Origin of the sequence: Pyxidicoccus xibeiensis (assembly GCF_024198175.1) — a bacterium.
GTDB lineage: Bacteria > Myxococcota > Myxococcia > Myxococcales > Myxococcaceae > Myxococcus > Myxococcus xibeiensis.
Genome location: NZ_JAJVKV010000019.1, coordinates 110,538 through 162,799, shown reverse-complemented (window position 1 = coordinate 162,799; position 52,262 = coordinate 110,538). Strand labels below are relative to the sequence as shown.

General features: G+C 71.2%; 47 protein-coding genes and 1 pseudogene (1 of these 48 only partly in view). 24 read left to right on the top strand and 24 right to left on the bottom strand.

The window, feature by feature from the left end; all coding sequences use genetic code 11:
- The 5 genes and pseudogenes from LXT23_RS44630 to LXT23_RS44610 form a co-directional block, all read left to right on the top strand.
- Window positions 1-386: pseudogene (locus LXT23_RS44630) on the top strand (CheR family methyltransferase); the annotation flags it as partial.
- Entirely contained in the window at window positions 383-928 is a 546-nt protein-coding gene (locus tag LXT23_RS44625; protein WP_253986620.1) for a chemotaxis protein CheW, read from the top strand. The pseudogene LXT23_RS44630 and the gene LXT23_RS44625, both read left to right, overlap by 4 nt.
- On the top strand, window positions 918-3,095 hold the full coding sequence (locus LXT23_RS44620; protein WP_253986619.1) for a hybrid sensor histidine kinase/response regulator: 2,178 nt from the start codon (window positions 918-920) through the stop codon (window positions 3,093-3,095). The genes LXT23_RS44625 and LXT23_RS44620 overlap by 11 nt, the downstream gene beginning before the upstream one ends.
- Window positions 3,092-4,159 (top strand): chemotaxis protein CheB, encoded by a 1,068-nt coding sequence (locus LXT23_RS44615; protein ID WP_253986618.1) that lies wholly within the window; start codon window positions 3,092-3,094, stop codon window positions 4,157-4,159. The genes LXT23_RS44620 and LXT23_RS44615 overlap by 4 nt, the downstream gene beginning before the upstream one ends.
- Window positions 4,160-4,253: 94 nt before the next feature.
- Window positions 4,254-5,849, top strand: a complete 1,596-nt coding sequence (locus tag LXT23_RS44610) for a methyl-accepting chemotaxis protein (protein ID WP_253986617.1) — start codon at window positions 4,254-4,256, stop codon at window positions 5,847-5,849.
- 87 nt (window positions 5,850-5,936) lie between these two features.
- Here LXT23_RS44610 and clpA read toward each other — a convergent pair whose 3' ends face one another.
- The 5 genes from clpA to LXT23_RS44585 all read right to left on the bottom strand — a co-directional run bounded on the left by clpA (window position 5,937) and on the right by LXT23_RS44585 (window position 10,885).
- A complete protein-coding gene (gene clpA / locus LXT23_RS44605) occupies window positions 5,937-8,240 on the bottom strand; it encodes an ATP-dependent Clp protease ATP-binding subunit ClpA (protein WP_253986616.1) in 2,304 nt (767 codons plus the stop codon).
- 3 nt (window positions 8,241-8,243) lie between these two features.
- A complete protein-coding gene (locus LXT23_RS44600; RefSeq protein ID WP_253986615.1) occupies window positions 8,244-8,567 on the bottom strand; it encodes an ATP-dependent Clp protease adaptor ClpS in 324 nt (107 codons plus the stop codon).
- A gap of 43 nt (window positions 8,568-8,610) precedes the next feature.
- A complete protein-coding gene (locus LXT23_RS44595; RefSeq protein WP_253986614.1) occupies window positions 8,611-9,771 on the bottom strand; it encodes a GNAT family N-acetyltransferase in 1,161 nt (386 codons plus the stop codon).
- Window positions 9,772-9,834: 63 nt separating this feature from the next.
- Window positions 9,835-10,275, bottom strand: coding sequence for a hypothetical protein (locus tag LXT23_RS44590; protein WP_253986613.1), 441 nt, complete (start codon window positions 10,273-10,275; stop codon window positions 9,835-9,837).
- 40 nt (window positions 10,276-10,315) lie between these two features.
- Window positions 10,316-10,885 (bottom strand): DUF2378 family protein, encoded by a 570-nt coding sequence (locus LXT23_RS44585; RefSeq protein WP_253986628.1) that lies wholly within the window; start codon window positions 10,883-10,885, stop codon window positions 10,316-10,318.
- Between the two features lie 184 nt (window positions 10,886-11,069).
- On the opposite strand from LXT23_RS44585, the gene LXT23_RS44580 reads away from it, so the two are divergent.
- The 3 genes from LXT23_RS44580 to LXT23_RS44570 all read left to right on the top strand — a co-directional run bounded on the left by LXT23_RS44580 (window position 11,070) and on the right by LXT23_RS44570 (window position 13,221).
- Window positions 11,070-11,642 carry a NifU family protein gene (locus tag LXT23_RS44580; protein ID WP_253986612.1) on the top strand — a complete coding sequence of 191 codons (573 nt, stop codon included), beginning with the start codon at window positions 11,070-11,072 and terminating at the stop codon, window positions 11,640-11,642.
- Window positions 11,643-11,785: 143 nt separating this feature from the next.
- On the top strand, window positions 11,786-12,553 hold the full coding sequence (locus LXT23_RS44575; RefSeq protein ID WP_253986627.1) for a class I SAM-dependent methyltransferase: 768 nt from the start codon (window positions 11,786-11,788) through the stop codon (window positions 12,551-12,553).
- A gap of 26 nt (window positions 12,554-12,579) precedes the next feature.
- Entirely contained in the window at window positions 12,580-13,221 is a 642-nt protein-coding gene (locus tag LXT23_RS44570; RefSeq protein WP_253986611.1) for a 5' nucleotidase, NT5C type, read from the top strand.
- A gap of 6 nt (window positions 13,222-13,227) precedes the next feature.
- Here LXT23_RS44570 and LXT23_RS44565 read toward each other — a convergent pair whose 3' ends face one another.
- Together LXT23_RS44565 and LXT23_RS44560 are read right to left on the bottom strand one after the other, a co-directional pair.
- A complete protein-coding gene (locus LXT23_RS44565) occupies window positions 13,228-14,052 on the bottom strand; it encodes a carbonic anhydrase (RefSeq protein ID WP_253986610.1) in 825 nt (274 codons plus the stop codon).
- A gap of 203 nt (window positions 14,053-14,255) precedes the next feature.
- Window positions 14,256-15,935: an RluA family pseudouridine synthase gene (locus LXT23_RS44560; RefSeq protein ID WP_253986609.1), complete on the bottom strand. Its 1,680-nt coding sequence runs from the start codon at window positions 15,933-15,935 to the stop codon at window positions 14,256-14,258.
- A gap of 76 nt (window positions 15,936-16,011) precedes the next feature.
- Here LXT23_RS44560 and LXT23_RS44555 point away from each other — a divergent pair, with 76 nt between their 5' ends.
- Window positions 16,012-16,719, top strand: a complete 708-nt coding sequence (locus tag LXT23_RS44555) for a DNA-3-methyladenine glycosylase I (protein ID WP_323379155.1) — start codon at window positions 16,012-16,014, stop codon at window positions 16,717-16,719.
- Between the two features lie 27 nt (window positions 16,720-16,746).
- Here the strand turns inward: LXT23_RS44555 and LXT23_RS44550 are convergent, their stop codons facing one another.
- From LXT23_RS44550 to LXT23_RS44530, 5 genes are all read right to left on the bottom strand, one after another.
- The gene (locus LXT23_RS44550; protein WP_253986608.1) at window positions 16,747-18,915 is read right to left on the bottom strand and encodes a methyl-accepting chemotaxis protein; all 2,169 of its coding nucleotides are present in this window, start codon (window positions 18,913-18,915) and stop codon (window positions 16,747-16,749) included.
- Between the two features lie 236 nt (window positions 18,916-19,151).
- The gene (locus tag LXT23_RS44545; RefSeq protein ID WP_253986607.1) at window positions 19,152-20,297 is read right to left on the bottom strand and encodes a THUMP domain-containing class I SAM-dependent RNA methyltransferase; all 1,146 of its coding nucleotides are present in this window, start codon (window positions 20,295-20,297) and stop codon (window positions 19,152-19,154) included.
- A gap of 44 nt (window positions 20,298-20,341) precedes the next feature.
- Window positions 20,342-20,839 carry a serine/threonine protein kinase gene (locus LXT23_RS44540; RefSeq protein WP_253986606.1) on the bottom strand — a complete coding sequence of 166 codons (498 nt, stop codon included), beginning with the start codon at window positions 20,837-20,839 and terminating at the stop codon, window positions 20,342-20,344.
- 10 nt (window positions 20,840-20,849) lie between these two features.
- Complete coding sequence (locus LXT23_RS44535) at window positions 20,850-21,767, bottom strand: DUF2381 family protein (protein WP_253986605.1); 918 nt, start codon at window positions 21,765-21,767, stop codon at window positions 20,850-20,852.
- Between the two features lie 100 nt (window positions 21,768-21,867).
- Window positions 21,868-22,641, bottom strand: a complete 774-nt coding sequence (locus LXT23_RS44530; protein WP_323379156.1) for a lysophospholipid acyltransferase family protein — start codon at window positions 22,639-22,641, stop codon at window positions 21,868-21,870.
- Window positions 22,642-22,968: 327 nt separating this feature from the next.
- Here LXT23_RS44530 and LXT23_RS44525 point away from each other — a divergent pair, with 327 nt between their 5' ends.
- Window positions 22,969-23,859, top strand: coding sequence for a ferredoxin reductase domain-containing protein (locus LXT23_RS44525; RefSeq protein WP_253986603.1), 891 nt, complete (start codon window positions 22,969-22,971; stop codon window positions 23,857-23,859).
- Here the strand turns inward: LXT23_RS44525 and LXT23_RS44520 are convergent.
- The 3 genes from LXT23_RS44520 to LXT23_RS44510 form a co-directional block, all read right to left on the bottom strand.
- The gene (locus LXT23_RS44520) at window positions 23,837-25,468 is read right to left on the bottom strand and encodes a sensor histidine kinase (RefSeq protein WP_253986602.1); all 1,632 of its coding nucleotides are present in this window, start codon (window positions 25,466-25,468) and stop codon (window positions 23,837-23,839) included. The two genes, LXT23_RS44525 and LXT23_RS44520, sit on opposite strands and share 23 nt — an antisense overlap.
- Window positions 25,469-25,701: 233 nt before the next feature.
- Window positions 25,702-26,829 (bottom strand): TIGR02266 family protein, encoded by a 1,128-nt coding sequence (locus LXT23_RS44515; RefSeq protein WP_253986601.1) that lies wholly within the window; start codon window positions 26,827-26,829, stop codon window positions 25,702-25,704.
- A 64-nt stretch (window positions 26,830-26,893) separates the two neighbouring features.
- Complete coding sequence (locus tag LXT23_RS44510; RefSeq protein WP_253986600.1) at window positions 26,894-27,268, bottom strand: response regulator; 375 nt, start codon at window positions 27,266-27,268, stop codon at window positions 26,894-26,896.
- Window positions 27,269-27,354: 86 nt separating this feature from the next.
- Between LXT23_RS44510 and LXT23_RS44505 the strand changes: the two genes are divergently transcribed.
- The 3 genes from LXT23_RS44505 (at window position 27,355) to LXT23_RS44495 (ending at window position 30,734) form a co-directional block, all read left to right on the top strand.
- Window positions 27,355-28,749: a M20/M25/M40 family metallo-hydrolase gene (locus LXT23_RS44505; RefSeq protein WP_253986599.1), complete on the top strand. Its 1,395-nt coding sequence runs from the start codon at window positions 27,355-27,357 to the stop codon at window positions 28,747-28,749.
- Window positions 28,750-28,855: 106 nt separating this feature from the next.
- Window positions 28,856-29,860 (top strand): SMP-30/gluconolactonase/LRE family protein, encoded by a 1,005-nt coding sequence (locus LXT23_RS44500; protein ID WP_253986598.1) that lies wholly within the window; start codon window positions 28,856-28,858, stop codon window positions 29,858-29,860.
- Between the two features lie 25 nt (window positions 29,861-29,885).
- Complete coding sequence (locus LXT23_RS44495) at window positions 29,886-30,734, top strand: YhfC family intramembrane metalloprotease (RefSeq protein WP_253986597.1); 849 nt, start codon at window positions 29,886-29,888, stop codon at window positions 30,732-30,734.
- On the opposite strand, the gene LXT23_RS44490 is transcribed toward LXT23_RS44495, so the two are convergent.
- Both LXT23_RS44490 and pip read right to left on the bottom strand, forming a co-directional pair.
- Window positions 30,721-31,167 carry a DUF697 domain-containing protein gene (locus LXT23_RS44490; RefSeq protein WP_253986596.1) on the bottom strand — a complete coding sequence of 149 codons (447 nt, stop codon included), beginning with the start codon at window positions 31,165-31,167 and terminating at the stop codon, window positions 30,721-30,723. The genes LXT23_RS44495 and LXT23_RS44490 overlap by 14 nt on opposite strands.
- Window positions 31,168-31,214: 47 nt before the next feature.
- Window positions 31,215-32,183: a prolyl aminopeptidase gene (gene pip, locus LXT23_RS44485; protein ID WP_253986595.1), complete on the bottom strand. Its 969-nt coding sequence runs from the start codon at window positions 32,181-32,183 to the stop codon at window positions 31,215-31,217.
- A 260-nt stretch (window positions 32,184-32,443) separates the two neighbouring features.
- Here pip and LXT23_RS44480 point away from each other — a divergent pair, with 260 nt between their 5' ends.
- Window positions 32,444-32,638: a hypothetical protein gene (locus tag LXT23_RS44480; protein ID WP_253986594.1), complete on the top strand. Its 195-nt coding sequence runs from the start codon at window positions 32,444-32,446 to the stop codon at window positions 32,636-32,638.
- Window positions 32,639-32,708: 70 nt separating this feature from the next.
- Here the strand turns inward: LXT23_RS44480 and LXT23_RS44475 are convergent, their stop codons facing one another.
- Window positions 32,709-33,929 (bottom strand): small ribosomal subunit Rsm22 family protein, encoded by a 1,221-nt coding sequence (locus LXT23_RS44475; RefSeq protein ID WP_253986593.1) that lies wholly within the window; start codon window positions 33,927-33,929, stop codon window positions 32,709-32,711.
- Between the two features lie 126 nt (window positions 33,930-34,055).
- Between LXT23_RS44475 and LXT23_RS44470 the strand changes: the two genes are divergently transcribed.
- From LXT23_RS44470 to LXT23_RS44450, 5 genes are all read left to right on the top strand, one after another.
- Window positions 34,056-35,084, top strand: a complete 1,029-nt coding sequence (locus tag LXT23_RS44470; RefSeq protein WP_253986592.1) for an ABC transporter ATP-binding protein — start codon at window positions 34,056-34,058, stop codon at window positions 35,082-35,084.
- A complete protein-coding gene (locus tag LXT23_RS44465) occupies window positions 35,081-35,884 on the top strand; it encodes an ABC transporter permease (protein WP_253986591.1) in 804 nt (267 codons plus the stop codon). Before LXT23_RS44470 ends, LXT23_RS44465 begins: the two co-directional genes overlap by 4 nt.
- Window positions 35,885-35,888: 4 nt before the next feature.
- On the top strand, window positions 35,889-36,692 hold the full coding sequence (locus tag LXT23_RS44460; RefSeq protein WP_253986590.1) for an ABC transporter permease: 804 nt from the start codon (window positions 35,889-35,891) through the stop codon (window positions 36,690-36,692).
- Window positions 36,693-36,869: 177 nt separating this feature from the next.
- Window positions 36,870-39,083: a kelch repeat-containing protein gene (locus LXT23_RS44455; protein ID WP_253986589.1), complete on the top strand. Its 2,214-nt coding sequence runs from the start codon at window positions 36,870-36,872 to the stop codon at window positions 39,081-39,083.
- Between the two features lie 173 nt (window positions 39,084-39,256).
- Complete coding sequence (locus LXT23_RS44450; protein ID WP_253986588.1) at window positions 39,257-40,369, top strand: esterase/lipase family protein; 1,113 nt, start codon at window positions 39,257-39,259, stop codon at window positions 40,367-40,369.
- A 24-nt stretch (window positions 40,370-40,393) separates the two neighbouring features.
- Here LXT23_RS44450 and LXT23_RS44445 read toward each other — a convergent pair whose 3' ends face one another.
- A complete protein-coding gene (locus LXT23_RS44445) occupies window positions 40,394-41,296 on the bottom strand; it encodes a helix-hairpin-helix domain-containing protein (protein ID WP_253986587.1) in 903 nt (300 codons plus the stop codon).
- Window positions 41,297-41,430: 134 nt separating this feature from the next.
- On the opposite strand from LXT23_RS44445, the gene LXT23_RS44440 reads away from it, so the two are divergent.
- Window positions 41,431-42,285 (top strand): ion channel, encoded by an 855-nt coding sequence (locus tag LXT23_RS44440; protein ID WP_253986586.1) that lies wholly within the window; start codon window positions 41,431-41,433, stop codon window positions 42,283-42,285.
- Here the strand turns inward: LXT23_RS44440 and LXT23_RS44435 are convergent.
- Complete coding sequence (locus LXT23_RS44435) at window positions 42,282-42,683, bottom strand: RidA family protein (RefSeq protein ID WP_253986585.1); 402 nt, start codon at window positions 42,681-42,683, stop codon at window positions 42,282-42,284. The genes LXT23_RS44440 and LXT23_RS44435 overlap by 4 nt on opposite strands.
- A gap of 117 nt (window positions 42,684-42,800) precedes the next feature.
- On the opposite strand from LXT23_RS44435, the gene LXT23_RS44430 reads away from it, so the two are divergent.
- Complete coding sequence (locus LXT23_RS44430; protein ID WP_253986584.1) at window positions 42,801-44,429, top strand: peptide chain release factor 3; 1,629 nt, start codon at window positions 42,801-42,803, stop codon at window positions 44,427-44,429.
- Between the two features lie 29 nt (window positions 44,430-44,458).
- Here LXT23_RS44430 and LXT23_RS44425 read toward each other — a convergent pair whose 3' ends face one another.
- Window positions 44,459-45,001: a hypothetical protein gene (locus tag LXT23_RS44425; protein WP_253986583.1), complete on the bottom strand. Its 543-nt coding sequence runs from the start codon at window positions 44,999-45,001 to the stop codon at window positions 44,459-44,461.
- Between the two features lie 71 nt (window positions 45,002-45,072).
- Here LXT23_RS44425 and LXT23_RS44420 point away from each other — a divergent pair, with 71 nt between their 5' ends.
- Entirely contained in the window at window positions 45,073-46,569 is a 1,497-nt protein-coding gene (locus tag LXT23_RS44420) for a carboxypeptidase M32 (protein ID WP_253986582.1), read from the top strand.
- A 33-nt stretch (window positions 46,570-46,602) separates the two neighbouring features.
- Here LXT23_RS44420 and LXT23_RS44415 read toward each other — a convergent pair whose 3' ends face one another.
- The 3 genes from LXT23_RS44415 to LXT23_RS44405 form a co-directional block, all read right to left on the bottom strand.
- Complete coding sequence (locus LXT23_RS44415; protein WP_253986581.1) at window positions 46,603-46,959, bottom strand: hypothetical protein; 357 nt, start codon at window positions 46,957-46,959, stop codon at window positions 46,603-46,605.
- 239 nt (window positions 46,960-47,198) lie between these two features.
- Window positions 47,199-49,922, bottom strand: a complete 2,724-nt coding sequence (locus LXT23_RS44410) for a M1 family metallopeptidase (protein ID WP_253986580.1) — start codon at window positions 49,920-49,922, stop codon at window positions 47,199-47,201.
- A 155-nt stretch (window positions 49,923-50,077) separates the two neighbouring features.
- Complete coding sequence (locus LXT23_RS44405) at window positions 50,078-51,247, bottom strand: ribonuclease D (RefSeq protein ID WP_253986579.1); 1,170 nt, start codon at window positions 51,245-51,247, stop codon at window positions 50,078-50,080.
- A 65-nt stretch (window positions 51,248-51,312) separates the two neighbouring features.
- Here LXT23_RS44405 and ttcA point away from each other — a divergent pair, with 65 nt between their 5' ends.
- Together ttcA and LXT23_RS44395 are read left to right on the top strand one after the other, a co-directional pair.
- On the top strand, window positions 51,313-52,170 hold the full coding sequence (gene ttcA, locus LXT23_RS44400; RefSeq protein WP_253986578.1) for a tRNA 2-thiocytidine(32) synthetase TtcA: 858 nt from the start codon (window positions 51,313-51,315) through the stop codon (window positions 52,168-52,170).
- Window positions 52,149-52,262, top strand: the 5' end (the start) of a protein-coding gene (locus LXT23_RS44395) for a tellurite resistance TerB family protein (protein ID WP_253986577.1). The gene runs 711 nt beyond the window's last position; only the first 114 of its 825 coding nucleotides appear in the window; the start codon lies at window positions 52,149-52,151; the stop codon falls past the right edge of the window. Before ttcA ends, LXT23_RS44395 begins: the two co-directional genes overlap by 22 nt.

Genomic DNA, 52,262 nt, shown 5'->3' with positions numbered 1-52,262 from the left:
CCCGGGCCGCCGCGCAGGCCCGGCGTGCGGCGCCGGCGCCCAGGCCCGCGCCGGTCCGCGCCGCCGCCGCCGCGCCGCCGCCCACGCCCTCCCGGCTCCACCTCACCGCGCTGGAGCGCATCGAGGAAGGGGACGAGGCGGGCGCCACCGCCGTGCTGGAGGCGCTGGTGCGCCAGTCTCCGGACTACCTGCCGGGCCTGCTGGAGCTGGCCCTGCTGCGGGAGCGCTCCGGGGCGCGTGAGGCGGCCGTGCCGCTGATGCGTGCCCTCCGTTCTCGCGCCGAGCGCCTCCCTCCCGACCAGCTGGTGGACGGGCCCGAGGCGCTGCCGGCGCGCTTCTACCAGGCGTCTGCGGACGCCTACCTCAATCTAGGTGCACTCGAATGAAGGTCACCCCGCGGTCCATGGAAGAAGCCCAGGAGGTGGAGGCGCGCGAGCTTTTGGAGCGGCGCGCGGCCCGCCTGCGGGACCAGGGTGAGGCGGCCGTCGAAGAGGCCGTCCATTGGATTGCCGAGTTCCCCCTGGGCGAGGAGCGCTATGCGCTCTCCCTCGAGACGCTGCGCGCCGCGCTGCCGCTGAAGATGGTGTCGCCGGTGCCGCTGTCGGCCCCGCACGTCGTCGGCGTGCTGCGCTTCCAGGGCCAGGTGCTGGCCGCGCTCAGCCTGGCGTCGCTCTTGGGCGGGCACGGCTGGCGGCAGGACCCGGCGGTGCTGCTGGTGGTGGACCGCGGTGACGGCGAGCTGTGCGCGCTGGACTGCGAGGCCATTCCCCGTCCCACCACGCTGCCCATGAGCGCGGTGGAGGCGGCGCGCGTGCGCGCGGAAGGGGCGGTGATGGAGGTCTTCACCCAGGACCGCCAGCTCATCCACCTCATCGACTTGAAGCGCCTGTTCGCCCTGCGCGGGACGGGAGGTCGTCATGCCCGTTGATCCGCTGCTGCAGGGACTCGTCGCGGGGTTCGCCGTGGAGGCCCAGGAGGTCATCCAGAAGGTCACCATGGACCTGCTGGAGCTGGAGCGCGACGGGCTGGAGACCGACGCGCTGTCCAAGCTCTACGTCCGGCTGGGCCGGCACCTGCACACCCTCAAGGGCAGCGCCTCGTCGCTGGGCATGCAGGACCTGGGCGACATCGCCCACAAGCTGGAGGACGCGCTCGCCCCGCTGAAGGCGAACCCCCAGAAGATGCCGCGGCCGGTGGTGGACATCCTCCTGCACGGGCTGGACCTGTTCATGCTCCGCGCCCAGGCGCACGCGGACGGGCGGGGAGACGCGCTGCCGGACCCGGCCGCCGCCCTGGCGCAGCTGGTGTCGGAGGCGCCGCCGCCCGAGGTGGCCGCGGCCATGGGCGAGCCCGCGCCCTTCCGGGCCGCCACCGTGATGGCCGCTCCCGTCTCCGAGCCCGCCCCGGGCGCGCCGGTGACGGAGCTTGCCCCGGTGCCCTCGCCGGAAATGGCGCCCGAGTCGGCGGACGCCGGCTGGCGCGTGTCGTCGCGGCAGGTGACGGCGCTGATGCGCGAGGTGGAGCGCCTGCGCGAGGTGCGGCTGCGCTTCGAGGAGCGCGGCCGGGAGCTGGACCGCGTGGTGTCGATGCTCGCGAAGCAGGGGCTCCTGGCGGAGACGGCCGAGGCGCGCTCGTCGCTCGCCGGCACGTCGCGCTCGCTGCGCACCGACGGCGAGGAGACGGGCGACATCGTCGAGGCGCTGGAGGAGGGCCTCAAGGCCATCACCACCCGCCCGGTCCGGACCATTCTCGACCCGCTCCAGCGCATGGTGCGCGATTTGTCGCGCCAGCTGGGCAAGGAGGCGCGGCTGTCCGTGGTGGGCTCCGAGGTGTCGCTGGACAGGCGCCTGCTGGAGAAGCTGCAGGGCGCGCTGGTGCACCTGCTGCGCAACGCGGTGGACCACGGCCTGGAGCTGCCGGCCCAGCGCGAGCGCGCCGGCAAGCACCACGAGGGCGCGCTGACGATGCGCGTGGAGCAGCAGGGCAACCTGCTCTTCCTCGAGTGCGCGGACGACGGCGCCGGCATCGACCTGGAGCGCGTGCGCAAGGTGGCGGAGCAGCGCGGCGTCGTCACCTCGGAGGAGACGGCGCGGCTCAACGAGAACCAGGTGCGAGACCTCATCTTCCGGCCCGGCTTCAGCACGCGCTCGGACGTGACGGACACCTCCGGGCGCGGCGTGGGGCTGGACGCGGTGCGCGCCTCGGTGGAGGGGCTGCAGGGCCGCATCGAGGTGGCCAGCACGCCGGGGCAGGGCACCCGCTTCATGCTCACCCTGCCGGTGGACCTGGGCAGCTCGCCCGTGCTGGTGGTGCGCGCGACGGAGCAGCTGGTGGGCCTGCCCATGCTGGCGGTGGAGGCCACGCAGCTGGCCCGCGCGGACTCGCTGCGGCTGGGCAAGCGCCGGGCGCACCTGGAATACCAGGGGCAGCTGTTGCCGGTGGTGGACCTGGGCGCGCGGCTGGGCCTGCGCGCGCTGGCGCCGCCCACCGAGGGGCAGCCGCTGCTCATCGTGCAGAGCGGAGGCAAGCGCGTGGCGCTGGCGGTGGACGCGGTGGTGGGAGACCGGGACCTGGTCATCCGCCCGCTGCCCTCCGAGGTGCGCGACGTGCCGGCCTGGCAGGGCGCGGCCACGCTCAGCCGGGGAGAGCTGCTGCTCATCTGCCGTCCGGACTGGCTGGTGACGGACACTTCGCAGGCGCAGGTGGTGGCGCAGCGGCGGGCGCTGGTGGTGGACGACTCGCTCACCGCGCGCGCGCTGCACCGGGCCATGCTGGAGGCCGGCGGCTTCACGGTGCACCTGGCGGCCAGCGGGGCGCGGGCGCTGGACAGGCTCCAGACGGACACCTACGACGTCGTCATCTGCGACCTGGACATGGAGGAGATGGACGGCGTGCAGCTCATCGCGAGGCTGCGCGAGCGCAAGGAGACGGCGTCGCTGCCCGTCATCCTCGTCTCCGCCCATGACAGCGCCGCCGCGCGCGAGCGCGGGCTGGCGGCGGGGGCGGACGGCTACCTCAGCAAGCGCGAGTGCGCCGCGGGCCGCCTGCTGGCCGAGGTGCTCGACGTCATGAGCCGCAGGGGGAACAGGGCGTGAGTGCAAAGCGGTCCATCCGCGTCCTGGTGGTGGATGACTCCCCCACCATGGCCAACACGCTGACCGCGCTCCTCACGCTGGAGCCGCGCATCGAGGTCGTCGGCCGGGCCGGGGATGGCAACCGCGCGGTGCAGCTCGCCCGGCTGTTGCGCCCGGACGTCATCACCATGGACCTGCTGCTGCCGGGGCTGGACGGCCCGGGGGCCATCGCCGCCATCATGTCCCAGTCGCCCGCGCGCATCCTGGTGGTGAGCGCGGTGGCGGAGCAGCGCGGGGTGGACCTGGGCTTCCAGGCCATGAGCGCCGGCGCGCTGGAGCTCATCGGCAAGCCCAACGTCACCAACGCCGAGGAGCTGCGCAAGTGGGGCCGCGACCTGGCCCACTCGGTGTGCCTGATGGCGGAGGTGCCCGTCATCTCGCGCCGCCCGCGCGCGAGCGTGGTGCCGCCGCCGCCCACCGGGGCGCGGGTGGACGTGTTCGGCATCGTCGCGTCCACTGGCGGCCCGCCCGCGCTGGCGGACCTGCTGGCCAAGCTTCCCAGGGACTTGCCCGTCCCGCTGCTCATCGCCCAGCACATCACCGTGGGCTTCACCCAGGGCATGGTGCGCTGGCTGTCCCAGGTGACGCCCCTGCCGGTGGACATCGCCAAGGATGGCGAGCGGCTGGAGCCGGGCCGGGTGTACTTCCCGCTGGACGGGCACGACCTCACGGTGGACGGCAGCGGCCTGGCGCGGCTGCAGCGCACCAAGGGCGGCCCGTGCCCCAGCGGGGACCTGCTGCTGTCGTCCATTGCCGTGGCCTTCGGCCGGCGCAGCGGCGGCGTGGTGCTCACCGGCATGGGCGAGGACGGCGCGCGGGGCCTGCTGGCCATCCGCAACGCGGGCGGCGTGACGTTCTCGCAGGACGAGGCGTCCTCGGTCGTCTACGGCATGCCGCGCGCCGCGCTGGAGCTGAAGGCCACCGACCAGGGCGTGCCCCTGGCCGCCGTGCCGGACCTCATCCTGCAGAGCTGCGCGCTGCCCGGCTTCCGGGGCGCGCGCGGCGAGGGAGGGCCCGTCCGATGAGCCTCCCGTCCCGGGCCCCGGGCCCGTGTTCCTCCACTTCCTGCCCGCGTCCGCGCGGGCCCCGTCCTGACGTCGTCTCCCCGGTGGTGATTCCGTGAACCTTCCGCAACCTTCGCTCACCACGCAGCTCACCCAGCAGTTCCGTCAGTCGCTGGGGCTGGCGCCGAAGTTCATCCTCGTCACCGGCGTCATCAGCGCCACGCTGGCCGCCATCCTCACCGGCATCGCCACCCACCGGCTGGAGAGCGACCTGGTGGACAGCCACCTGCGCGAGGGCCAGCTGCTGGCGCGCAGCCTCGCGGTGGCCGCCGAGCAGGGCATCACCGCCCGCGACGGCACGCTGCAGCCCATCCTCAACGTCGGACGGGAGAGCGAGGACCTGTCCTACGTCTACGTCCAGGAGGCGAACGGCAACATCCTGGCCCACACCTTCGATGGCGCGTTCCCCGAGTCGCTGAAGGCCGCCGCCCCGACGGCGGAGGCCGGGGCCGTGCTGGAGGTGGTGTCCGGCGACAAGACGCTGCACGCCCTGAACGTGGCCGCCCCGGTGAACGACGGCAAGCTGGGCATGGTGCACGTGGGCGTGTCCGTGGACCACATCGAGGACCTGGTCTCCGAGCTGCGCTGGCGGATGATGGGGTTCGCCGCGCTGCTGGTGGCCCTGGGCGTGGCCGTGTCCGCGCTGTTCGGCCGCAGCATCGTCCGCCCGCTGCGGGAGTTGACGGAGGTGGCGGGCCACATCGTCGAGTCTGGCGACCTCACCCGTCCCATCCAGGCGAAGAGCGGCGACGAGGTGGGCCGGCTGGCCAACTCCTTCGCGCAGATGGTGGGCCGGCTGAAGGAAGTGACTGTCAACCTCCAGCAGGCGGCCACGGCGCTCACCCAGTCCACCGAGCACCTCAACACGTCCTCCACCGACCAGGCGCAGACCATCTCCCGGCAGGCCGCCGCGCTCCAGGAGACGCAGGTGACGGCGCAGGAAATCAAGCAGACGTCCATGCTGGCCGCGCAGAAGGCGGAGAGCGTGCTCTCCGTGGCCGAGCGCGCGGACGCGCTGGCCAAGTCGGGTGAGGCCTCCATCGAGCTGACCATGGCGGGCCTCAACGACATCCGCGTCCAGGTGGGCGAGATTGCCCAGAAGATTCTCGAGCTGGGCGAGCGCACGCAGCAGATTGGCGGCATCACCCAGACGGTGAAGGACCTGGCGGACCAGTCCAACATGCTGGCGCTCAACGCGGCCATCGAGTCCGTCCGCTCCGGCGAGCACGGCAAGGGCTTTGGCGTGGTGGCCCGCGAAATCCGCGCGCTGGCGGACCAGTCCATCCAGGCCACCACGCGGGTGCGCGAGCTGCTGGACGACATCGCCAACTCGGTGACGTCCGCCGTGCGAATCACGGAGCGCGGCGCCGAGCGCATGGAGGCGGGCCTGGCCCAGGTGCGCACCAGCGGGCAGAACCTCCGCGAGCTGTCCTCCATCGTCCAGGACAACGCCGCCGCCGTGCGGCAGATTGCCGCCGCCGTCAGCCAGCAGAACGTGGGCATCAATCAAATCACCCTGGCCGTGAACGACCTGTCCAAGATGATGGACGAGACGGTGGCCCGCATCGGCTCCACCGGCGAGGCCGCCACCACGCTGCAAATCATCTCCGAGCAGCTCTCCAGCGCCGTGAAGAGCTACCGCGTCGGCTGAGCCGCGAAGCCCTCGGAAAGGCGAAGGCCCCGACTCCCACCGTGGGAGCCGGGGCCTCGTCATTTCCAGCGACGGGACGCGCCAGCGCTACGCGACTTCCGCGGGGGTGGGGACGGCCTGCAGCTTCAGGCTGTCGCCCTCCACGTCGTAGCGGGCGACGCCGCCATTCTTCAGGTCGCCGAAGAGGAGCGCCTCGGCGAGCGGCTTCTTCAGCGAGTTGTCCACCAGGCGGGCCATGGGCCGGGCGCCGAAGGCCGGGTCGTAGCCGTGCTCGGCCAGCCACGCGCGGGCGGCGGGCGTGAGCTCCAGCTTCACCTTCTTCTCGTCCAGCATCTTCTGGAGGAGGCGGACCTCCTTGTCGACCACCTTGAGGATGATTTCCGGCGGCAGCCCCGAGAAGAGAATCCACCCGTCCAGCCGGTTGCGGAACTCCGGCGTGAAGGTGCGCTCAATCGCCTTCTTCGCGCGGGAGCCGTCGGCCGCCTTCTGCAGGTCCCCGAAGCCGATGGCCTTGGTGCTCATCTCCTGGGCGCCCGCGTTGGTGGTGAGGATGACGACGATGTTGCGGAAGTCGGCCTTGCGGCCGTTGTTGTCCGTCAGCGTCGCGTGGTCCATCACCTGGAGCAGGATGTTGAAGAGGTCCGGGTGGGCCTTCTCGATTTCATCCAGCACCAGCACGGCGTACGGGTGCTTGCGCACCGCGTCCGTCAACAGGCCGCCCTGGTCGAAGCCCACGTAGCCCGGAGGCGCGCCGATGAGCCGGCTCACCGTGTGCTTCTCCGAGTACTCGCTCATGTCGAAGCGCAGGAACTCCACGCCCAGCGTCTGTGCGAGCTGCTTGGCCAGCTCCGTCTTGCCCACGCCCGTGGGGCCCGAGAAGAGGAACGAGCCGATGGGCTTCTCCGGCGCACGCAGGCCGGAGCGGGCCAGCTTGATGGCGCTGACCAGGTCCTTGATGGCGCTGTCCTGCCCGAAGATGACCGCCTGGAGCTCCTTCTCCAGATTCTGGAGCTGGACGCCCTCGCTGGCGGACACGCTCTTGGCGGGAATCTTCGCCATCTTCGCGACGACGGCCTCCACGTCCGCGCCGGTGACGGTGTTGGTGCGCTTGCCCTCCGGCTTGAGCCGCTCGGCGGCGCCCGTCTCGTCGATGACGTCGATGGCCTTGTCCGGCAGGAACCGGTCGTTGATGTGCTTGGCGGACAGCTCCGCCGCCGCGCGGATGGCCTCGGGCTGGTACTTCACCCCGTGGTGCTCCTCGTAGCGGCTCTTCAGCCCCTCCAGGATGAGGACGGTGTCCTCCACGGACGGCTCGCCGACCTCAATCTTCTGGAAGCGCCGCGACAGCGCGCGGTCCCTCTCGAAGGCGGCCTTGTACTCCTGGAACGTCGTGGAGCCGATGCAGCGCAGCCGCCCGCTGGCCAGCGCGGGCTTGAGCAGGTTGGACGCATCCATGGAGCCGCCACTGGTGGCGCCCGCGCCGACGATGGTGTGGATTTCGTCGATGAAGAGGATGGCGTCCTTCTGCTCCTGGAGGGCCTTGAGCACGCCCTTGAGGCGCTCCTCGAACTGGCCGCGGAACTTGGTGCCCGCGAGCAGCGCGCCCATGTCCAGCGAGTAGACGACGGAGTTCTTCAGCGCCTCCGGCACCCGGCCCTCGTGGATGTGCAGGGCCAGCCCTTCCGCGATGGCCGTCTTGCCCACGCCCGCCTCACCCACGTAGAGCGGGTTGTTCTTCCGGCGGCGGCAGAGCACCTGGATGGTGCGCTCCAGCTCCTTCTCGCGGCCGATGAGCGGGTCGATGCGCCCCTCCTTGGCCTCGATGTTGAGCTGGGTGGTGTAGGCCTCCAGCGGGCTCTTCTTCGGGGCCTCGCCGTCCTCGTCGTCACCCGCGGGCGCGGAGCGGCCCGGAGCGCCCTCGGAGGACGCGCCACCCTCGCCCTCGGCGTCCTTGGAGATGCCGTGGGAGATGTAGTTGAGCAGGTCGAGCCGGGTGACGCCCTCCTGCTGGAGGAGGTAGAGCGCCTGGCTCTCCTCCTCACGGAACATGGCCACCAGCACGTCGCCGCCGTCGATGAGCTTCTGCTCGGCGGACAGCGCATGCATGGCCGCACGGTGGAGCACGCGCTCCACGCCGATGGTCTGCTGCGGCTCGGCCTCCACGCCCTCAGGCAGGCGTTCGACCGTCTCCTCCAGGAAGGACACCAGGCGCTCCTGGAGTCGCTTCACGTTGGCACCACACGACTTGAGGACCTCGCGCGTGCGCGAGTCCCGGGTCAGCGCGAGGAGCAGATGCTCCAGCGTCAGGTACTCGTGGCGCATCTTCCGCGCCTCTTCCAAGGCGGTACGGAAGCTGGCCTGCAATTCCTTGGCAATCAGCGGTCCTGCCACGTTTCAACCTTCCTCGGGTTCCATGGAGAGCCGCAGCGGGAACCCATTCTCCTGGGCCGCGGCCTCCACCGTCTGAATCTTCGTCTCGGCGACCTCGAACGTATAGACGCCGGCCACCCCGACTCCGTTGTAATGAACGTGCAGCATGATCTGCACGGCATCCGTCTCCGACTTGTGGAAGATCTCCTTGAGCACGGCCACGACGAACTCCCGCGTCGTGTAGTTGTCGTTGTGCAGAAGCACCTTGTAGAGGGGCGGCTTCTTCAGCTTCTGCTTGGGGGCGGACTCCGTGACGACGGAGGTATCGTGCTCGTGCTTCTGCGCCATGGGTGTATCGGACTCCCTTTAATGACGTCGGGGGCTGGGATTTTCAGGCCCCCTCCTTGAAACCTGTCTCTGCCCGCCACTGGGGCAGGCCGCCTCTCACGGCTGCCCGCTCGTGGGACAGGAAGTCGCGGACCGCCCGGTCCAACCCCGGGTGGAGGAGCAGGTGCGCACTGTATGTGAGCCGGGGCTCGAAGCCCCGGGTGAGCTTGTGCTCGCCGCCCGCGCCCGGCTCGAAGCGCGCCAGGCCCCTGGAGATGCCCTCCTCCACCGGGTGGTACAGGCAGACGTTGAAGTGGAGGAAGGGGTGCTCCTCGAAGCAGCCCCAGTAACGGCCATACAGGGCGCCGGGCCCGGCGAAGTTGAACGCCCCGGCCACCAGCCGTCCTCCCCGGCGGGCCTCCACCAGCTCACAGCGGTGCCGGAAGCAGGCGAGCATCCGGGCGAAGAAGTCCGGGGTGAGGAAGCGCTGCCCCCACGGGTACTTGTCCACCGTGGAGACGTACAGGCGGTGGACGGCCTGTGCGTCCACCTCCGCCAGCGCGTCGCCGCGCAGGGTGCGCACGGTGATGCCCTGCTCGGCGGGCGCGCGCAGCTCGCGGCGCAGCTGGTTGCGCCGCTTGGAGTGGAAGCGGGCGAGGAAGTCGTCCAGGGTGCGGTAGCCCTCGTTGCGCCACTGGTACTGGACGCCCAGGCGCAGCGCGAAGCCCTGGGCCTCCAGCACGGGCAGCTCCTCCTCGGTGGGGAAGAGGACGTGGACGCCGGACAGGCGCTCGGCGCGGGCGTACTCCTGGGCGGCGGCGTACAGCTCCGCCTCGCGGGCGGGCCGGTCCTCGCCCGGGGCCACCAGCACGCGCCGGCCGGTGGCGGGGGTGAAGGGCACGGTGAGCACGAGCTTCGGGTAGTAGCGCAGGCCGGCGCGCTCGGAGGCGGTGGCCCAGGGCCCGTCGAAGACGAACTCGCCGTTGCTGTCGTCCTTGAGGTACGCGGGCGCCGCGGCCACCAGGCGGGAGCCGCGCCACAGCGTGAGGTGGCGGGGGTGCCAGCCCCGCTCCGGCACCGCGCTGCCGCTCTCCTCGAGGCAGGCCAGGAAGGTCCACTCCAGGAAGGGCACGGCCGCCTCGTCCACCAGGGCATCCCACGCGGCGCGGGGGACCTCGGTGATGGAGGGCAGGATGCGCAGGGTGGTGGGGAGCGGGGTGGACATCGCGGAGGTCGGGGCGAGCCTATAACGGTGGGATGCGGGTGCCGCCAGGGACGGCCCCTGAGGCTACTTCCCCCGTGTCAGCTCCGCGGCGAGGTAGCGGCCGACTTCCGCCATTCCGGCCTCGCCCCGCCGGCGCCCCTCGTCCGTCTCCATGACCCGGCGGGCGGCGTCGCTCGCGGTGCCCACCTCCAGGTCCAGCAGGATGAGGAAGGCGCTCCACGCGGGGGTGACGGTGGCGGGGCGGCCGGGGCGCAGGGGGCGGTCGCCCAGCGTGGTGGCCACCTTCTCGAGCAGCCCCTCCTCCTTGAGCCGCTTCGTCCCGCCCAGCATGGCGGTCCAGGTGGCCTCCAGCAGCGAGGTCAGCATGCGCCCGGCCAGCGCGGCGGACAGCCGCTGCGAGGCCTCCTCTTCGTCGATGTTGTGGGCCCTGGCGTAGGTGGGCATCAGCTTCGCCACCACCACGGCACGGGTGGCGAGGTGGGCGAGGCGGGGAGGGTAGGACATGGCGCGCTCCTGGAGTGGGGCGCGGGCGGCCGGTGACAGGCTACCAACGCACGAGCAGACGGTAGCCCTCGGCGCTGCGTTCCTCCACGGTGATTCGCGGTTGGACGGAAGTCAGCTCCAGCATCCGCTCCAGGCCGCCCGCCATCAGGTCCGGCCGGTTGTAGCGGTCCGTGAGGTAGACACGGCGGCCCCGGTCTCCCACCGGGGACAGCGTCACCTCCACGTCCGTGCGGCCCATCATCGCCAGGTAGCGCGGCACCCGCTCCATGGCGCGCGCGGGGCCAATCATCGGCAGCGCCACCGCGGCCACCCGGCCGATGAAGGTCTCCGCGAAGCCGACGACGAGCTGCCGGCCCAGCTGCCGCCAGGCCTCCTCGTCCCCCAGCTCCGGATAGACGTCCTGCCGCGCCAGGGCCGTCACCCGCTGCCAGAGCTGGATGGGGTAGTCCAGCTCCGGGCGCTTCATGTCGTACCCGAGCGCCACCAGCTCCCGCGCCAGCCGCCCTTCCGCCTCCGCCTTCAGCCCCCGCACGAACAACCCCTCGAAGACGCTCGCCGGCACCCGTGGCGACGACGGCGGCACTTCGGCGGGACGGCGGGAATGGGTCATCAGCATCGGCGGGCGCCCGGGGGAGCGGTTATTTCACGAGTATACAGGTTTTCCACTACGCATCCGGGTTGCCCCTGGATTTCTGCCTGGAAGTAGAAGCAGCAGCGGGAGCGGCTGCTTCCCGGAGAGTCGGGTTGCCATGACGCTTCGGGGGGCTTAGAGGAGAGGCCCTGAGGAGATACGAATGTCGGTGAACATCCAGCTCGAGTGGACCCCGAACCCCAGCACGCTGAAGTACGTGGTGGACCGGAAGCTGTTGGCGGGTGGGGCTCTGAACTTCACGAGCCGGGACGATGCCCAGGTGAAGTCCCCGTTGGCGCACAAGCTGATGGACGTGCGCGGCGTCACGGCGGTGATGATTGGCAGCAACTTCGTGACGGTGACGAAGGGCGACGAGGGCGAGTGGGACGAGCTCAATGACGCGGTGATGTCCGCGCTGGACACGCACCTGACGGCCAACGAGCCGGTGGTGGACGAGGCCGCGGTGGCGGCGGCGCGCCAGGCGGCGGCCGGGTCCGCGGCGGCTGGCGGCTCGGTGGAGGCGCGCATCCAGGACATCCTGGACAGCGAAATCCGCCCGGCGGTGGCCATGGACGGTGGCGACATCACCCTGGACCGCTTCGAGGAGGGCATCGTCTACCTGCACATGAAGGGCTCGTGCGCGGGCTGCCCGTCCTCCACGGCGACGCTGAAGATGGGAATCGAAGGACGACTGCGCGAGGCCATTCCCGAGGTCCTCGAGGTGGTGTCCGTCTGAGGCGCAACGTCAAGGCTTCGCAGGTCCGGCGGGAGCTGTTGCCGGACCAGTCACCAGCCCTCCTGCGTGAGCTGCACCTGCTCACGCGCGAGGGGAACCTCAACGCGGACGCGCTGCGCAAGCTCAAGCAGGTCAACCACCTGATGGGGCTGTTGCGGCCCGCCATCGAAGACGTGCAGGCGCGCCACCCGGACGCCGTGCTCGTGGACGCGGGCAGCGGCAATGCGTACCTGGGCTTCGTCCTGTACGAGCTGTTCCTGAAGGACGCGGCGTCCGGGACGCTGCTGTCGATTGAAGGCCGGCCGGACCTGACGGAGCGCGCGAAGGGGCGCGCCGAGCGGCTGGGCTTCTCGCGGATGAAGTTCGAGACGGCGCACATCGACACGGCGACGTACCCGGAGCGCATCCACCTCTTGATGGCGCTGCACGCGTGCGACACGGCGACGGACGACGCGCTGGTGGCGGCCATCCGCCACGGGGCGGACCACGTGGCGGTGGTGCCGTGCTGCCAGGCGGAGGTGGCCGCGCAGCTCAAGGAGAAGCGGCCGGTGGTGGCGGGCAGCGGCGCCATGTCGCAGCTGTACGCGCATCCGTGGCACCGGCGCGAGTTCGGCTCGCACCTGACGAACGTCATCCGCGCGCTCACGCTGGAGGCCTACGGCTACCAGGTGACGGTGACGGAGCTGACGGGCTGGGAGCACTCGCTGAAGAACGAGCTGATTCTCGGCCGCCGCGTGCACCGGGAGAACCGCCGCGCCCGCGTGCAGCTGGAGCGACTGCTGGCGGAGACGGGCGTGACGCCCAAGCTGATGCGCGAGCTGGGCGTGAAGCCCGCCGCGGGCGCGACACAGGTGCCGGACGCGCCCCAGGCCGAGGACTCCGAGCCGACGCCGCCCCACGAGCCGTCGTAGCCCACCCGTCGGCGGAGCGCACACGCGTGCCGCTGACCGCCAGCACCGACAGGCATATAACCGAGTGCATGGCGGACACGGTGAAGCGGTCGGAGCTGGTGGCGCTCGTGGACATGGACGGGACGCTCTGTGACTACCAGGGGGCCATGCTCCGGGACCTGGAGCGGCTGCGCAGTCCGGGGGAGCCCCCGCTGACGCCGGACTTCGAGGACTCGCCCTGGATGCGGGCCCGGCAGGAGCTGGTCCGCGGGCAGCCGGGGTGGTGGGCGCGGCTGGAGCCTCGCAAGCAGGGCTTCGAGGTGCTGGCGGAGCTGCGGGCGCTCGGCTTCGAGCTGCACGTGCTCACCAAGGGCCCCGCGCAGTCGACGAATGCGTGGGCGGAGAAGCTCCAGTGGTGCCAGGCGCACGTGCCCGACGCGCGCGTCACCGTCACCATGGACAAGGGGCTCGTCTACGGGAAGGTGCTGGTGGACGACTGGCCCGAGTACATCCACCGCTGGCTGACGTGGCGGCCGCGCGGGCTCGTCATCGTCCCCGCGCAGCCGTGGAACGCCGGCTTCTCCCACCCGAACGCGCTCCGCTACGACGGCACCAACCTGGAAGCGGTGCGCGCCCGGCTCCAGGCGGTGAGGGAGGCCGCGGCTTCCGAGCCTCCCTCACGCACCTGAAGTTCGTCAGTGCGAGGTGTGCAGCGTGACGGTGCGGCCGTGCAGCGGCTGCACGGGGCGGTTGCCCGGGTTGAGGTGCGCCAGCCGCTGGTACGCGGCAATCTGCGCGTCGGACATCTCGATGGGGTGCTTCATCACGTACCACTTCAGCCCTTCGCTGCAGGGGGGCGTGGTGAGTGAGCCCGCGTAGTGGAAGAACGACTTGTTGTGGGGCAGCAGCGCGCTCGCGTTGATGAGCGCTCCCACCGGCGCGCTCGCCTCGCCCTGGTGCTTGGGCAGGTGCTGGAAGGCGTTGAAGAGCGCCGCGTTCGTCGCACCCGTCTGGATGAGGACACCCACGACGAGGGCCGCGTTGCCATTGACGTCGGTGTGCACCAGGTGCAGCTCGAGCGGGTACTGCACGCCGTTCTTCGTGTGCTCGCTGGGCGTGTGGAAGTGGAACTGCTTGAGCTTGTACTCGTTGGCGCCCAGCGTGACGGTGCTGCCGACGTCGTAGGCGAACTCCACCGTGTGGCCGGTGTTGGCCATGTGCACGTGGCTGGTGTGGTAGTGGAAGGCGGGGACGGCCGTGGGCTGCTGCACGGCGTTCGCCGTCACCAGCGCGATGGGCGACTGCTGCTGGCCCGTCGCGCACATCGCGTCGCCCGGGAGCTCACCCCAGTGCTCGGGGCTGACGGTGTCCGCGTAGCCATAGTGGGGCTCCACGCTGAGCGTGGTGGCGGTGTTCGGCGTCGCCAGCGTGCCGTCAGCGAAGGCACTGGAGGCGAGGAAGAGGGATGACAGCAGCGCGCCCCGAAGAGCGCGGACCGAGACGTTTCGATGCGGGGACATGGGTGCTTCCTCTGGCCCGAGTCAGGATACGAGCGGGGTGTCCCTCTCATCACAGGCCGGGGACGTCTCGCTCTTCATGGACCCGCCGCAACTCGAGCCGCGCTGGCGGGCGCCCCCCCATTACGCCAGTCGCGGGAAATCTTCCTGCCCCATCCGCGCGAAATGCATGAGCCTCCTTGGGCGCAGGTGTCGGAGGGTGTTGTTCAGAACGGTGCGGGTTGCTCGAACGTGACGCGCTGGCCTGTTCCTGGGTGCTCAAAAGAGATGAGCTCCGCGTGCAGGAGCATTCGCTCAGCGGGGTGTCCGTAGAGGCGGTCTCCGACGATGGGCGCGCCGAGCCCCAGGGGATGGGCGGCGTGGACGCGCAGCTGGTGCGTGCGTCCCGTGAGGGGGAAGAAGGCCACCCGCGTGCGGCCTTCGCCGCGCTCCAGGACGCGCCACTCCGTCACCGCGGGCTTGCCGTGCACGGGGTCGTGAATCTGGCGGGGCCGGTCGTCGAGGTCCACGCGCATGGGGAAGTCGATGGTGCCGTGCTCGCCCCGGACGTGCCCCTGGACCCAGGCCACGTAGCGCTTGTGGACCTGACGCTCGGCGAACTGTCGCTGCAGGGCCGCGTAGGTGCTCGAGTCCAGCGCCGCGACGACCAGCCCGGACGTGTCCAGGTCCAGCCGGTGCGCGAGCAGCGGACCCGTGGCCCGCGGAAAGCGCGCGCGCAGCCGGGCCAGCAGGGAGTCCGTCACCGAGGTGTCCTTCCCGGGCACGGAGAGCAGGCCACACGGCTTCTCCACCACGACGAGCCACGCATCCTCGTGGACGATGGACAGCCCGGTGGACACCTGCACCGGGGGCGCGAAGGCCCGGTGCGCGGAGACCTGGAGCCCCTCCAGCATGAAGGGCAGCAGGGGACCGCACTTGTCCTTGCAGGCGGCGTAGAACGCCCCGGACGCGCGTCCTCCCGCGAGCGGCGGAGCGCCCCACCAGAACTCGGCGAGCGCCACCGGCCTCAGCCCGTACGCGAAGGCCCGGGCGAGGAGCTTGGGGCCCGCGCAGTCGGCGGCGCCGGAGGGCGGGGCGCCAGCGGGATAGAGGGCCCGCAGGGGGCGGCGCTCGCCCCGCGCGTTCGGCACCGTGTACGTGTCGTGCAGGCGCTTCATGAGCGCACGGGAGACGATGCGCCTCAGCCGCTCCAGGGCCCGGAGTCGCCGCTCCATGCGCGCCCGCTTCGGAGCGATGGCCTGGCGCTCCTGCTCCTGGGCAGCCTCCAGCCGCCGCCACTCCGCCTTGTCGCCCCGGCTCTCCTGGTCCAGCGCGTGGAGGGCCTCGCGCCTCGTGGTTTCCGGAAGTGCCGCCGACGCCGTGAGCTCCTCCCTCCGGACATGGCGCTGCCGGCGCTTCGCCTCGTGACGGGCGCGCAGCTCCGCGCGCTGCGCCGAGTGCCGCGCCTCCCGTGCTTCATCGTCGGCGCGAAGCGCGGCGAGCTCGGGCGAGGTCCGCAGGGCCTCAGCGCGCGCGTGCAGCGCCTTCACCACGGCCTCGCCCTCGGGCTCCAGCCTGGCTCGCGTCTCGCGGTCGAAAATCGGTGGAACGAAGCCCGGCACGTCCCAGCGCCCCGCCAGCATGCCGGAGAAGGAGCGCAGGTAACCGAAGCGCCCGTCGGAGGCCTGGACGACGAGCACGCCGAACATCTTCCCGCCCTCGGCGCCTTCGAGCAGCGAGGTGGGGAGTCCGGGAGCGATGAGTCCTGCCCGGAGCTCCTCCTGCATCCGCTCCGCGGCCCGGCGCGCCAGGGCGTGGGGGCCCGACTCCTCGAAGGGGCTCGGAAACGCCCCGTCGACCTCATGGGGGGCCGGCTGCGGCTCGAAGGGGATGACCCAGGTCTCCACGCCCGCCTCGGTAGCACGAAATCCACCGCGCTTCGAAGGCGCCCTGACTCCGCGGGACGTGCGAGCATGGGCCTGCATGTCACCCAAGCAGAAGGGCCCGTCCGTGGCGAAGGCAGCCCGTGACGAGGCGCAGCAGCCGGCGGTGGTGGCCGGACTGGTCACCGGAGTGGATGGAGTGTGCCGGTGCGCGTGGGCCGGGAGTGCCCCGGACTACGTGGCGTACCACGACACCGAGTGGGGCCGGCCCGTCTCGGACGACCATCGCCTGTTCGAGAAGCTCTGCCTCGAGGGCTTCCAGTCGGGCCTGAGCTGGCTGACCATCCTGCGCAAGCGGGCGGCCTTCCGCGAGGCCTTCCTCGGCTTCGACTTCACCCGGCTGACGCGCTTCACCGCGCGCGACGTGGAGCGGCTGCTGGGCAACGCGGGCATCGTCCGGCACCGGGGTAAAATCGAGTCCGTGGTGAACAACGCCCGCCGCGCGTGCGAGCTGGTGGAGGAGCAGGGCTCGCTCGCGGCCTTCCTCTGGCGCTTCGAGCCCGCGGCCTCCAGCCGCCCCCGTCACCTCTCCTGGGAGGTGCTGCGCGCCATGCCCACGACGCCCGAGTCGACCGCGCTCTCACGCGAGCTGCGCCGGCGCGGGTGGTCGTTCGTGGGCCCCACCACCGCGTATGCCTTCATGCAGTCAATGGGGATGGTGAACGACCACGTGGAGGGCTGCGGCCTCCGGCGCGAGTCGGAGCGGCTGCGCAAGGCCTTCGTCCGGCCCGGCCACCGCGCCGGGTGACCTCTTTGTTGGAGTTGAAGGCGGGGGCTACGCGGTCGCGCGCCTCAGGTCGTCCAGCATGCCGGACTGGAGCGCCTTGCTGGCGACGCCCGACATGCTCTCCGCCAGCGTCTGGACGGAGCGGGTGACGGTCTGCGTCTCCTCGACGACCTTCAGCGTGCGCTGCATCTGCCTGGACAGCTCCTGGATGGCCTGGGCAATCTGGTAGGTGCCCACGTCCTGCTGGGCCACCGCGGCGGAGATCTGCCGGACGTTGCCGCCGGTGTCGCTGACGAGGCTGGACAGCTTCTGCAGCTGGGCACCGGAGTCGCGCACCGCGTTCAGGCTCACCTGGACCCGCTGCTCGCCCTGCTCGCTCAGCTTCGCCGTGTCACGCATGCTGGCGCTCACGCCGTCCAGCACGTCGCGGATGCGCTGGGTGGCCCGGATGGACTGGTCCGCCAGGCTGCGCATCTCGCGCGCCACCACGCCGAAGCCCTTGCCGCTGTCGCCGTTGCGCACCGCCTCGATGGCGGCGTTGATGGCCAGCATGTTGGACTGGTCCGCCAGCGTCTTCACGTCGTCGACGATGCCGGACACCTCGCGGGTGCGCCCGTCGAGCGTGAGGATGCGCGCGGCCATCTCCGATACCTCGGTGCGGATGGCCGCGAGGTCCACCAGCGTGCGTTCCAGGGCCGCGCCGCCCTCGCGGCCCACCTGCTCGGCCGTCTCCGCGGACTCCGCGAGCAGCCGGGCCTTTTCGGCCGTCACCTGGGAGCCCTGACGGATTTCCTGCACGGTCTGCTCCAGCTGCTGGAGCGCCGTCGCCTGGCGGCTGATGCCGGCGGTCTGCTCCTCGCTGGTGGTGCGCAGCTGCTGCACCACGGCGGCGAGCTCATCGGCGCCGCTGCCCATGCGCTGGGCCAGCTGGTGCACCTCCTTGCGCCGCGCGTCGAGCTGCTGGCCGTGCACCGCCAGCGAGCGCATCACCACCGAGGAGCGGCGCGCGACGATGCCCACCAGCGACCCCGTGAGGGCCAGGAAGCCCCAGTGGACCTGGCTGTCGATGGTCTCCGCCAGGCCGAGCAGGGGGAGCGTGCTGAGCATGATGAGGAAGAAGAGGATGGCGAGCCCGGTGACGAAGATGCGGGCGTCCGGGTCCCCCCGCCACGCCAGGACGGTCGCGACGCCGAAGCAGAGCAGCAGCGAGGGGAGCGTGTAGCCGAGCAGGGACATCATCACCTGATAGGCGGCGCTCAGGTCCATGAGCACGAGGACGCACTGGAGGACGGCCGGAACGCAGACCACGGCCGCGAACCGGCGGAACCAGCGCAGCTCCCCCTCTCGGGTGGTATCCGAGATGAACCACGCCAGGCTGGGCAGGAGGCAATGCGAGCCCAGCAGCGTGAAGACGCCGCTGAGGGAGGGCTTGTCCCAGAGCGCCAGGAACAGCCCGCTGGCGCCAAACTGCATCACGCCCGAGCCCAGGGCGAAGACGGCCAGCGGCACGAGCAGCCGCCGCTGGCGGCGCAGGAGGGCCGCGCCCAGGGTCAACACGCCGATGGCCACCAGCAGCGCCCCCATGACGAAGGGCGCCAGGCCCTTGCGCGTCGCCTCCGCGCGCAGCTCATGGCGAGCGCCCACCCGCGCCCCGCGCGTGACGCCGATGGCGGGCCCGCTCCCCTGGATGCGCAGCAGCACCTGCCGGTCCACGGACGAGAGCGGCAGCGGCACCAGGTGCCAGCTCATGCCTTCCATCGACTCCTTGCCAGCGGGATTCAGCTTCCCGCTCGCGTAGATGCGCTGGCCGTCGGCGTACACCTCGAAGGCGGTGGCGACGTTGCCCAGGAAGAGAGCGGGCTCCAGCCATGTGCCCGCGGGCACGGGGATGCTCACCCAGAGCAGCGTGTTCTTCCCGCGGCCCGGCGGCTCCTTGAGCGCCTCCATGGCCTGCCAGCCCTCCGTCGCCTTCGCGCCCTTCGCCCACGTGGGCATGCCGTCGGGACCGAGGGGGGAGTCACCCCAGCGGTAGCGCCACCCCTCGAGCGCGGGCACCGTGGCCCGGCTCGGCTCCGCATGCGCGGCGGGCGCCAGTGCGAGGACGAAGAGCAGCGCGGAGCCCAGCGCCGCGAGCCGTGAGACGCGGCCCGACGGGGTGTTCCTGGAGGGAGTGGGCCTGCGGATGAGGTTGGAAACGAGGACGCGGGAGAGACCCATGTGACGCAGATGCTCCAGCGCCTCGGGGCCGTCTGTAAAATGGGTCCCTGATGCCTCGCCCGCTGTGCCGCCGGGCGCGATACAGGGCTTACCGAGTTATCACGAGGTCAATCCTGACGCTGAGGTTGCCTGCCCGGGTTCCCAGGTCCGCCGTATTGATACACAGTTGTAACAGGCTCGGTAAAAGCTGGAAGAGCTGAAACAAAGACACACGCCTGGCAGGCGTTCATCGGCTGCTACGAAGTGCTGGCGGCGTCCGTGAGCAGCAGCCGGCACCGGAGCCCTCCGTTGCGCACGGGGAGGCTCCTGGCGCCGGGCAGGTCCAACGCCTTCACCAGCGCCGTGTCGTCCGGGAGGATGACGGCCGCGCGCCAGCCCGCGAAACCGCGGCGCAGCGTGGCGCCCAGCGCGCGGTAGAGGCCAGGCAGGTCCTCGGCCTCTCCCACGCGCTTGCCATAGGGCGGATTGGCCACCACCAGCCCGGGGCCGGGGGAGGGCGCCGTCAGCGTGCGCACGTCCTTGCGCTCCAGCGCGAGCGTCACCCCGGCACGCCGGGCATTGCGCCGCGCCGTGCCCAGCGAGCCCGCGTTGATGTCATGGCCATGAATCACCGCCCGGGGCGCGGGGAGGGCGTCGGCCTCGGCCTGTGCCTTGCGCCGGGCCCAGGCCTCCGCGTCGAAGCCGGGGAAAGACTCGAAAGCGAAGGCGCGCGTCAGCCCCGGCGCCCGGTTCATGGACATCCACGCCCCCTCGATGAGGAATGTGCCCGAGCCGCACATCGGGTCCACCAGGGGCTCCGCGCCGTCGTACCCCGCCAGCCGGAGGATGCCGGCCGCCAGCGTCTCGCGCAGGGGCGCGCGGCTCACCTCCTGTCGGTAGCCGCGCCGGTGCAGGGGCTCGCCGCTGGTGTCGGCACTCACGGTGAAGACGTCCCCCTCCACGCGCACCAGCAACGTGAGGCCCGGGCCGCTGCCCTCTTCCTCGAGCGCCCCGGCCTGCTCCACCGAGGGAAGGCCCCACGCATAGGCCGCCGCGGAGAACACCACGTCCGCGCCCGGCACCCGCGAGCGGTGCAGGCTCACCGACAGCTTCGGCGGCGTGCGCCCATCCCAGAGGCGCGACAAGTCCATCGCGCCCAGGTGCTCGGCCAGCGTGTCCGAGTCTCCCGCGCGGAAGGTGCCCACGCGCAGCAGCACGCGGCTGGCGGTACGCAGGCGTAGGTTGGCCTCCTGGTGCAGCCCCGCCGGGCCTTCCAGCTCCACGCCGCCCTCTGCGCGGCGCGGCTTCCAGCCCAGCGCGGACGCTTCTGCCTCCAGCGCGAGCTCCAGCCCGGGCAGGGTGGACACGTAGAGCTGTTCGACCTTCGGAGGGGGGCTCGTCACAGGGAGATCATTGCCCGCTTACCAAGACCGGACGCAACGTCGCTTCACCGGAACTCGTCCACGATGAATACCCCTGCGGTGGAGAACTCGAGGAGGGCCATGCCGGGCTTCGACTCATGCAGCTTCCTGAGCTGCCCCTTGGACAATCTCGCCACCGCGCAGATGGGGACCTTGTCTCCGTCAAGCGGATGGGCCTCGTAGTAACGGATGACGACCTGCGGACCTCCCGTCCAGACCCGCCCATAGAGCCGGGTGCCGGTCCCGAGCGTCCCGAGCTCGCCAAACAGAACGCTCTCGACGAGGCCGTCATAGAGAGTGATGGGACGGGCGTCGTCCTGGTTCGCGTCGAGCTCGACAGATGCACCGTCGCCGACCCGCGCGCGCAGGTAGCGCATCGCCTTGAGGGCTTCTTCCGGACACTTCTCGGAGCCAGGTGTCCCATCGGGTCGGAGGGCCACTCCACCCGGGCCAGTCGCAGTGCAGCCGGCGGACGTCGCAAGCAGGACCGCGAAGCACAGGTGGGTGAATCTCGAATCCGTCATGCCCTGGCTCCTACTCTCGCGCGAGCCGGGGATCCAGCACGACGAGGGCCTGCCGCAGACCGTCGTGACGGACGAGCTCCAGCGCCAGTTGCGTGGGCTTCCCCGCGTCCACGAACGCTTCCTTGTCTACGATGAAGGCGAGCCGACCTTCCTCACGGGGTGGAATCGAGGAGTGGGTCGCCCGGATGGCGACGGTGCGCGTCTCGCCTCCTGGCGTGGTCATGAGGCGGGCTTCCTTCAAGCGCCAGGGGCGCTTGGGGTCGTGATTCCGGAGGGTGACGAGGACCGCAGCCTTCAACCTGCCAGAGTAGGCAACGATGTGGATGTCAGCGTCGTCCTCCTTGAACAGCCAGGTTCGAATTGGACGGAACGGGGTCTGCGTCACGGCGCCCGAGGCCAGCAGTGCGGCCAGGGCGTGGTCGGGTGATGTCTCCTCCTTCCGAAAGCGCTCGTTCTCTTTCACCAGGATTCGCTCTCGACCGAGCGCGTCGTACAGCGACGAGAGCACCGCATTGTAGCTCTTGCGGTCCTTGAACACGTTCACCTGCTGGTCCACGCGTTGGCCTTCACGTGGCGGCCCCAACAGGAACGGGAACTCCGTCCCGTCCGCGAGTGTGACGAGCAATGGGACTCGCTCGTCTTCCGCGAGGTCGCGCAGCGGCACGACCACCACGAGCTTTCCCATGACGGCGGGAGGCTCGAACCGGCCTTCCCAGCCCAGGAGTCGGGTCCGTGCGGCGTCGCAGGCCTGATCGAACCTGAGGACCGTGGCGACCTGCCCGCTCACGGAGACCCGATGTGCCTCCTGTGCCGGATGGTCGGAGATGAGGAGGGTCCTGACGGCGGCGGACTCGCGTTCCCGTGCTGACGCCGTGAAGGCGACCAGGAGGAACAGCACGACGAGCCAATGAGGGAGGGGACGCCACATGGTGGCGGAGAACCTACCAGCATGGGCGCCTCAGTCCATACCCATCAAGGCGGCAGGTGGCGGTCCTGCCACCCTCTGAGCGAAGGAGGACGCCCTTCGCTCACGGCGCGGGCGCGGAGGGCTGCTCGGGCTCCAGTCCCCGCCGCTGGCTACGCGGGCCCGGGGCCGCCTGGAGCGGGGCGTCCGCGTAGACGCCGCGGTACTCGGGCGGCAGCAGCTCCGCCACCCGGCGCATCATCGCGTCCACCAGCCCCTGGCGCGCGTCCTGCGCCCCGGCCGCCTCCGCCTCCAGGTCCTCCACGCGGAACGGCTTGCCGAAGCGCACCAGGACGCGGGCGCGGTACAGCCGCTCCCCACCCATGTCCTGGTCGTTGATGGGCATCAGCTTCTCCGTGCCCCGCAGCGCCACCGGCACCACGGGCACGCCCGCGCGCTTGGCAATCAGCGACACGCCCTTCTTCGCCTGCAGCAGCTCGCCCGTGCGGCTGCGCGCGCCCTCCGGGAAGATGAGCACCGAGTCGCCACCCTTGAGCGTCTCCACCGCCCGCCGCATGGCCTCGATGTCCGCCGAGTTGGGCTTGATGGCGATGGTGTCCATCACCTCCGACGCCAGCCGTGTCATCGTCGTGCCCTGCAGCTTCACGCCCGCCAGGAAGATGACCTTCCTGGGACGGAAGGCCCGGTCCAGCGTGAAGCCGTCCGCGTTGGACAGGTGGTTGGCGATGAAGAGGCAGGGCTCGTCCGGAATGTTGTCCCGGCCCTCCACCTCCTCCTCCGCCAGCACGTCCCACACCGTGTCCATCAGCGCGCGCACCACGTGGCGGCGGGCGCCCTCCGGAAGCTTGGCCATCAGATAGAAGAGGATGCGCAGCACGCGGGTGTCGCCTCCTGCCAGGGAACGGGTGGGGAGCATGGCCCGCCCGGAGCCCCCGCGTCCGAGCGTTGGTGCCGGGGCCCCAGCACCGCTACCCACCGCCAGAAGATGTAGTCCCGCCCCGTGCCGCCCGTCAGCCCTGACGCGGCACGCCACCCCGCCTGCCGGGCAGGCCGTCGTACAGCCAACGCTCCGGACCGACTGCCGGACGGGAGCACTCCTGCGCCTGCCAGGGTACCCGACCCGCCCGGGTCGGCGCCGGCCACGAACAGGTGACGGCGCAAAGCCATCGGCGAGAGGGCGCGGGTTGCGCTAAGGGAACAGAGCATGAGCGCCGTCGAAGCCAGCCCCTCGCGCAGCAGGAAGCCCGTCGAGTACGAAGTCACGGTCGCCAGCGTGCGGATGGACACGCACGACACGGCCACGCTCTTCCTCGACTTCGGCGGCGTCCCGCTCGACTACAAGGCCGGGCAGTTCCTCAACCTCGACCCGCACCAGTTCCCCGCACTCGGGCGCCTGTCCGCCTACCTCCAGGAGCAGAAGGGCCGCAAGGAGCCGCAGCGCTCCTACTCGCTGGCCTCCGCGCCCCACGAGCCGCTGGTGGCCATCACCGTCAAGGACGAGGAGTTCATCCCCGGCCTCACCCGGTACCCGCCGCTCCTGTCCCCCTACCTCGTGCACGGCCGGCTCACCGGCGCGCGCCTCAAGGTGCTGGGCTTCATGGGGCCGTACGTCCTGCCGGAGGACGTGGAGCAGCGCACCGGGCACATCGTCCACCTGGTGGCCGGCTCCGGCGCGGTGCCCAACTTCGCCATCCTCAAGGACGCGCTCCACCGCGGCCTGAAGCTGCGCCACACCTTCCTCTTCTCCAGCAAGACGTGGGGCGACGTGCTCTACGGCGACGAGCTGGCCGCCCTGGAGCGCGCCCACCCGGACCTCGTGCGCGTGGTGCACACCCTCACCCGCGAGACGGACGAGGCCCGCTTCGGCCCCGCGGTGCGCAAGGGCCGCGTGGGCCAGGCCCTGCTGGAGGAGCTGATTCCGGACCGGGACACCTGCCTCGTCTACGCGTGCGGCCCGGCGATTACGCCGTGGGACCGGCGCAAGGCGCTGGAGACGCGCACGCCCGCCACGCCGCGCTTCATGGAGACGGTGCTCGGCCACCTCCATGCGCTGGGCCTCGCGGACAAGCGCATCAAGCGGGAGACCTACGGGTAGGCTCCGCTGGCAGCACCACCTCGAAGCGGGCCCCGCCGCCGTGCCTGCCGCTGGCCCGCACGGTGCCACCGTGCGCCAGCACCACGCGCCGGACGATGGCCAGCCCCAGCCCGCGGCCGTTGGCGCGCGTGAGGAAGAAGGGCTCGAAGATGCGCTGGGGGGCCACGTTGGGGATGCCGGGCCCCTCGTCCTCCACCACCAGGCACACGCCTCCGGCCTTCGAGCGCTCCACCGACATCCGCACGCTGCCGCCGGTGGGAGACGCCTGCACCGCGTTGCGCACCAGGTGCGTCACCGCCAGCTGGAGCAGCAGCTCGTCGCCCTCGATGGAGGGCGTGTCCGGCGCCTCGTTCACCGTGAAGCGCAGGGTGGGTGCGTCCGGAGCCCCGTGCAGCTGCCCCAGCGCACGGCGCACCAGCTCGCCCAGCTGCACCGGCCGGGGACGCGGCTCCAGCGGGCGCACCACGTCCAGCAGGTCCTTGACGATGTCCTCCAGCCGGATGACCTCCTCCTCCAGCATGCCCACCGCGGCCTGGCCGGTGGGGCCCAGGTGCGCCTCGCGCCGCAGCACCGCCACCGCGTTGAGGATGGCGCCCAGCGGGTTGCGCACCTCGTGGGCCACCACGCCGGCCGCCTCGCCCAGCACCGTCAGCCGCTCGTTCGCCACCAGCTCGTCCTGCAGCCGCGACAGCTGGTCCAACCGCACCGCCGACATCTGGTGGTTGCGCACGTTCTCCAGCGCGCTGCCCACCAGCCGCGCGAACAGCTCCAGCGTGCCCGCGCTCGCCGGGGTGAGCGCCGTGCCCTGCACGGAGAGCAGGCCGTAGGGCCGGCCCTCCACGAGCAGGGGCGCGTCCAGGCCTCGTGAGTCCGGCGGGTACAGCTGCTGGATTTTCGCGAACACCTCCGGCGGGTGGATGCGCTTCACCACGCTGAACATGTCCTGGTGGAAGGCCGCCTTGCGCCGCTCGAGCACCTCCTGGAAGTGCGGCACGGTGGAGATGGGGATGCGCACGTCGCCCATGGGCATCCCGTAGAGCTGCTCCGCCGCGGCCACGCCAGCGGGCTCCTGCCGCATGGGCCCGTGCCGGAACACGTCCCCTTCCAGCCGCAGCACCGACACATAGAAGCCCTGCTGGTGCACCGCCTCCACGGCCGTCTCCAGCACCGCCTGCTCGTCGCGGCACCGCATCATCTCCCCGGCGGCCGTCACCAGCGCCTCGGTGAGCCGCCGGACGGAGTCCTCTCCCTCCGCGTCCATCATGAGCACCACGCTATCTTCCGGGCTGAAGCCGGGCGCATAGTGCAGCGAGAGGGTGCACTCCTGCCCGTCTGCCCGGCGGAGGCGCATCCAGACCGGCCGCTCCGGACGTGGCCCTCCCCGCGTCATCGCCTCGTACATCGGCTCCACCCAGGCCTGCTCCCTGGGGACGAAGCGTGAGATGAGCCCCGAGGTCGGGGTGGACAGCAGCTCCGCGAGCGGAATGCCCAGCAGGGCCGCGAGCGCCGGGTTGGCGCTGAGCACCTGCTCTCCACGGGTGACAGCGGCGGGAATGGGCAGCCCTTCGAGCAGCCGGTAGTCGGCGAAGGCGTTGGACACGGCCGCCATCCTGTGGGGCGTCCCGAGCGTCCGCAAGCGGGCATCTGGGACCCACCGGAGGGGGTGTGCAATGGCTCATCCCGCACGCCCGTATGGATCAGGGAGTGGGCTGACCGGAGGTAACGACAATGAACTTCTTGAGCGTGATGGACCGCGATGACCTGGAGCTGAAGGCGGTGATGGCGGTGATGGCCGCCTTCGTGATGACGGGAGCGGTGTTCCTCGGTCAGCTGCTCTAGTCGCTACTTCTTCGCGGGCTTGGCGCGCGTGAGGTACTTCTGGATGAACTCCTTCTCCTCCGCGCGCAGGTGGCTCAGCCGCAGGCCGTAGCCCCGCGGGTTCTTTCCGTCCTCCAGGGAGTTCTCCCAGATGACGGAGCTGCGCAGCGTCATCACCCGCTGCGGCTCGTCGAAGCGGAGCGTCAGCTCCACCAGGGTCCCCAGCCGCAGCGGCTTGTCCGTGGCAATGAACAGTCCGCCCGAGGACAGGTTGATGATGCGGTGGTCGGTGAAGATGCCGGCATTCTGCAGCGTGACCTTCACGTCCGCATGGATGCGGTCATCCGAGCGGCGCTCCAGGCCCACGAACTCCGCGCTGGAGTAGGTGGGCGCGGTGGTCGCCTTGCGCACGGACGGCGCGGGCGGAGGCGGCGCCGGAGCGGGCCGCGACACGGGCGGTGGAGGCGCGACGGGGGCGCGCGCGGCCATGGGCGCCGCGTGCATCACCGGCGGCGGCCGGGGCGGCATGGCCGGAGCGGCGGGCGCGGTGTGCACCACCGGCGGCGGCCGGGGCGGCATGGCCGGAGCGGCCGGAGGAGCCACGGGGGGCGGGCGCACCTGTGCGACGGGAGGGGCCACGGGCGCCACCGGAGGCGCGGTGGGGGCGATGGGCGGCGCCGGGGGCAGGGCGCCATTCATGTCCAGCCGGGGCGGGGCCGCGCGGGGCTGCTGCGCCGCGCTCTGCGTGTAGAGGGCCTCCGCCTCGCGCATGCGGCGCGAGAGGAAGTCGAAGATCTCCGCCGACACCTTGCGCAGCTCCGGGTGCGTGTCCGGGGCCAGGTGGTCTGGCGTGAAGCGCTTCGCCATGCGGAAGTACGCCAGCCGCAGCTCGTCCAGGCTGGCGTGCGGCTTGATGCCGAACAGCTCGTGGGCCGGCAGGTTCTGCAGGCCGCGCAGCTGCGTGCGCAGGCGCTCGGCCTGCTGCTGCTCCACGGACTGCGTCGGACGCGCGGCGGCGAACAGGTCGCTCAGCTCGGGCAGCTCCTGGAGGGCCACCCAGTTCGTCCCGTCACGCGAGGCCCGCACGGCGGCCTTCAGCCGGCCGGAGGCAATCAGCTCTCTCAGGGCCTGGAGCGCCAGGGGACCCAGCACACGTCCAAGGTTGTCCGCTACCCAGTAGCCAACAGCAGGAGACGACACGCAGACACCCCGTGAATCAGTGAGCCAGCGCCTGGCGCACGGCCGAGGCGATTTCCAGCGGGTGGAAGGGCTTGCCCACGAAGCCCACGGCGCCAGCGGCCATGGCCTGCTCCACCACGGGCTCGGCGTCCATGCTGCTGATGACCAGCACGCGCGTCGCCGGCGACACGGCCTTGATGGCCCCCAGCACCTCCAGCCCGCTCTTCTTCGGCATGAACAGGTCCAGGAACATCACCGCGGGCTTCTCGCGCGCGGCCACCGCCAGGCCTTCTTCTCCGTCCGCGGCCTCGAGCAGGCGCAGCTCGATGCCTGTCTCGGCGATGACGTCCTTGAGGATGCGGCGCACGAAGCTGTCGTCGTCCACGAGCAGCAGGGTCGGGGTTTCAGGCATGGCGCCGCATGATACGCGGACCTCGGAACATCCGCGCGGGTGACGTGCGGCGCCTGCCTGCCTTTTGGGCTATGCGGGGCCCATCTATGTCCACCGACAAGGCACTCTTCCACTTCGAGTCCCAGAAGCACGCCTACCTCGAGGACCTCAAGGCCCTCGTGAGGATTCCCAGTGTCTCATTCCCTGGATTCGACCCGACCGAGGTCCGACGCAGCGCGGACGCCACCGCGAAGCTCTTGAAGGACCGTGGGTTTGAAAACGTTCAGCTCCTCGAAATCGAGGGGGCGCACCCATACGTCTATGGAGAGGTGCTCAGGGCACCAGGCAAGCCCACGCTGCTGCTCTATGCGCACCATGACGTGCAGCCGGCGGGGGACGCGGCGGCGTGGAAGAGCCCGCCCTTCGAGCCGGTGGAGCGGGACGGCCGGCTGTATGGCCGCGGCTCGGCGGACGACAAGGCGGGCATCGTCGTGCACACGTCGGCGGTGGAGGCGTGGCTGAAGGGGGCGGGCCGCCTGCCGCTCAACGTGAAGGTCATCATCGAGGGCGAGGAGGAGGTAGGCAGCAACCACCTCTCCGCCTTCCTGCAGAAGCACGCGGCGCTGCTGAAGGCGGACGCCATCGTCCTCACGGACACGTCCAACTTCGACACCGGCCTGCCGTCCATCACCACCGCGCTGCGGGGGCTCGTCACGGTGGACGTGGAGGTGCGGGCGCTGAAGCAGGCGGTGCACTCGGGCATGTGGGGCGGGCCGGTGCCGGACCCCGTCATGGCGCTATGCCGGATGCTGGCCACGCTGACGCACGCGGATGGCTCCATCGCCATTGAAGGCATCCAGGAGAAGGTGCGGCCGCTGACGGCGGCGGAGCGCGCCAGCATCCAGTCGCTGCCGGGTGACGAGGCCTACTTCCGCGAGCAGGTGGGCCTGCTCCCGGGCGCGCAGGTGCTGGGCGGCGGGCAGCACCCGTGGGAGATGAACTGGCGCCAGCCGAGCATCGCCATCAACGCCATCCAGGCCAGCAGCCGCAAGGACGCGCGCAACATCATCTGCGACGTGGCGTGGGCGCGCGTGGGCATCCGCATCGTCCCGGACCTGGAGCCGCGCGACGTGGAGCAGCGGCTGATGGCGCACCTGCGCAAGGTGTGCCCGTGGGGGCTGGAGCTGGGCTTCCACACGGAGGGCGCGTCCGGCTGGTGGTACACGGACCCTTCGCACCCCGCGTTCCAGGCGGCCTTCCGCGCGCTGGAGAAGGGCTACGGTGGCAAGGCGGTGGCCATCGGCTGCGGCGCGTCCATTCCCTTCGTGGAGCCCTTCGCGCGCGAGCTGGGCGGTGTGCCCGCGCTGCTCATCGGCGTGGAGGACCCGTACACGTACGCCCACTCGGAGAACGAGAGCCTGCACCTGGGCGACTGGGAGAAGTCCATCCGCAGTGCCATCCACCTCTACGAGGAGCTGGCCACCGCGCTCGCGGGCCGCTGAAGTCCGGCTCAGCGGTGCGGCCGATATTTCGGTCTTCCTTTCTCGTTGAAGTGCGCGTGGCCCGGCCGGGAGGCACGGGCTGCTCACACTCAAAAGGGGATGCGACATGTTCGGGACTGCTCGGCGCAGGGCCGCGATGCTGGTGGTGTGCTCGCTGTGGGGCTGTACGGGAGATGTCGCGAAGGGCAGCGTGCCCGAGGCACGGGCCGCGAATCCCACGGGCACGGTGGAGGCCTCACTGGGCGGGGCGAACCTCCGCTACCCGGACAAGCTGCGCATCCCCCTCAAGAACTTCTTCCCCGAGGGCGTGGCGCACGCGGCGGACGGCACGTTCTACGTGGGCAGCTACTCCGACGGCCGCGTCGTGCGGCAGCGCCCGGGCTGGCCCTTCGTGGAGCCGTTCCTCCCCGCCAGCGGGCGCGCCATCGCCGGCATGAAGGTGGAGGACGCGACGCGGACGCTGTGGCTGTGCGAGCTGGACCTGACACAGGCCACGCCCGACAACCTCAAGGCGTATGACTCGCGCACCGGCGCGGCGCGGGGCGCGTGGCCGCTGCCCCTGGGCGGTGGCTGCAACGACGTGGCGTTGGACGCGCAGGGCAACGTCTATGTCACCGACACGTACCTGGGCGTGGTGCGCCGGCTGAAGCGCGGTGGCTCGGCGCTGGAGGCGTGGGCGACGGACCCGGCCTTCATGGCGCCCCCCGGCTGGCCCGGCCTCAATGGCGTGGCCTGGGACGGCGGCGCGCTCTACGTCGCGAAGTACGACAGCGGCGAGCTGTTCCGCATCGCCATCCAGGCGGGCGGGGCGGCCGGCGCCATCACGAAGCTTGTCCCCAACGCGCCCATCGGCATGCCGGACGGCATCCTCTTCCAGTCCCCGGGCGTGCTGCTGGTGGTGGACAACGACAACGGCAAGTTCCTGAAGCTGGAGCTGTCCGGCGACACGGCGGCGGTGACGCTGCTGGCCACGGGCCTGGACAACCCCACCACGGTGGCGCTGCATGACGGGGACGCCTTCGTCGTCGAGTCCCAGTTCGACCACTTCTTCGGCATCGACCGCACCCCGGCGGATGTGCCTTTTGTCGTGACGCGCATCTGGCTTAGGTAGTTCCTCCGGAGAGGAGGAACGACCCATGACGGGGGGCGTGGATGCAGGCGTGGTGGCTGGCTTCGTGGCGGCCATTGCCTTCGATGTGCTGATGCCGGTGGTGGTGGCGCTGTGGGCCCGCCGCCGGCTGGGCGTGGCGTGGAAGGTGGTGACCTGGGGCGCGCTGGGCTTCGCCCTGTCCCAGCTCTTCACGCGGGTGCCGCTGGTGCAGGGGCTCCAGTTTGTCCTGCGCGACGAGCTGAAGGCCTCCCCGGCGCTCATGGCGGCGTGGGTGGTCGTGCTCTCGCTCACCGCCGGCCTCTTCGAGGAGACGGCGCGGCTGTGGATATTCCGGGGGCCGCTGAAGGACTTCCGGCGCTGGCGGGACGCGGTGGGCTACGGCGTGGGCCACGGCGGGCTGGAGTCCGCGCTGCTGATTGGCGGCCTGGCGGCGCTGGGGCTCATCAACATGTTCGCGCTGTCCGCGCTGGACCCGTCCACGCTGCGGGTGCCACCAGAGGTGGTGGAGGAGGTGCGGAAGGCGAAGGAGACCTTCGCGCAAGTGCGCTGGTGGGAGCCGCTGATGGGCGCGTACGAGCGCGCGGGCTCCATGGTGCTGCACGTCGCGTTGTCGGTGCTGGTGATGCAGTGCTTCGTCCGAGGCAGCCTGCGCTGGTACTGGCTCGCGGTGGGCTGCCATACGGTCAGCAACGCCCTGGGCGTGGGAGGCGGGCTGCTGGCGCAGAAGACCCTGGGGAAGACGGCGGGAATCGTGGTGGCGGAGGGCGCGCTGACGGTGTTCGCGCTCCTCGGCCTGTGGGTCATCCGTCGCTTCCGCCCCCGCGAGCCGGAGGCGGAGGGCCTGCCCTCGGCACCCGCGCCTACTTCGACTTGAAGCCCAGGTGGGCCAGCGCGGCCTTCACCCAGTCCTTGATGGACACGGTGTCGAAGGGCACGGCCTCGCGGGCGGGGTACTTCTTCTCGAAGTAGCTCACCGCGGCCACGCCCATGGCGAAGGCGGTGCCACCGCTGGCGGCGCCCTTGAGGAGCCAGCCGGCAAAGGGGATGTGGCCCACCGTCTCCCCGACGATGGTGGACGCCGCCTTGCGCGCGACGATGCCGGCGCCCAGCGTGGGGATGAGGCCCAGTGCCTCCCCCAGGGTGAGCTTCTCCCCGTAGATGCCCGCCACGTGGAAGATCATGTACGCCTCGATGGCGGACGTGAGCGCGGTGTGCGCGCCCGGGACGGGCATGGGAATGGCCGCCGCGCCCGCCGCGCGCAGAGCGCTCTCCTCGACCCAGCTACGTGCTGCCTTCTCCGCCGTCATGCTCTGTGCCTCCAGGCTGTGGACCCGGAGCAGTGTAGTCCACCGGCTCAGTGGCCGCGGAACCTGTCGGTGGCCTCCACCAGCGCGGACGTGTTGCCCGGCTCGTTCGCCGAGTGGCCCGCGTCCGGGACGATGACGAACTCCGCCTCCGGCCAGGCCTTGTGCAGCGCCCACGCGCTCTCCGGAGGGCACACCACGTCGTAGCGCCCCTGGACGATGACCGCCGGGAGGTGGCGAATCCTGGCCACGTCGTCGAGCAGCTGCGTGTCGCTGCGCAGGAAGCCCCGGTTGACGAAGTAGTGGCACTCGATGCGGGCGAACGCGAGCGCGAAGGCGTCCCCGCTGTTGCGCGCCACCAGCTCCGGGTTGGGGTACAGGCAGCTCGTGCGGCCCTCCCACACGCTCCACGCGCGCGCGGCCTCGTGCTGGAGCTTCACGTCGGAGCCCATCAGCCGGCGCGCGTACGCCGCCAGCAGGTCTGCGCGCTCCTCCTCGGGAATGGGCGCCAGGTAGTGCTCCCACGCGTCCGGGAAGATGACGCTCGCGCCGCGCTGGTAGAACCAGTCGATCTCCTGCTTGCGCAAGAGGAAGATGCCGCGCAGCACCAGCTCCGTGACGCGCTCCGGGTGCGTCTGGGCGTACGCCAGCGCCAGCGTGCTGCCCCACGAGCCGCCGAAGAGCTGCCACTTCGGGATGCCCAGGTGCTCGCGCAGCCGCTCCATGTCCGCCACCAGGTCCCAGGTGGTGTTCTCCTCCAGGCTCGCGTAGGGCGTGCTCCTGCCGCAGCCGCGCTGGTCGAAGAGGACGATGCGGTACGCGTTCGGGTCGAAGAAGCGCCGCTGCCGCGGGTCCGTCCCCCCGCCCGGGCCGCCGTGGATGAACACCACCGGCTTGCCCTTCGGGTTGCCGCACTCCTCGAAGTACACCTCGTGGCGCGAGGACACCCGCAGGTGCCCCGTGCGGTAGGGCTCGAGGGGCGGATACAGCGTACGCAGGGGCCTGGACGGGACGGACACGGGACTCGCTTTCCGTGACGGAGAGGTCACCTTCAACGTAACAGAGCACTCCGCCACGTCCCCGGCCTCGTGGGCCCGCTGCCTTGCTTCCGGGGGTGGGGCGGCGTCCGTTACCGGACGCCCGGCCGTCGGGACTCCAGCCTGGCGGACAGCAGCGACCTCACGGGCCCGCCGATGTGACGTCGAGTTTGCCGGGGCTCGACGCCGACTTTGCGGGGGCTGTGGACACTGCTCCTGCCTCACACCCCCCGGAGCGTCCCATGAACATCGCCTCCCTCATGAACCCCCCGAAGGACCGCGGCACCCCGCCTCCCGCCCCCAGCCGCCTGCGGCTGGTGCGCGTGGAGGTCACCGTCCTGGCCCAGGCCGTGGTGGGCGCGATGCAGGACAGCGTGAAGGCGTTCCGCCACATGCGGGACGTCCTCACCGGCGGCTACGCCCAGAGCCGGCCGTAGGGAAGCGGGCCCGGCCCCGTGCGCCGGGGACGGCGCCCGGCCCGCCTGTCGCCAGCGGGCCGGTGAAGTCTCAGGAGGGCGTGCCCGGGCTCGGGCTGGTTCCCGGGCCTGCCGGCGCGTCCTCCTTCGAGGGCGGCGGAGGCGGGGGCACGCCCTTCCCGGCGGGCGCCACCATCCGCACCTCGGTGCGGTCGTCCAGCGCGAGCCCGTCACCCTTGGGCTCCGTCTCCGTCACGGAGATGACGTCCCCCCGGTTGAGCTGCAGGAAGCGCTCGTTGCGCTCGTTCTGGTGCCGCTCCTGCATCGCCAGGCCCAGGCGGCCCTCCGGGCCGCAGCCGATGTAGCGCTTGCGCCCCTTGCCCTCCAGCGGCTCGGAGACGATGCGGAACAGCCGCCCCGGCGGGAGCTCCGGCCACGCCTCGCCCTTGGGCGCCAGCACCAGGTAGCTCATCTTCAGCGCTTCCTTGTGGAGGCTCGCCGCGCGCGCCAGCTCCTCCACCACCTTGGGCATGGGCCAGGGCCGCTCGGCGTGGCACCAGTCCGTCTCCTTCACCAGCGCGGGGCAGGCGCCCCGGTACATGCACGGCGCGCGCACCGCGTAGCCGCGCTCCACCATGGCGTCGCGCACGTGCAGCAGGCCCCGGCTCGTCTCGCGCAGCGCGGGCTCCATCACCAGCAGGCTGCCGCCCTTCTTCACCTTCGCCAGCGCCGCCTCCAGCAGCGCCGCGCGCGGGGCCGTGGCGGACTCGCCCGTGCCGTACAGCTCGTTGATGACGTGGCCCATCGTGATGAGGTCGAAGTTTCCGTCCGGCAGCGCCGCGCCCTTCTTCGTCGGGTCCCAGTCCCGGGTGGCCAGCGCCTCGCCGGCCTCCGTGGCCAGGCTGCGCGCCAGGTTGAGGGCGGCCTTGCTGCGGTCCGCCGCCGTCACCTCGCCCGCGCCCGCGTCCATGGCGGCGAAGGCCACCGGGCCCGGGCCGCTGCCCAGGTCCAGCACCTGCCGGGGGCGGCTCGGCAGCTCACCCAGCACCTGCCGGGCCTGGGCATAGGACACCGGCCAGTAGAAGAGCAGGTAGGCGCCGAGCAGGCGCGGGTCGTCCATGTAGCGCGCGCCGGCCAGCTGCCGCTCCCGGGTGAGGCCCAGGGACAGCTGCCGGACGCCTGCGGCCACCTCCTTCACCTCCTGGGGGGTGAGGCGCGTCTCCGGCCCTTCGCCCCTGCCGCGCGAGGCGCGCCACACGGCGATGAGCCTCGGCATCCACCGCTCCAGGTCCTTGCTGTACGCGTTGCTCATCCGACCAGGCTTTCCACTCTGTGGGGCCGCCTTCCGGGGGCGGCCTCGTCAACCCGTTGTCATTCCGCCAAGGCTTCAACTCCGCCGTCGCCACCCGGGGGCGACCGCGTTAAACCCTTGTCGCACATGATTTCCGTCCACGGACTGCGCAAGCACTACAAAGTCCACAAGCGCCCGCCGGGCCTCAAGGCGGCCCTTCGCTCGCTCGTCCACCGCAGCTACACCACGGTCAAGGCCGTGGATGGCATCTCTTTCGACATCCGCCCCGGCGAGCGCGTGGGCTTCCTGGGCCCCAACGGCGCCGGCAAGACGACGACGCTCAAGGTCCTCGCCGGGCTCCTGCACCCCTCGGAAGGGGAGGTGTCGGTGGATGGCCACACGCCGCGCCTGCGGGAGGAGGCCTTCCTCAAGAAGATCATGCTGGTCATGGGGCAGAAGCAGCAGCTCCTGTGGGATTTGCCGCCGGCGGAGACGTTCGAGCTCAACCGGGCCATCTACGACGTGCCCGCCGCCCAGTACAAGCAGACGATGGACGAGCTGGTGGGGCTGCTGGAGATTGGCGACCTCATCTCCAAGCCCACCCGGCAGCTGTCGCTGGGCGAGCGGATGAAGTGCGAGCTGGCCGCGGCCCTCATCCACCGGCCCCGCGTGCTGTTCCTGGACGAGCCCACCATCGGCCTGGACGTGTCCATGCAGGCCACCATGCGGACGTTCATCAAGGACTACAACGAGAAGTACGGCGCCACGCTCATCCTCACCAGCCACTACATGGACGACGTGGCGGCGCTGTGCCCCCGGGTCATCGTCATCGACAAGGGGCTGCTGTCCTATGACGGCAGCCTGGACGCGCTGGTGCAGCGGGTGCGGCCGGAGAAGCGCGTGGTGCTGCGACTGGCGGGCGTGGTGGACGCCGCGCGCCTGGCGCCCCTGGGCAAGGTGGTGAAGCACGAGGCGGGCACCGCGGTGCTGCAGCTGCGGCAGGAGGACGTCAACGCCACCATCTCCCGCGCGCTGGCGGAGCTGCCGGTGACGGACCTCACGGTGGAGAACGCGCCGCTGGAGGAGGTCATGAGCGAGCTGTTCGCGGAGACCAAGGCCCGGCGCGCGTCGGTGGCCGCCGTGGACGCGCTGCAGAAGGAGTCGGTGCCGGCATGAGCGTCCGCAACACGCTGCGCGCCATGCCCACCCTGCTGCGCGTGGGCTTCGCCGAGGCGGTGGCCTACCGGGCGGAGATGCTCATCTGGGTGCTGTCCACCACCATGCCGCTGGTCAACATGGTGCTGTGGATGGCGGTGGCGCGGGGCGCGCCGGTGGGCCGCTTCGGCCAGGCGGACTTCGTGGGCTACTTCCTGGCCACCTTCGCGGTGCGCCAGCTCACCAGCTCCTGGGCCGCGTGGCTCATCAACTGGGAGGTGCGGCAGGGCACGCTGGCCATGCGCCTCTTGCGCCCCATCTCCCCGCTGTGGGCCTACGCGGCGGAGAACGTGGCGGGCTTCCCCATGCGCCTGATTGTCGCGGTGCCCGTCATGGTGCTCAGCGTGGTGCTGGTGGGGGACAAGGCCCTGCCGCAGCAGGCGTGGCAGTGGGCCTTCTTCGTCCTGGCGGTGCTGGGCGGGTGGGCCATCTCCTTCCTGGCCAACGTCACCATCGGCGCGCTCAGCTTCTTCCTGGGCAGCAGCCAGAAGGTGATGGAGGTGTGGCTGGTCCTCTACTTCGTCTGCTCCGGGTACATGTACCCGGTGGAGCTCTTGCCCCCCACGCTGCGCACCGTCATCGACTGGCTGCCCTTCCGCTACCAGATTGGCCTGCCGGTGGAGCTGATGACGGGCGCGCACGGCTGGCGCGAGGCGCTGTGGCTCCTGGGCGCGCAGTGGGCCTGGGTGGCCCTCCTGGGCGTGCTCATGGTTGTCGTGTGGAAGCAGGGCGTGAAGCGCTTCGCGGCGTTCGGAGGGTAGGGGCATGGTGCGGCGCTACCTCAGACTGCTGGGCATCCAGCTCAAGGCGTCCGGCCTGCTGGCGCTCCAGTACCGGGCGGACTTCTTCACCGAGGGGCTGACGTCCCTCTTCTGGACCTTCACCGCGCTGGCGCCGCTGTTCGTCGTGTACGGCGAGCGGCCGGTGGTGGAGGGGTGGGGCTTCGGCGAGGCGCTGCTGGTGGTGGGCTGGTTCACGCTGCTGCAGGGCATCCTCGAGGGCGCCATCAACCCCAGCCTCACCGGCGTGGTGGAGCACATCCGCAAGGGCACGCTGGACTTCGTGCTGCTCAAGCCCGCGGACGCGCAGTTCCTGGTGTCGACCCAGCGCTTCCTGCCCTGGCGCGCCTTCAACGTGCTCACCGGCCTGGGGCTGTTCGTCTACGCCTTCGCGCAGCTGGGGCGCGGGCCGTCCCTGCCGGGGCTGCTGTCGTCGGTGCTGCTGCTGTGCACCAGCACGCTGCTGCTCTACTCGCTGTGGATATTGACGGTGAGCGCGGCCTTCTTCGTCGTGCGCGTGGACAACCTCACCCACCTCTTCACGTCCATCTTCGACTTCGCCCGCTGGCCGTCGTCCGTGTTCCAGGGCGTGGCGAAGGGCGCGCTGACGCTCGTCTTCACGTACGTCATCCCCCTGGCGCTGATGACCACCTTCCCCGCCGAAGCCATGCTGGGGCGTCTTGCCCCCGCGTCCCTCGTCGGCGCGGTGGTGGGCTCGGTGGCCTTCGCCTGGGTGGCGCGGCGCGTGTGGCTGCGCTCCATCGGCCACTACACCTCCGCCAGCAGCTAGCGGGTGTGACACTCGCCTGCTCTCCATGGGGTGGGTAGAGGCAACCCCACCTGCCGAAAAGTGTTCACTTTCGGCTGGTGGCATGGCCTCGGGTCCACCGCCTGGGGTAAAGGCCGGGAGAGCGCGGGCCCCCGCCCGTGCTCCAACCCCCCAAGCCGCAAAGAGGACTCCCAATCCATGAATGCACCTGTTGGGTTCGGCCGCCTGGCCGCGCTCGTGCTGACGCTCGCCATGGCGGGATGCTCACACGAGGATTTTGCAGATGAGTTGAATGTCGAGTCCCACGCAGTGGCGCTGGGCTCGGGCTCCAGTTGGTCGAGCGCGGGGAGCATGGCGGCCCAGCGCGCGGACCATGCGGCGGTGCTGCTGCGCTCGGGCGCGGTGCTGGTGACGGGCGGTCAGTCCTCCCAGGGCGCGGAGCTGTACGACGTGAAGCTGGGGCGCTGGTCCAGCGCGGGCGCCATGGTCGTCGCGCGCCAGCGCCACACCGCGACGCTGCTGCCCTCCGGCAAGGTGCTCGTCGTCGGCGGCGACTTCGGCGCGGCCACCACCGGCACGGCGGAGCTGTATGACCCGGCCACCGGAGTGTGGGCCTCCACCGGCAGCCTGGACCGGCTGCGCTCCGGCCACACCGCGACGCTGCTGCCTTCCGGGAAGGTGCTGGTGGTGGGCGGCGACAGTGGAGCGGGCGTGGGGCTGGCGACGGCCCGGCTCTACGACGCGGCCACCGGGGCGTGGACGGAGACGGGCGCCATGGCCACGGCGCGCGTCGGCCACACCGCGACGCTGCTGCCTTCCGGGAAGGTGCTGGTGACGGGCGGCCGCAATGGCCCGCAGGGCAGCTTCCTGCGGACCGCGGAGCTGTATGACCCGGCCACGGGGCTGTGGGCTCCCGCGCGTGTCATGGGCAGCGTGCGCTCCGGCCACTCGGCCACGCTGCTGCTGTCCGGCAAGGTGCTGGTGGCCGGCGGCATGAATGGCATCAACGCGACGCGCGGCTCGGAGCTGTATGACCCGGCCACGGACGCGTGGACCCCCACCTCCAACCTGCTTCCCAGCGAGCGGGCGCTGCACACCGCCACGCTGCTGCACTCGGGCGAGGTGCTCGTCGCCGGTGGCACCGACGGCAGCGACCCGTACCTCGAGACGGCGGTGCTGTATGACCCGCCGAGCGACAGGTGGTTCGCCAAGCCGTCCATGAGCATGAGCCGGCTGGGCCACACCGCCACGCTGCTGAACACGGGCGAGGTGCTCGTCGCGGGTGGCAGCCCGGATGGCGGCGTGCAGCGCTCCAGCTCGACCGAGCGCTACATGCCCACCGCGCCGCCGTGGGCGCCCGCGGACTCCCTGGATGCACCGCGCTACCACCACACCACGACGGTGCTCGAGTCCGGCGTGGTGCTGGCGGCCGGTGGCACCGCCACCGGCACCGCCGCGCTCACGTCCGTCGAGCGCTACGACGCGCACGTGGGCAACTGGGTGGCGGCGGGCTCGCTCGCCACGGCCCGCTTCCTCCACACGGCCACCGAGCTGCCGTCCCTCAATGGGGCCCCGCGCAAGGTGCTGGTGGTGGGGGGCCAGGGCAGCTCCTCCCTCTTCCACGCCACGTCGGAGGTGTATGACCCGGCCACCAGCCAGTCGACCCTGACGACGAGCGGGCTGGCCACGCCGCGCTCGCGCCACACCGCCACGCTGCTGCCCACGGGACAGGTGCTGGTGGTGGGCGGACGGAGCGGCAGCAGCTTCAGCAGCATCCTCGCCACCGCCGAGCTGTATGACCCGAGCTCGAGCGTCACCCCGTGGCGCGCCGCTCCGTCCATGAGCCGGCGCCGCCTGTACCACACGGCCACGCTGCTGCCGTCCGGGCAGGTACTGGTGGTGGGCGGCACCACCCCGGAGGGGGACACCAACACGGTGGAGCTGTTCGACCCTGTCCGGAACGAGTGGGTCGGAAAGCGGGCCATGTCCGTCACCCGCTACGGGCACACGGCGGTGCTGCTGTCCTCGGGCCGCGTGCTGGTGGCGGGCGGCTGGGGCGCGCGCGGCGCGCTCTCCAGCGCCGAGGTCTATGACCCGGCCACCGACACGTGGACCTCCGTGGCCCCCATGTCCATCACCCGCTACGTGCCCATGGCCGTGCCGCTGGCCAACAACCGCGTGCTGGTGCTGGGCGGGGATGGTGGCAGTGGCGTCGGCCTGCTGGACACCGCCGAGGTGTTCGACCTGAACACCGGCATGTGGACCTCCGCGGGAGCGCTGCCCGCCGCCGTGTCGAACGCGGGCGTGGCGCAGCTGCCCGGCACGGGCGCCGGCGCGCACGTGCTCGTCACCGGCGGCCTGGGTGCCAGCGGCTCCCTGGCCACCACGGAGCTGTACACCCCCGCGCCCTGAGCGCGCGGCCGTACCTCATGCGCTCCGCTCCGGTGTCACCAGGCACCGGAGCGGGGTGCGGAAATACCCGGCTGACTCAAATGTCAACAAAGTGAGGGCCGTCTGCCTTTTCCGGGTTGTGGCTGCAGTACCGTTCGCGCCTTCCCCCCAGCGGTAGAGCGAAGGAGCGAGCGATGAAGAGGCTTCATGCAGTCCTCGTGGCGGTGGTGTTCGCCGGAGTGTTTGGAGTCGGTCCCGAGGCCCGAGCGGGCGCGGCGAGGACGACGTATCCCGTGGTGTTCGCGCATGGCATGGCCGGGTTCGACGACATCCTCGGCTACGACTACTGGGGCGACGACTACGGCATGTTCGTGGGAGACGCGTGTGACGCGCTCTTCGAGACGGACTGCAACGAGGACATCGACGCGGGGCAGCGGTCCTTCGTGGCGCAGGTCGCCCCGTTCCAGTCCTCGGAGGTGCGCGGGCTGGACCTGGCCAACGACATCGAGGGCTTCATGGCCACCGCGGGCGTGTCGAAGGTGAACCTCATCGGCCACTCGCAGGGTGGCATCGACGCGCGCAAGGCCGCGCGGGTGCTGCGCGAGCGGCGGGGTGTCACGTCGGTGGCGGTGCTGGTGAGCGTGTCCTCGCCGCACCGGGGCTCGCCGGTGGCCAAGTACATCCTGGACCTGAAGCCGGGCGTCTCCAGCGTCATCGCCGCGCTGGCGGAGTATTACGGCGACGTCGTCTACCGGCCGGGCAATGACGCGTTCGCGGGCGCCAAGCAGCTCGTCTACAACGACTACTCCGCCACGGACGGCGTCACCACGGGGATGAAGGCGTTCAACGACAAGTACCCGGTGAGCAGCACCTACGCCGGCCGCTACGTGTCGCTCATCACCGCGCAGAACGGCGTCAATGTGAATCCCGCGCTGTACCTGCTGAGCGAGTTCTTCTTCGACATCGACGGGGACGGCGCCTGTGCGGGTGACGGAGACAACGACGGCGCGGGCGGCTGCGGCGACGGCGTGCGCAACGAGGCGGACGACGACGGGCTGGTGGGCATCAACTCGCAGCAGATGGGCTACCGGCTGCGCTACAGCGAGTCCACCTTCGGCTTCGACTCGGTGACGAACGACGCCATCGCCCCGGTGACGAGCCTCAACGCGCCGACCAGCGCGCAGCTGACGTCCACCTCCAGCGTCATCTCCCAGGACCACCTGGACGTGGTGGGCGTGGGCCCGGACACCTTCGACGAGCCGGAGTTCTACGCCGCCATCTTCCAGTACATCGCGACGTACGACTGAGCCACAGCCACGGCCGCTCCAGCCTCAGGCATGGGGCTGGGGCGCCTGGGCCTCCTCGGCCTCCACGCCGTAGTACGCGAGGCACTCCACCTCGCGGCCGCGCACCACGCGCCTGCCGTCGAGCGGGCCGCCGTGCGCGGTGACGACGGTGCACTGGCCCTCGTCGTCGTCCTTGTCGAAGTAGAGGACCACCCAGTCGTGCGTGGCCTCCTGCTGGTGCGCCAGCGCCGTGTTGGAGAAGAGCGCCCGGATGCTCCACCCGTCCAGCTTGCGGCGCAGCACCGGCAGCCACGCCTCGCCTGACGGGTTGAAGCGGCGCGGTGCAATCTTCCGCAGCTCTCCGGCCGCCGCGCGCCGGCGGTACTCCTCGTCCATCTGGAGCAGCAGGGCCAGCTCGGGCTGCGGCTCCTCGGACCGGGCCTCCTGCTTGCGCGCCAGGCCCCGCCGGTTGCGTCCGAGCCGCGCCGCGAGCAGCTCGCGCACCTGCTGCCCGCGCCGGGGCCCGAAGCCCTCCACGTCCTCCAGGCTCCCGTCGTGCGCCGCCTGCTCCAGCTCCTCCAGCGTCCCCACGCCCAGCTCCTGGTGGATGCGCCGCGCCAGCTCCGGACCGATGCCGGGCACGCTGGCGAGCAGCTGCTCGGGCGAGGCCTCGGTCTCCAGCCGGTGCAGCAGGCCGAGCTGCCCCGTGCGCACCCACTCCGCCACCGCCGCCGCGATGCTCTTGCCCACGCCGGGCAGCTTGCGCAGCCCCGCCTCACCGTCCGCCGCGAGCAGCTCCACCACGGGCTGGGGCCAGCTGGCGATGGCGTTTGCCGCCTTCCGGTACGCACTCACCCGGAACGGCATGGCGTCCTGCCCTTCCAGCAGGTCCGCCACCCGCTCCAGCATGTCGGCGACGTCGATGTTGTCCTTCCACTCCGTGCCCATGGCTACTCAAAAGGTAGGGCGGCGGGAGGGTGACGTCTACCCGCGCTCCCCGGGCGAGGGACATGACGCTTCCTCCCTTGCTGTCCGGGGGTGGGATTCCCAACGCGGCTTTGCAGCGCGTAGCGTGAAGCCCGATGCGAAGCGAGGAAGCCATCTCGGAAGTCGTACGCGCGGAGCCGGGGGCCGCGCAGGAGGGCTCGGACACGGCGCCCCGGGGGCTCGTGCTCCGGGACTTCGTCATGTCGGTGCTGGCCCTGGCCAGCCTGGGCCCCATCCTCTACGTGGAGATGGAGGGCCTGCAGTGGCCGGACGCGCGCTTCCGGCTGCTCGCGGCCATCGACCTGGGCTTCGTGCTCGTCTTCCTCGGCGACTTCCTCTGGGGGCTGGGCCGGGCGAAGGAGCGCGCAGCGTACCTGCGCCGCCACTGGTACGAGCTGCCGGGCCTGGTGCCCCTGTACGCGGAGGCGTTCAGCCTGCTGCGGGCCGCGCAGCTGCTGCGCCTCGCCCGCGTGCTGCGCCTGCTGCGGCTGGTGGGGGCGTACCGCCGGTTCCGCTCGCTCGCCGTGCTGGACGCGCTCTTCAACCGCTACAAGCTGGGCCACATGCTCCTCATCGCCTCCACGGTGGTGCTGGGCATGGCGAGCGTGGTGTGGATGCTGGAGCGCGACACCAACCCCAGCCTGTCCCAGTTTCCGGACGCGCTCTGGTGGGCCGTCGTCACCGCCACCACCGTGGGCTACGGCGACATCACCCCGCACACGGGCCTGGCGCGCATCTGTGCCACGGTGCTGATGCTGATGGGCATCGGCCTCATCGGCATGGTGGCCTCCAGCCTGAGCAACGCGCTGCTGTCGGCGGACCAGGAGACGGGCACGGCCACGCCCGCTCCCAGCCTCGCCTCCGAGCTGGAGCGGCTGGCCGCCCTGCGCGAGCGCGGCCACCTCACCGAGGCGGAGTTCACCGCCGCCAAGGGCAAGCTGCTCGGCTAGCGGCCGGTCTCCGAGGCGACGATGGCGTCCGCCTCGATTTCCACCAGCATCTCCGGGGAGATGAGGCGGCTGACCTCCACCATGGACGTGGCGGGGCGGATGTCCGCGAAGAACTCGCCGTGGGCGCGGCCAATCTCCTCCCAGCGCTGGATGTCGGTGACGTACATCCGGGTGCGCACCACGTCCTTCAGGCTGGCGCCCAGGGCCTCCAGGGCGGACTGGATGTTCTTCAGCGTCTGCACCGTCTGCCGGTAGGCGTCACCGGCGCCCACGACGTTGCCCGAGGCGTCCGTCGCCGTGGTGCCGGAGACGGTGACGAAGGGGCCCACGCGCACGGCGCGCGAGTAGCCCACGACAGGCTCCCAGGGGGTTCCAGTGGAGTGGTGGGTGCGCTGCATGGTGACCTCCGAGGGCGGGTTTGGAGCGCCAGAGGGCTTAACCGGGAGGCGGCCTGACCGCCAGTCGCTGCTTGCGGGCTGCAAGGAAAGACCACCCGTGATAGTTGGCCCGGGGTCATGACGAATGAGCTCCAGAGGGAGGTCGCCCGGCGGCGCACCTTCGCCATCATCTCCCACCCCGACGCGGGCAAGACCACGCTCACGGAGAAGCTGCTCCTCTACGGAGGCGCCATCCACCTGGCCGGCAGCGTGAAGGCCAAGAAGGCGCGGCGGCACGCGACGAGCGACTGGATGGAGCTGGAGAAGGAGCGCGGCATCTCCGTCACCTCGTCCGTGCTCCAGTTCGTCTACCGCGACCATGCGGTGAACCTGCTGGACACCCCGGGCCACCAGGACTTCTCCGAGGACACCTACCGCACGCTGGCCGCGGCCGACGCGGCGGTGATGCTCATCGACGCGGCCAAGGGCGTGGAGCCGCAGACCAAGAAGCTCTTCAAGGTCTGCCGCCTGCGTGGCATCCCCATCTTCACCTTCGTCAACAAGCTGGACCGGTACGGCCGCGAGCCGCTGGAGCTGATGAACGAGCTGGAGCAGGTGCTCGGCATCCGCTCCTACCCGATGAACTGGCCCATCGGCATGGGCCCCGAGTTCCGCGGCGTCTATGACCGGCAGGCCCGCGTCGTCCACCTCTTCGCCGCCGAGGGCACCCACGGCGAGTCCGAGGTCGCGGAGCGCTCCGTCTCCATCGACTCGGACGAAATCAAGTCCGTCCTCTCCGAGTCGGAGCTGGCCAAGCTGAACGAGGACATCGAGCTGCTGGACATCGGCGGCGACGAGTTCACCCGCGAGAAGTGCGACACCGGGCAGCTGACGCCCATGTTCTTCGGCAGCGCCATGACGAACTTCGGCGTGCGCCCGTTCCTGGACGCCTTCCTGGACCTGGCGCCCGCGCCCACGCCGCGCCAGACGACGCTGGGCGTCCGCGAGCCGACGAACCCGAAGTTCGCGGGCTTCGTCTTCAAGATTCAAGCGAACATGGACCCGGCGCACCGCGACCGCATCGCCTTCATGCGCGTGGTGAGCGGCCGCTACGTGAAGGGCATGAGCGCCTTCCACTCGCGGCTGGGCAAGGAAGTGCGCCTGGCCAAGCCGAGCCAGTTCATGGCCGCCGAGCGCACGGCGATTGAGGACGCGTGGCCCGGGGACGTCATCGGCCTGTTCGACCCGGGGCAGTACCGCATCGGCGACACGCTGGCCGAGGGTGGCACCGACATCGTGTTCGAGGGCGTGCCGCGCTTCAGCCCGGAGTTCTTCGCCGTGGTGCGCTCCAAGGACCCGCTGCGCCGCAAGCAGATGGAGAAGGGCCTGGAGCAGCTCTCCGAGGAGGGCACGGTGCAGATCTTCCAGCAGCTGCAGATGGGCATGAAGGACCCCATCGTCGGCGTGGTGGGCGCGCTCCAGTTCGAGGTGCTGCAGTACCGCCTGGAGCACGAGTACGGGGCGAAGATTGCCCTGGACCGGCTGCCCTTCAGCCACGCGCGCTGGGTGGTGGGGGCCAACTTCGACCCCAAGTCCTTCGACTGGGAGGGCAACCGCCAGACGGTGCAGGACCGCGACGGCCTGCCGCTGGTCCTCTTCCGCGACGACTGGGCGCTCCAGCACGCCGAGGACAAGCACCCGGAGCTGAAGTTCGTCTCCGAGGCGCCCATGCTCCGCACCGGCGCCGAGGCGGCCACCGGCTCGTAGGCCGCCGTCGCACGCGCGACTGTGGCGCCTTACTTGTAGGGCGCCACGGTGCCGCCGCGGAACGCGGAGTCGCGCAGCACCAGGCCTTCCTTGTAGAGGCGCGCGGCCTTGGGGCCGACGAAGAAGCCCTTGGGGTCACCCTTGCGGTAGGTCTTCTTCACGAACTCCTCAATCTCCAGGAACAGGAGCCGGAACCTGTCCGGCGCCGCATTCTTGCGGCCCGTCTGCGCGGTGATGTCCAGCTCGGCCCAGAACTGGCCGCTGAGCAGCTCGCCCTCTTCGTTGGTGCGCGAGCGCTCCATGAAGATGACGGGGGAGCGCACCTCGTCGATGCGCCAGTACCCCTTGTCGGGCCCGCGCTTCACCTTGTCGACGATGGCGGGCCCCAGCTCCGAGGCCACCATGTAGAGGTCCTCGGGGGGCAGCCTGGGGATGTTCTCCATGCTGGCGCGGAAGGTCTTCCAGTCCTCGGGGACGCGCCGCGGGTAGACCTCCAGCGTGAAGCGCTCCAGGAAGCGGAAGAAGGCGACTTCGTCGTCGGGGGACATGAAGAACTGAAGGACGTTGGCCATCGCGCAGCCCTCATACCCCCGAGTGCGTCTTTCGCGAAAGCCCGGCGCGAAGCGCGCTAAGAATCCCCGGTATGGATACCTGGCTGCTCTCCCGGATGCAGGAGCTTCGCGACCTCCAAGGACTCATCGGCCTGGCCACGTGGGACCAGGAGACATACCTGCCGTCCAAGGCGGGCCCCGCTCGCGCCCACCAGCTGTCCACGCTCCAGGGGCTGCACCACGAGCGCCTGGTGGACCCCCGGCTGGGCGAGGCCCTGGCGAAGGCGGCCTCGCAGGACTCCCTCTCCGAGGACGAGCGCGCCATGGTGCGCGTGCTCTCCCGCGAGCGGGAGCGCGAGGTGCGCGTGCCTTCCGCGCTGGTGAAGGCCCTGGCCGAGGCCCAGAGCCGGGCCCTCCATGCGTGGCGCGAGGCCCGCAAGGAGCGCCGCTTCGCCGTCTTCCAGCCCGCGCTGCAGCGGCTGCTGGCGCTGCGCCGCGAGCAGGCGGACGCCTACGGCCACGGCGGCGAGCGCTACGACGCGCTGCTGGAGGGCCACGAGCCCGGCATGCGCGTGGAGCGCCTCACCCCGGTGCTGGCCGCGCTGCGCGAGCACCTCATCCCCATGGTGGCGAAGCTCGCCGCCGCGCCCGCCCGCCCGGTGCCGCGCCTCTTCGAGGGGCGCCACTACGACAAGGACGCGCAGTGGGCCTTCACCCTGCGGCTGCTCAAGGACATCGGCTTCGACCTGGAGGCCGGCCGGCAGGACCTCAGCATCCACCCCTTCACGGGGGGCACGCACCCGCAGGACGTGCGCCTCACCACGCACCTGGACGAGTCCAGCCCGCTGCCCGCCATCTTCAGCACCATCCACGAGGCGGGGCACGGCCTGTACGAGCAGGGCTTCTCACCCGAGCACTACCGCACGCCCCTGGCCAACGCGCCCTCCATGGGCCTGCACGAGTCCCAGTCGCGGCTCTGGGAGAACATCATCGGCAGGAGCCGGCCCTTCTGGGAGCACTACTTCCCCGCGCTGCGCTCCGCCTTCCCGCAGGCGCTGTCCGGCGTGGAGCTGGACGGCTTCCACGCGGCCGTCAACGAGGTGCGCCCCTCGCTCATCCGCATCGAGTCGGACGAGGTGACGTACAACCTGCACATCGCCCTGCGCTACGAGCTGGAGCTGCTGCTGGTGCGCGACGAGCTGCCCCTGGCGGACCTGCCCGCCGCGTGGAACGCGCGCATGGAGAAGTACCTGGGAGTGACGCCGCCGGATGACGCGCGCGGCGTGCTCCAGGACATCCACTGGGCCTGGGGCGAGCTGGGCTACTTCCCCACGTACTCGCTGGGCAACCTCTACGCGGCGTCGCTCCACCGCGCCGCGGAGCGCGCCATCCCGGACCTGTCCGGCCACCTGCGCCGGGGCGAGCTGCTGCCGCTGCGCGACTGGCTGCGCACGCACGTCCACAGCCAGGGCTTCCGCCTGCCCGCGGAGGAGCTGGTGCGCGCGGTGACGGGCCATGGCCTCACCGACACGGACTTCCTGGCCTACCTGAAGGAGAAGTACGGCGCGCTCTACGGCGTGTCGCTGTAGGGGCTGGCGGCCCGGGTAGACAGGGCCCGGGTGTCAGAAGGAGAACAGCAGGGGGCGGCACGCGCGGGCCAGCTGCAGCGCGTCCCGCGCCAGCGCGTACGAGTCCGGGTCCTCCGCGTCCAGCCACGCGGTGCGGGCCACGCGGTTGCCCAGCTCGAAGCACAGGCTGGCGGTGCGGCGGGCCAGCCGGCTCTCCTTGCGCAGCGCGCGCACGTTCAGCTCGCACAGCTCGGCACATTGCCGGAGCAGGCGCACCGCCTCACCGCCCACGGACTGTCCGCGAGCCACCATTCGGGCCATGCCCTCTTCGCACGAGGCCTGACACTGGAGGCTCGCGGCGATGCACCGGGACACGTCCGCGCGCCCGCCGTCCATTCTGGCTCCCAGCATTACGAGCACCTCCCGAAGCGGCGACAAAGCTATGCACGCGACGCCGGGCGGCAACCCGAAGTGGGGGGCCCGGGAGGGCATGTTCACCTGTGGGCCCTGCCAACGCCCACCCGGGCACCGTCCGGAGTCGAGACGTACGTGCATGCGCACATCACGGTACCCTCACCGGTGCGCGAGGCGAGGCGAGACGTGTGGAAGGCGCCTTCCCGGGCTCCCTCGTGGCGATCAGCGGCGGTGCGTCAGTAGCGGCCCAGGAAGCGCTCCAGCCCGGGGCGCAGCGCGGCGCGCTGGGCGATGCACAGGTCCACGCGCTCCAGCGACTGCGCCAGCACGCGCTCGCCTCCCTCAATCTGCCGCGTGTAGGGGCTGAAGAAGTCCAGCGCCTGCTGGCGGTGCGCTGCGTCGCAGAAGGAGCCACCGGTGGCGAGCAGCCACGTGGCGGTGTCGCGCGGCAGTCGCTTGCGCAAGGGCTCGAAGTGCTCGCGGACGAAGTCGAAGGCCACCGAGCGCGTGGGCACCGTGGAGAGCTGGCCGAAGAGGACGGGCAGCGCCTCGCGTGCGTCCACCTCCGGGGCCAGCAGCAGCTCCAGGCTGGAGCGCGCGAGCGCGGTGTCCTGGAACGCGCCCAGGGCGCTGAAGAGGAGCTGGCGCTCGCGGCTCTCGGTGGTGGTGCGCAGGGCCTCCCGCAGCCGCTGGTGCAGGGTGGCGTCGCCTCCGGCGGCGGCGGTGTTGAGCACGGCCCAGGCCTCGTCCGAGCTCAGACTGCCCCGGTCCTCCAGCCAGCGCAGGGCCAGCTTCCGGGCCTCGGCACGCAGGGCGGAGTCCTCGCCCACGTTGGCCACCATCCACACCACCAGGGGGCGCAGCATGCCCTGCTCCTCGCGCTCGCCGGGGCGCGCCACGAAGCCCAGGCGCCGCGCCAGCCCGCCGAAGAGGCCGCGCACGAAGCGCGCACGCTGGGGACGCAGCGTGTCCGGGACGAAGTCGTCGCGCACGCCGCCCACCACGTCCGCCGCGCCGGCCACGAGGTCGGGGTCGTCCGGGCGCAGCAGCCGCGTCGTCAACGACAGGGCCTGGGCCACGTCCAGGTCCCCGCTGGCCACCAGCGCCTGGGCGTCGTCCATCAGCACGAGCCGCTCGGAGACCTCCAGCCCCTTGCCGCCCTGCCGCTCCAGCCGCGCCAGCCCGTCCCCGCGAGGCAGGGCGTGGTAGTAGCCGCGTGCCTCCGCGTTGGGGTGCACCTGGTCGGGGCAGCCCTTCGCGCCCTCCAGCACCAGCGTGCCGGTGGACCCGGTGAGCATGGTGCAGGCGCGGCCCTCCTTCCCTCGGGCCACGTAGCGCACGCACACGGGGACGTGCCAGGGGCGCGCATCCGCGGCGGAGCCCGGTGAGCCCAGCGGCAGGTAGCGCCGCTGCTCCAGCGCGAGCCGGGGCGGCGCGTCCGCGGGGCACTGCAGCTCCATGGCGACGCGCGGCACGCCGGGCCGGTCCAGGAAGGTGGAGAAGGCGGGCGCCACGTCGCGGCCCGCGGCGGCGGAGAGGGCCTGGAAGAAGGCCGCGGTGGTGGCGGTGCCGCGCGCGTGCGCGTCCAGGTAGCGGCGCACGCCCTGCTGGAAGGCGTCCGGGCCCACCCAGGCCTCGAACATGGCCAGCACCGCGGCGCCCTTGTTGTAGGTGATGCCGTCGAAGGCGGCATCGATGTCGCCGGGGGACTCGATGGGCTGGCGGATGGCGCGCGCGCTGACCAGCCGGTCCTCCTTCAGGGCCTGGCCTCGCGCCTCCACGCGGCGCACGTCCCAGCGCCACGCGGGCCTCCACTTCGTCACCACTTTGTAGGAGAGCCAGTCCGCGAAGGACTCGTTGAGCCACAGGTCGTCCCACCACCCGAGGGTGACGAGGTTGCCGAACCACTGGTGCGCCAGCTCGTGGGCCTGCGTCTGGGCGAAGAAGCGCTGGCGCCACGAGGAGTCGCCCTCCACCGGGCCCAGCATGAGCTGCGCGCCGAAGGTGATGAGGCCCGGGTGCTCCATGGCGCCGCCCTGCGAGCCGGCCATGGCCAGCACGTCCAGCTTCGCGAAGGGGTAGGGCGTGCCGAACCATGCCTCCAGCTCCTCCAGCAGCGGTGGCGTGACTCGCGCGGCCCAGGCGGCCTCGGCGGCGCGGCCATGGGGCACCAGCATGCGCACTGGCACGCGGTTGCGGCCCGCGGTGCCCGCGTCCACCACCTCGAAGGGGCCCACCGCGAAGGCGACGAGGTACGAGGGCAGGGGCGGCGTCGGCTGGAAGCGCACCGTCTTCCAGCCGTCCGCGCCGCGCTCCTCCGCGTCCACCGGCGCGTTGGAGAAGGCGCCATCCTCCGCGCGCACGCGCAGGGTGAGCTGCCAGGGAATCTTGAAGGAGGGCTCGTCGAAGCAGGGGAAGGCGCGCCGTGCGTACAGCGCCTGGAACTGCGTCATCGCGTACCAGCGCCCCGCCTCCTGCTCGCGGAAGACGCCGGAGTTCTCCTGCGCGCGGGCCAGGCCCGTGTACTCCACCCGCAGCGTGACGGTGCCGGGGCCCAGGGGCTTCGGTGGCACGAAGGCGATGAGACCCGACAGGGGCAGCGCCATCGCCTGGATGCGCGTGCCGTCCACGAGGAAGGTGGCGTCCTTCACGGTGAGCTCCTCGCCGTGCAGCCACAGCTGCCGCGTGGCCTCGGTCAGGGTGAGCTCGATTTCGGCCGTGCCTCGGAATGCCTCCTGGCGCGGGTCCAGCTCCAACGTCACCGTCTGGCGGAGGGGCCGGATGCGCGCATCCAGGCGCAGGCCCGGGGGCGTGAGGAGGCTGGAGCCCTCGTCCTCGGAAGGGGGCGCTTCAGGGGCCGGGGCAACGGGAGGCGCGGGAGGGGGCTGCTCCCGCCGCGTGGCCGTGCAGCCCGAGAGGGTGAGCACCAGCAGTGCCGCGCCGAGGTATCCGAGCCGCATCGAGAAGGCCTCCACTCGCGAGCCCCACCGCCTCGCGCGAGCGGCCATTTCATCACCGGCGCTCGCGCCGCGATAGCGCCTCGCGCTGGGCCCACCCATGACGCGGTGGGCAGGGGAAGGCGTGTCGCTCCGCGGCGCGACGGCGGCTGCCCGGCTCAGCCGTTGAGCACGGGGAAGGGTGCGAGCACGTCGATGAGCGCCTGCCCATAGAGCTGCAGGCGCTTGTCCCCGAACCACGGCACCTGGGCCAGCTCGTCCAGGCTCTTCGGCGGCGTGCTGGCGAGCATCTCCAGGACGGGGTTGGGCAGCACCACGCTGGGCGTCACCTTGCGCTCGGTGGCCTTCTCGACGCGGAACTGCTTGAGGGCGTCCTCGCGCTTGCGGCGATTCACGTCCTTGGGCCCCTTGGCCTCGCGCTCCGGCTCCAGCTCGCCCCGGCGGGACTTCTCCATCAGCTCCTTCACCAGGTTCAGCAGCTCCTCGCCATGCGTCCGGACGAAGGAGCCGCGCACGCCGGCCATGCGCGCCAGCTCGCGAGGGTTGGTGGGCAGCTTCACCGCGATGTCCGCCATGGCCATGTTGGAGAGCATCCGCCCCATGGGGACGTTGTCCTTCTCCGCCCACTCCAGCCGCTTGCGGTGCAGCGCGTGGGCGATGGCGGTGGCCAGCGTCACCTGCGTGGGCGACAGGCCGGCGCGGGGCAGCTTGGGCTTGAAGTCCGCGCCCACGTCCGGCCGCGCCACCGCCTCTTCACACAGGCGCTCGCAGTCCAGCAGCACCTCTTCCAGGATGCCGGCCTCGCGGCACGCCTCGCGGACGTTGCGCCCCAGCTCGGTGAGGTAGCGCACGTCGTTGGCGATGTAGTCGCGCATGCTGGGCGGCAGCGGGCGGATGGAGAAGTCCGACTGCTGGTGCTCCTTGGGCAGCTCCACCCCCAGCCGCTCGCGGGCCACGTCGGCCAGGCCCACCTTGGGCCAGCCCAGCAGGGTGGCTGCCCGGTGGGTGTCGAACAGGCCGTGCACCCGCACGCCTGCTTCGGCGAGGAACTGCAAGTCTCCCTGGGCGGCGTGGAAGTACTTGGTGCGCGCCGGGTCGGCCATCAACGGAGCAAGCAGGCGCGCGTCCACCCCGGGCTGCAGGGTGTCGAAGAGGAAGACTTCAGTGTCGGTGGCCAGCTGGAGGAAGCACAGCCGGGCGCGGAAAGCGTGCATGGAGTCCGCCTCCAGGTCCACCGCCAGCTCGGGCGCTTCCTCGAGCTTGCGCGTGGCGCTCTGCGCCCCGGCGGCATCCACCACGTCCACGGCACCCTGCGGGTAGGTCGGCATCGGGCTGGGCAGGCTAGCGGACCGGGCCGTCCCTTTGAGGTGTTTTTTCCCGGGCCGCCGCTAGGATGGCCACGCCGATGAACGACGTCCAGCGCCTGGAGAAGAGTCTGCTCGGCCACATGGGCCGGGCCATCGCGGACCACCGCCTCATCGAGGAGGGGGACCGCATCATGGTGGGCGTGTCGGGAGGCAAGGACTCCTACACGATGCTCCATCTGCTGCGTGAGCTGCAGCGGCGAGCGCCCGTGAAGTTCGAGTTGCTGGCAGTGAACCTGGACCAGGGCCACCCCGGCTTTCCCGCCGACAAGCTGGAAGCCTACTTCCAGCGGGAGGGGTACGCCTACAAGCTGTTGAAGGAGGACACCTACAGCATCGTCCTGGAGAAGACGCCTCCCGGGAAGACGCAGTGCTCGGTGTGCTCGCGGATGCGTCGCGGCATCCTCTACACGGCGGCGGTGGAGCTGGGCTGCACCAAGATTGCCCTGGGCCACCACCGCGACGACCTCATCCACACGCTGCTGCTCAACCTCTTCTTCGCGGGCTCCATCAAGGCCATGCCGCCGTTGCTCCGAAGTGACGACGGGCGCAACGTGGTCATCCGGCCGCTGTGCTACGCGCCGGAGAAGGACATTGCACGGTTCGCGGAACTGATGCAGTTCCCCATCATCCCGTGCGACTTGTGCGGCACGCAGGAGAACCTCCAGCGCAAGCGGATGCAGCGGCTGATGGAGGACCTGGGCAAGGAGATTCCGAACGTCCGTCAGAGCGTGCTCAACGCGATGATGAACGTGCGGCCGTCACACCTGCTGGACAAGACGCTCAACCCCGACCCGCTCAACGCGCGGGAGGACGGGGTGCCGACGACGACCGAACCCAACGCTACGCAAGGGAGCGCCAGCCCATGGCTCGAGAGCAGGCAGTAAAAGCGCGCAAGGAGCGCAACGGCGCGCTGGTGGAGGCGATGCTGCTGGCCGCGATGGCCGACGGCAAGGTGTCGCAGCGGGAGATGCAGACG

What these genes read in the sequence shown, in the direction of transcription:
- LXT23_RS44555 (WP_323379155.1), top strand. Translation starts at nt 16,012, where the DNA reads ATGTCACCCAAGCAGAAGGGCCCGTCCGTGGCGAAGGCAGCCCGTGAC.
- LXT23_RS44505 (WP_253986599.1), top strand. Translation starts at nt 27,355, where the DNA reads ATGTCCACCGACAAGGCACTCTTCCACTTCGAGTCCCAGAAGCACGCC.
- LXT23_RS44620 (WP_253986619.1), top strand. Translation starts at nt 918, where the DNA reads ATGCCCGTTGATCCGCTGCTGCAGGGACTCGTCGCGGGGTTCGCCGTG.
- LXT23_RS44595 (WP_253986614.1), bottom strand. Translation starts at nt 9,771, where the DNA reads ATGTCCACCCCGCTCCCCACCACCCTGCGCATCCTGCCCTCCATCACC.
- LXT23_RS44500 (WP_253986598.1), top strand. Translation starts at nt 28,856, where the DNA reads ATGTTCGGGACTGCTCGGCGCAGGGCCGCGATGCTGGTGGTGTGCTCG.
- LXT23_RS44460 (WP_253986590.1), top strand. Translation starts at nt 35,889, where the DNA reads ATGGTGCGGCGCTACCTCAGACTGCTGGGCATCCAGCTCAAGGCGTCC.
- LXT23_RS44480 (WP_253986594.1), top strand. Translation starts at nt 32,444, where the DNA reads ATGAACATCGCCTCCCTCATGAACCCCCCGAAGGACCGCGGCACCCCG.
- LXT23_RS44430 (WP_253986584.1), top strand. Translation starts at nt 42,801, where the DNA reads ATGACGAATGAGCTCCAGAGGGAGGTCGCCCGGCGGCGCACCTTCGCC.
- ttcA (WP_253986578.1), top strand. Translation starts at nt 51,313, where the DNA reads ATGGCCACGCCGATGAACGACGTCCAGCGCCTGGAGAAGAGTCTGCTC.
- LXT23_RS44465 (WP_253986591.1), top strand. Translation starts at nt 35,081, where the DNA reads ATGAGCGTCCGCAACACGCTGCGCGCCATGCCCACCCTGCTGCGCGTG.
- LXT23_RS44495 (WP_253986597.1), top strand. Translation starts at nt 29,886, where the DNA reads ATGACGGGGGGCGTGGATGCAGGCGTGGTGGCTGGCTTCGTGGCGGCC.
- LXT23_RS44445 (WP_253986587.1), bottom strand. Translation starts at nt 41,296, where the DNA reads ATGGGCACGGAGTGGAAGGACAACATCGACGTCGCCGACATGCTGGAG.
- LXT23_RS44535 (WP_253986605.1), bottom strand. Translation starts at nt 21,767, where the DNA reads ATGTGGCGTCCCCTCCCTCATTGGCTCGTCGTGCTGTTCCTCCTGGTC.
- LXT23_RS44625 (WP_253986620.1), top strand. Translation starts at nt 383, where the DNA reads ATGAAGGTCACCCCGCGGTCCATGGAAGAAGCCCAGGAGGTGGAGGCG.
- LXT23_RS44410 (WP_253986580.1), bottom strand. Translation starts at nt 49,922, where the DNA reads ATGCGGCTCGGATACCTCGGCGCGGCACTGCTGGTGCTCACCCTCTCG.
- LXT23_RS44415 (WP_253986581.1), bottom strand. Translation starts at nt 46,959, where the DNA reads ATGCTGGGAGCCAGAATGGACGGCGGGCGCGCGGACGTGTCCCGGTGC.
- LXT23_RS44510 (WP_253986600.1), bottom strand. Translation starts at nt 27,268, where the DNA reads ATGCCTGAAACCCCGACCCTGCTGCTCGTGGACGACGACAGCTTCGTG.
- LXT23_RS44450 (WP_253986588.1), top strand. Translation starts at nt 39,257, where the DNA reads ATGAAGAGGCTTCATGCAGTCCTCGTGGCGGTGGTGTTCGCCGGAGTG.
- LXT23_RS44540 (WP_253986606.1), bottom strand. Translation starts at nt 20,839, where the DNA reads ATGACGGATTCGAGATTCACCCACCTGTGCTTCGCGGTCCTGCTTGCG.
- LXT23_RS44420 (WP_253986582.1), top strand. Translation starts at nt 45,073, where the DNA reads ATGGATACCTGGCTGCTCTCCCGGATGCAGGAGCTTCGCGACCTCCAA.
- LXT23_RS44525 (WP_253986603.1), top strand. Translation starts at nt 22,969, where the DNA reads ATGAGCGCCGTCGAAGCCAGCCCCTCGCGCAGCAGGAAGCCCGTCGAG.
- LXT23_RS44590 (WP_253986613.1), bottom strand. Translation starts at nt 10,275, where the DNA reads ATGTCCTACCCTCCCCGCCTCGCCCACCTCGCCACCCGTGCCGTGGTG.
- LXT23_RS44585 (WP_253986628.1), bottom strand. Translation starts at nt 10,885, where the DNA reads ATGACCCATTCCCGCCGTCCCGCCGAAGTGCCGCCGTCGTCGCCACGG.
- LXT23_RS44565 (WP_253986610.1), bottom strand. Translation starts at nt 14,052, where the DNA reads ATGTCCCCGCATCGAAACGTCTCGGTCCGCGCTCTTCGGGGCGCGCTG.
- LXT23_RS44490 (WP_253986596.1), bottom strand. Translation starts at nt 31,167, where the DNA reads ATGACGGCGGAGAAGGCAGCACGTAGCTGGGTCGAGGAGAGCGCTCTG.
- LXT23_RS44440 (WP_253986586.1), top strand. Translation starts at nt 41,431, where the DNA reads ATGCGAAGCGAGGAAGCCATCTCGGAAGTCGTACGCGCGGAGCCGGGG.
- LXT23_RS44405 (WP_253986579.1), bottom strand. Translation starts at nt 51,247, where the DNA reads ATGCCGACCTACCCGCAGGGTGCCGTGGACGTGGTGGATGCCGCCGGG.
- LXT23_RS44475 (WP_253986593.1), bottom strand. Translation starts at nt 33,929, where the DNA reads ATGAGCAACGCGTACAGCAAGGACCTGGAGCGGTGGATGCCGAGGCTC.
- LXT23_RS44520 (WP_253986602.1), bottom strand. Translation starts at nt 25,468, where the DNA reads ATGGCGGCCGTGTCCAACGCCTTCGCCGACTACCGGCTGCTCGAAGGG.
- LXT23_RS44550 (WP_253986608.1), bottom strand. Translation starts at nt 18,915, where the DNA reads ATGGGTCTCTCCCGCGTCCTCGTTTCCAACCTCATCCGCAGGCCCACT.
- LXT23_RS44435 (WP_253986585.1), bottom strand. Translation starts at nt 42,683, where the DNA reads ATGCAGCGCACCCACCACTCCACTGGAACCCCCTGGGAGCCTGTCGTG.
- LXT23_RS44575 (WP_253986627.1), top strand. Translation starts at nt 11,786, where the DNA reads ATGGGGCTGTTGCGGCCCGCCATCGAAGACGTGCAGGCGCGCCACCCG.
- LXT23_RS44425 (WP_253986583.1), bottom strand. Translation starts at nt 45,001, where the DNA reads ATGGCCAACGTCCTTCAGTTCTTCATGTCCCCCGACGACGAAGTCGCC.
- LXT23_RS44580 (WP_253986612.1), top strand. Translation starts at nt 11,070, where the DNA reads ATGTCGGTGAACATCCAGCTCGAGTGGACCCCGAACCCCAGCACGCTG.
- LXT23_RS44455 (WP_253986589.1), top strand. Translation starts at nt 36,870, where the DNA reads ATGAATGCACCTGTTGGGTTCGGCCGCCTGGCCGCGCTCGTGCTGACG.
- LXT23_RS44470 (WP_253986592.1), top strand. Translation starts at nt 34,056, where the DNA reads ATGATTTCCGTCCACGGACTGCGCAAGCACTACAAAGTCCACAAGCGC.
- LXT23_RS44600 (WP_253986615.1), bottom strand. Translation starts at nt 8,567, where the DNA reads ATGGCGCAGAAGCACGAGCACGATACCTCCGTCGTCACGGAGTCCGCC.